The organism is Nocardia sp. bgisy134 (assembly GCF_057708325.1).
Genome location: NZ_JBYIRW010000002.1, coordinates 344,459 through 402,129 on the forward strand (window position 1 = coordinate 344,459; position 57,671 = coordinate 402,129).

Below are 57,671 nucleotides of genomic sequence, written 5' to 3' on the forward strand. Positions count from 1 at the left end.
GCGATGACGCGCCACGAAGCCCGCATCGAGTTCTGCTGGATCGTCGCCGAGCACGATGCACCGGTGCGGATCGCGCGGATGCCGGGGCCGAACCGCGAGTTCACCACGCTCCCGGCGATGGACGGTCGCCCGCCGCTGCACATGGTGCGCTGGCAGGACGGCGAAGGCAACTGGCATTCGCTGGATCCGCGCAGCGGCGAAGCCGGCACCGGCGGCCCGACCGTACCGAAAACCTATGAGGAACGCCTGCTGCCCGAAGGCGTCAGTGGGTGGGGTATGGCGCCGGTCGAAGCGGCGATCGTCGACCCGTTCGTCGGCAACGGCCCGGGTGTCAACCAAGCGTTCCTGCCGGCCATCCCCGGTGGCTCACCGATCGACAACGGCATGCCCACCTACGAGTTGCCGTTCGCCGACCTGGCCTACAACATTCTGCGGCTCACCCTGGAACCGGCGAAACTGTTCGGCTTCACCTGGTTCAGCGATAAAGAGCATCCTGGCCGGATCAAACCGGGCTTCAAGGGGCACCCGTGGTTCCGGGCGCCGAAACGCGACGTGCAGCCGATGGCGCGGGAATACCAGCTGCCCGAACGTGCCCCGGACAACGGTGAACTGGGCGAACCGTTCAAGCAGCGCCAGCGGCAGGAACAAGAAGCCTGGCAGCGGGTGCAGGACTGGGCCAACGCCGAATACCGGCGGTATCTCGGTGACGACAGCGATATCGACACCGTCGCCAACAACCTCGACGACCATCCGGCCGCCCAAGGCGCGGCGCGTGCGGTGCGGGCCGCCGTGCTCGTCGACGTGATCGCGAATGTCATCGACGACTACACCGCCGGACTCGTCGAGGTAACGCACCGCAGCCCCGACGATCCGGGCCCCGACCTGAGCCGCGCCGTCGAGGCGATCACCGGGCATCTGGATCACGAAAGGCCCGGTGACGCAGCACGATTGGTCGACGACATCCGTGATGCCCTGATGGGCCTCCGTCCCGATCGCGCGGCAATCGCGCGTGCGGTCGCCGAACGGCTCGACCACGCCGTTCCGGCGTTCTCCCACGAGGAGATCGCCCAGATCAAGAACCATCTGATGCGCGATCAGCATCTGCGCATCGATCCGCGCGACGGCGTGCCGCGCCGTCTCCCGCTGGACCCGGTCGCCGATGTCGCCGAAGCCTGGAACCGGCTCATCGCGGGTGGCGACAACATCCTGCCCGCCGATATCCTCCTGCTCCAGGACGCTCTGGCCGAATCCAACTACCTGCGCGCCCACCCGTACGGCGCCGCCTGGCGCGACGCCAATCAGTACGCCATCCGCATCGGCTTCGACTGGGACGCCGCTCGACCACCCCTCACCGACTGGCGCAAGGGCATCAAATACGCCCCCGCCGCCCTCGGGCCCGACAACCTCCTCCCGCCACGCCCCGAAATCGACCCCGACGACCCCAACCCCCTCCCACCCGGCCCCCGCCCCCAACTCCCACCCAACCCCGAGGGCCCGGTCAACCACACCCCGGAACCCTCGGAAAACGGACCCGCCCGACCGATTCCGAGTCCAGATGACCCGACCGTAGAGCTGCCATCGCCGGATACCGTCGATACTCAGCCCATTCCGCACCCGAATGGTCCGACCGTCGAACTGCCGTCGGCGGATGAAGTGGATACCCTGCCGATTCCGCACCCGGACGACCCGACGGTTGAGCTGTTGTCGGCGGATGGGGCCAATTCGGAAGTTGGCGAGGGTCAGTCGCGGCCAGACAGTGGTGCCGATTCGGAGGTCGGCGAAGGTCGGTCGCGGTCTGAGGGTTCGGCGCGGCTGGATGCTGAGGGCGGACAGCCGCGGCCTGAGGGTGGGGCGCAGGCTGAAGGTGGGGAGGGGCAGTCGCGGCCCGAGAGTGAGGCGCAGGCCGAAGGTGGCAAGCGGTCGCATGTCGGCGAGGGGCAGCCACAGCCTGAGGGAGGGGCTGACTCGGGGGTTGGCGAGAACCGGTCGCGGTTGCAGGGTTCGGTGCGGCTGGATGCCGAGGGCGGACAGTCGCGGCCTGAGGGTGGGGCGCAGGCTGAAGGTGGCAAGCGGTCGCAAGTCGGCAAGGGGCAGCCACAGCCTGAGGGTCGGGCTGACTCGGAGGTCGGCGAAGGCGAGTCCCGGCCGGAGAGTTTGGCGCGGCCGGAGGTCGGCGAGGGGCGGCCTCAGCCTGAGGGTGGGTCCGATTCGGAGGTCGGCGAGAGCCGGTCGCGGTCGGAGGGTTCGGCTCGGCTGGGTGCCGAGGGCGGACAGTCGTGGCCCGACGGTGGTGTGCAGAGCGAAGGTGGCGAGCGGCCGGAGGTCGGCGAGGGGCGGCCTCAGTCTGAGGGTGGGTCCGATTCGGAGGTCGGCGAAGGCGAGTCTCGGCCGGAGAGTTCGGCGCGGCCGGAGGTCGGCGAGAGCCGGTCGCGGTCGGAGGGTTCGGCTCGGCCGGATCGCGAGGGCGGACAGTCGCGGCTCGAGGGTGGGGTGCAGGCCGAAGGTGGCGAGCGGTCGGAGAGCGGCGAAGGTGGGCGTCGGACCGAGGGGGAGCAGCGTTCGGAGGGAGGCGAGCGGCGTTCGCGGCCCGACGGTGGTGCGCGAGCCGGTCTCGCGGCCGGAAGTGGCGCGGAGGACGATCGCGACCCTCGGATGCCACCACCGGTCCCGCCGAACCCGCCCGTGCCTCCTTTGCCGCAGCCGCCGCAGCCTCCGCAACGGCCGGTGCCGCCGGTGTCGCAGCCGCCGGTGCTTCCGCAACGGCCGGTGCCGCCGGTGTCGCAGCCGCCGGTGCTTCCGCAACGGCCGGTGCCTCCGCTCCCGGAGATCCCTCAGCTGCCGCAACCTCCGCTCCCGGAGGTCCCGTCGCCGCCTGTGCCTCCGGTACCACCCGTGCCACCGGAGCGACCGGTCCCGCCGCTTCCACCATTGCCGGAGCCTCCGTCGCAGCCGTTCCCACCTGAGCCGCCGGTACCGCCGGTCTCGCCGTGGCCCGCTTCGCCGTGGCCGGAACCCCCGACGCCTTCGGTTCCGCCTGCGCCGCCGCAGTTTCCGGTCCCGTCTGCGCCGGAATCTCCGTCGCCGCAGCCGTTCCCGCCTGGGCAGCCGGTTCCATCGTGGCCTGCGCCGTCGTTGCCGGAACCGTCGGTGTCTTCGGTTCCGCCTGCGCCGCCGCAGTTCCCGGCTCCGTCTGCGCCGGAATCTCCGTCGCCGCAGCCGTTCGCCCCTGGGCAACAGGTGCCGCCGGCGACGCTGCCGCAGTGGCAGGCGCCTCCGATCCCGGAGGTTCCGGAAGTTCCACTGCCGCCGGCTCCGCAGCCGCAGGCTCCGCTACCGGAACTCCCGGAGCGCCCGGAATTGCCGCTACCGCCGGGGCAGCCGGGGTCGGGCAACGGATTCGGGTCTCCCGGTGGCTCGCCGCAGCCGCTGGAGTCTGGTCTCGACTTGCCGTCTCCGCAAGGTGACGGGACTCGTAACGGACAAGGCGGCAATGGATTCGGGGTTCCGGGTTCACCCGGGGCCGGATACTACGACGCGCCCGCACCGGTACGGCCGGATTCGCCCGCGCCGCAGTACGACTCGCCGTCGAACGGCGCCTACGGCGGCGAATCCGCAGGGCAGACCGGCGATCAGCGGGCGCCGTGGCCGTCGAACGGTCATGCTCAGCCGAATGGCGTGAACGGTCACTCCGGTAACGGCTTCCCGGCCTCGAATGGTTCGCAGGCAGGTGCGATGGGAGCGCCCGGGATGCCGGGTACGGCGGCCCCGAGTGCGCCTGCGCGTCCTTCCCGGGCGGTGCCGCGTGCCTCGGTGTTCGGCAACGGGCGCGGTCCCGGCGGTGAGAGCGCGCAACCGCGGGGGAACACGATCGTCGTCCGGTCGCACACCGGGTTCGGTGAGTTCTCCGAACTGGATTTGGGTACCGGTGATCTGCGCGCCATGAACACGGGCCTCGGTCCTGTGGGTGGCGTCTACGGCACCGTCGGTGAGACACGGTTGGTGTTCTACCGTGACCGCGGAAGGCTTCTACTGCGCGTCGCCGGGCGGACGATCGACCTCGAGGCCGAGCACGTCACCGTCGGATGGGATCGAATCAACGAGCGCACAACCCGTTTCGCGCTGTCGATCGCCGGCTCCGTGCTGTGCGATGTGCGTTACCCTGCTGTGGCGCCCGATCTCGATCTCGGCATGCTGATCCGCGACGTGCTGTCCGACCCGGCTCGCCGCGAACGCATCTTCTCCGCGTGATCACCGGCCCGTCGGCCGGTTCCGTGTCTGCCGTATCCGCCACGCTCCGCGGGTTACGACATATCCTCCAGCTCCCACCGGTACCCGAATCCGCGGATGGTGGTGATCAGCCCGGGTCTGCCGAGCTTGGCGCGCAGTGCCGCCATGTGCACGTCGAGCGCCCGCGAGACCGCGGCGAACGCATCGCCCCAGATCCGGTCCATCAGCTGTTGCCTGCTCACCGCGGCCCCCGGTCGTTCCAGGAGGATGCGGATCAGCTCGAATTCCTTGTGGGTGAGCGTGATCGGTTCGCCCGCGATCTCCACCAGCCGCGCGTTCAGATCGACGCGGACATCGCCGGTGACGATCACGCGCTGCGGCGGCGGCGCGTGCGCGGTCGCGCGCCGGGTGACGGTCTCCAAGCGGGCGATCAGTTCCGCGATGCGCGGCGGTTTGACCAGGTAGTCGTCGGCCCCGGCGTGCAATCCGCGGATGACCGCCCGCTCACCCCCGCGCGCGGTGAGGATCACCACCGGTACCGAGCTGACCTTGCGCAGCTTGCGCAGCACCTCCAGACCGTCCATGTCCGGCAGCCCGAGATCGAGGACCACCGCGTCGTAGCGGTTGTGGCAGAGCAGCAGATCGCTGCCGCGCTTGATGTGATCGGCTTCGTATTTGGCTCGCAACGCCTCGAGCAGCGCGCTCGCCACCCCATCATCGTCTTCGACTACGGCAAGCCTCACGCACCGATCCTCGCAAATCGAAGGATCGGTGCGCAGGCGTTTCGGTTCCGCGTCACGCCACCGGGACTTTGGCCGTGCCCTCCTGCGTGGCGTCGTCGGCGCGCTCGGCCTCGAGGACCGAGGTCGCCGAGGTCTCCCGCATGAAGTAGTAGATGCACAGCGAGATCGCGATGCACCCGGCGACGTAGTAGAAGAACACCGATTCGTGCCCCGCCTTCTTCAGCGCGAGCGCGATGGATTCGGCCGTGCCGCCGAAGATCGACACCGTCAGTGCGTAGGGCAGGCCGACGCCGAGCGCCCGGATCTTGGTGGGGAACAGCTCGGCTTTGACGATGGCGTTGATCGAGGTGTAGCCGGTGATGATCAGTAGCGCGAGCATCATCAGGCCCCAGGCCGCGACAGGGTTCGAGGTGTGCGCGAGCACGGTCATGATCGGAACGGTGCACACCGTGCCGGTGATTCCGAAGAACAGCAGCAGCTTCCGTCGGCCGATCCGGTCGGACAGGGCGCCTGCCAGCGGCTGGATCACCACGAACGCCAGCAGCGCGATGAAGTTGATCCAGGCCACCGTGCCCTTGGAGATGCCGGAGGTGTTGATCATGAACTTCTGCATATAGGTGGTGTAGGTGTAGAACGCCACCGTGCCGCCGAGCGTCAGGCCGACAACGACCAGGCATTCCCGCGGGTATTCCAGCAGCACGCGCAGCGAACCGCGCTTCTTCTCCGGCGCCGAGGCGTCGGAGGCGGCGGCTTCGTAGTGCGACGACTCGTCCATCCCGCGGCGCAACCACATGATCGCCACCGCGCCCGCCGCGCCGATCACGAACGGGATGCGCCAGCCCCAGCTGTTCATCTGCTCAGAGGTGAGGATGTGCTGCAGGATGATCTGCACGCCGAGCGCGGTGAGCTGACCGGCGACCAGGGTCACGTACTGGAAGCTCGAGTAGAACCCGCGCTTGCCCGGGGTCGCCACCTCCGACAGATAGGTCGCGCTGGTCGCGTATTCGGCGCCGAGCGACAACCCTTGGAGCAGGCGCGCGATCAGCAGAATGATCGGCGCGGCGATGCCGATGGTGTGGTAGCTCGGCGTGAGCGCGATGATCAGCGAACCCGCGGCCATCACCGTCACCGACAGCGTCAACGCCGTTCGGCGACCGGCCCGATCGGCGTACTGGCCCAAGAGCCAGCCGCCGATCGGTCGCATCAGGAAGCCGAGCGCGAAAACCAGTGCCGATTGCAGGAGTTGGGCGGTGGAATCGCCCGAAGGGAAGAACGTCTTCGCGAAGTAGACGCTGAACGCCGCGTAGACGTACCAGTCGTACCACTCGATCAGGTTGCCTAGCGATCCTCGCATCACGTTGCCGACGACCCTGCGTTCACCGGCGGCTTGTGTCGCAGTCATGGTGTCCTCCTTCGGACTCCGCACACATATCGGGCACTCCCACTGTGTCGCCGGTCACCTGGGGCACTCCTGTGGTACGCGAAATCCCTAACCGTCCCTTAGGCAAGAGTCGTGAAGGCGTGGATGTGCAGTAGCCGTCAGAGCCCCGGGGGCTCCGTTTCCCATCGGTACCCGTAGCCGTGGATGGTGGTGATGAGGTGGGGGCGCTGGAGTTTGGCGCGCAGCGCGGCCATGTGGACGTCGAGGGCGCGGGAGATGGCGGCGAAGGCGTCGCCCCAGATGCGGTCCATGAGCTGCTGGCGGCTGACGGCGGAGCCCGGGCGTTCCAGGAGGACGCGCACCAGTTCGAATTCCTTGTGGGTGAGCGTGATCGGGGTGCCCGCGACCTCGACGGTGCGGGCTTGCAGGTCGACGCGGACGTCGCCGGTCACCACCACCAGCTGAGCGGGGGCGGTGGGGGTACCGGCGCGGCGGGTGATGGCTTCCAGGCGCGCCACCAGCTCGCCGACGCGCGGTGGCTTCGTCAGGTAGTCATCGGCGCCGGCGCGCAGACCGCGGATGACGGCGCGTTCGCCGCTGCGCGCGGTGAGGATCAGCACCGGCACCGAGCTGACCTCGCGGAGTTTGCGCAATACCTCCAGGCCGTCCATATCGGGCAGGCCGAGGTCCAGGATGACGGCGTCGTAGCGGTCGTGGGTGAGCAGCAGGTCGGCGCCGCGCCGCAGATGGTCGGCCTGATAGTCCTTGGCGCGCAGCGCCGCGACCAGGGCGTCGCCGACTCCGGGGTCGTCTTCGACTATCGCGAGTCTCACGCCCAGATCCTCGCAAATCGGAGGTTCCGTCCGCAGGGGTATTGGGTGGTGGGGGACCGGCAGGCTCGAGACCTTGACACGTTCTTAGGGAAGTCACCGCTCATGAGCGAGACGAAAACCGCCGGGTGCGGGAGAATTCCTTCCCAGCTGCTTCCTTCGAAGGAGCCGATGACCAGCACCCCGGTCCGCCATCAGCACCGCGGCCTCGTCCTGCCCTGCAAAAGACCGGACGAGGTCCGCCACGGCGGGTCCGCAAGTCCTACTTGGGGGGTGAGGGTTTCGGCGTGCCGGGTCGCTTTTCGACATCCTGTGCCAGGATGAAGGACAGCAATTCGGCTCTAGCCTGTCACCGGACGCCCTGTCGGGATTCCGGTGACGGGTGCGTGGATGAGGAGATAGCTGCACCGTGACCAGCCCAGAAGGCCCGAACGACGACGCCCGCGACAACCAGGTCTCCGGCGATCAGCAGCCGAATCTCACACCCGAGCAGCGCGCCGACGAAGAGTTCCGCCGGGAGTTCCAGCAGGCGTTCGAGGAGAGCAGCGACAAACCCGATGTGGAGTTCTCGCTGGGTGATTCCGGGCCGGAGCCGGAGCCCGAAACCGTGGACTCGGCCGAGCAGGCCCGCGAGCTCGGCCACAATCTGGCCCGTGAACTGGCCACCGGCGCCCCGCAGGGCTGGTCCAAGCTGGACGCGGTGTTCGCTTTCACCGCGGTCGCCGAGGTCGCGCAGATCGTGTTCAGCGACGATCAGGAGCGTTCGGTCCGCATCCAGCCGTCGGAGGCGGTGCTGGAGCTGGTGCGCAGGCACCGCGAGGTGTCCGCCGCCATGGGCGACGGCCCGTGGTGGCGGCTGCTGTTGCAGTTGACGCCGGCCGGTCAGCTGGATATCGACTACGACTACGGTGACGAGCCGTTCCCGGACGATCACCTGTTCCCGGCCGAGGTGTATCAGGCCGACCTGGAAGCCAATCCGCGGGACCGGCTGCCGGTGTGGCTGGCCGCGTACGTGAGTCACGGCAACCGCCAGTCCCGCACCCCGGCGGAGGCTGCCGCCTGGGCGCGCGCGGATCGGGAAGCCGGTGTGCGCGGGACGATCTCGGAGCGCGATTTCCCGGCGCTGCCCACGCTGTGGGCCCGCTGGGCGGTGTTGGCGGCCGCGTTCGTCGCCGTCGGTTCCGAGTGGGGGCCGCGTATTCTGCCCGCGCTGGGCTGGTTCGAAGGCGCCAAGCGGGGCGGCTCGACGCTGTACATGCTGCCCGGTGGCCGGGCCGTGTTCTCCGGTGGTGTCTGGAACGCGCCCGCCTTGGACGCGGCGTACAACCAGGATGCGCAGCTGCCCGCGTACTACGCCGGTGCTCCGGCCTGGGTGGCGAACCCGGTGCTGAATCCTCGGGCCGCCAGCGGTTTGCTGTCGTTCTGCTACTGGTGGGAGGGCGGTCGCTGGTACCGCGCCGAGTCGCCGACGGCCGATCAGCTCGCCGAGGCCGTGCCCGGTATCTGGACCGCGCAGACGGTGACCAACGTGATCGCCAGCCTGGTCGCCGCCGAGGCCACCGACGGCCAGGTCGCCGCCGTGGCCACGCTGGTCTCGGCCGCGGAAGCCGGTGTGGTGACCAGGGATACGCTGATCAGCGTCTTCGGTGACGAGGGTGGCTACGATATCGACAGCGCCTTCTACCAGCTCACCATGGCTGGCGTGGCCACCACGCTGCCGGATCCGATGCCCGAGGACGAGGCCATCGATCAGGTGCGCCGCTACATTCTCGATCGCAATCTCGACACCACCGGCTATCCGCTGGATCAGCTGCGTGCCGACCGCATCAGCTGCGGCTGGATGGTCTACGTGCCGACCGCGCCGGGTGAGATCGCCATCGGCCGTGCCCTGTTCTACATCGCCGATGACGGTGTGCTGGAGCAGTCCTCGTCCTCGATCGCGCCCTCGCGCTACATCGCGGAGTTCGAGCAGCGCTTCCAGGAGCGCAACGGGATGGTCGACGCCTGACCCAGGTTGCCCGCCTGGGTTAACATCAGGGAACGGATCGATGGCCAATTCCTAACAGGTTCTTTAGCTTCTCGGCCCGGTGAATCGGCCCGCAACGTCGGCCGAGATGCCAGAATGGTCGAAAAGCTCGGCTTACCAGCTGCTTTCCGGCTGGTACGAGCCTGTGAGATGGAGGTGCGCGGTGGACGTCGAGAGTTTTGTGGAAAAGCAGCGCATCGCGGGCACCGACACCGGCAAGGTGCGCGACCGCATGGACGACCTCGCTGATCGAGTGCAGGCGCAGCTGGATTCGCTGATCGCGATCGTCAGCTCCGACCCGGTCTTCGGCAAGAAGTTCATGGATGACCCGAAGGGTCTCAAATACCAGCTCGAGGGCGCTGTCGAGGGCACACGGACCATGGCCACATCCTGGGGCAAGCTCTCCGATGGCCAGTTCCAGAACGCGAGGAACGCCGAACGCGAGGAGCAGAAGCGCCGAGAGCAGTTCGAGAACATCTGAGCCGGACCGGTTGCTGGTAGTTGGCGGGCGGTCCACTCGGACCGCCATGAGAGTTTGTGGAGTGGGTGAGAACTAGGTGGCCAGACGCGATGCCGAGATCGCCGGCGTGATGGAGGAATTCCGCAGCCGCATCCGCGAGATCGCCGAGATGCAGCAGCAGCGGGTCAAGCTCACCGCCACCGCGAGCACCAGGGACCGGCAGATCTCGGTGACGGTGAACGCCAACGGGGTGATCATCCAAACCAAATTCGGCAGCGGCATAGGCGAATACAGCTACGAGGACATCGCCAAATCCATCACGCGGCTGGCCCAGCAGGCCGCCGAGGATGTGTTCGATCAGAGCAAGCAAGTCATGGCGCCCTTGGCGGAGGAGCGGGCGCGGCTGCCCAAGCTCTCCGACGTGATCCCGGGAATGCCCGACTTCCAGAGCGAGATCCCTACGGAGCCACCGGTTTCCGTCGCGCCGCCGGGTGACGCCGAGCGCGAGGACGCGGAACTGGTGTTCACCGATGTGGAGACCCTCGAGGACAAGCCCGAAACCGGAAAGGGCGTCACCGACTCGGTTTGGTGACGTGCGCGCGGTTTAGATGGGTTACTGGCATATTCCCGACGAGCTCGCCTGGGTCGGTTGGGTGGCGGGTGCGCAGATCACGCACATCGATCCCAATGACCTGGACGGGATCTCGGATGTGCTGCGTGAGGTCGGTCGGGAGATCCTCGAGCACGCCATCGGCGAGGCCGATACCGCCAGCCAATCCGTCCGCGTGTCCTACCCGCAGGGCAGTGGCGGCGAGAAGATATTCGACTCGCTCCAGAGCGTAATCCACGGCCAAGACCCGAAGCACGGCTCCATCGAGCTGATGGGCAAGTCCTTCGATCAGCTGGCCACTGCGGTCGACGACTTCACCGGCGAGGTCCACGGCAACCATTTGAGCGCGCTCTTCGCGCTCGGCTGGCTGGTGATCGAGTTGGCCTGGGCGCTGGCCGCGGGCCCGGCCGCGCCCGCCGTCGAGGCCGGTGCGATCGCTGCCACCCGTGCCGCCTTCCGGGTGATCGGCGAGATTCTGGAGAGCGCGATCGCCCGAATCATCGGTCAGCGCTTCCTGTCCGAGGCGGCGCGCACCGTCATCGCAAAAGTCGTCTACGAGATGCTTCAGGAGGGCTTTGTCGAGGTCGTCCAGAGCACCATCGAGGAAGCCGCTATCCACAACATCCTCAAGGCAGAGGGCCTGAAGTCGCAGCCCTTCGATTGGGGCGGCTACCTGAAGAACGTGGGTGTCTCGTTCGCGGCGGGTGCGGCGGGCGGCGGCGCCGGTTATGGCATGGGCCATATTCCGGCGCTCAACCGGATGATGACGAGCGACAACCGGTGGACCCGCGCCATGGGCGGTGGGCTGGTCGGTATCGGCGCGGGTGTGGTCGGTGCGACGGCCGCAGGCCTGCTGACCGGCCAGTGGACTCCGGAGTCGTTCGTCGGTGGCGGCCTGTCGGGCGCGATTCCCTCCGGTGCGTCGAGTTTCCGGGGAAATCGGCAGTACGCGGGTGCGCCCAACGTCGGCGGCGGGAACTTCAACGGCGGAAACTTCAACGTGACCCCGCCGGACGGCACCGCGCCGCCGGGCGAGCCGACCAACGGGACCGATCCCTCCAATTCCACTGGTGCTGCGGACAATTCGGGCGCGGGCAACCAGAACGGTGCCGGAAATCAGAATGGCGGCGGGAACCAGAACGGTGCCGGGGACAACAGCCCGGGCACGAACACAGCCAGTGCAGGCAATACCTCCGCACCGCCGGCCGGGCAGGACACGAACACGCCGCGGGCCGAGGCCGCCGACTCGGGCGCGGGCAACCAGCAGCAGACCGGCGCCGGACCGCAGGCGGGTCAGCAGGCGGGTCAGCAGAGCTCGGAATCCGGTGCGAGCGACAGCAATTCATCGAATTCCGGTGGGAACCAGAGCAATTCGGCTCCCCAGGCGGGCGATTCGAGTTCGGCCGCCGACAATCCCAGCTCGCGGGTGTCGGATCCGGCTGCTGGAGAGGGTGTTTCGGACCCGGGTGCGAGTGTTTCGGATCCCGGTGCGGGGGCCGCGCAGGTCGACCCGGTCGCCGATCCGGGCGCGGTCAACAACATCGCCGCCGGTTCACCGCTGGCCGACCCCCAAATCAGCGCTGGCACCGGTATTTCGGGCGATCCCAACTCGAGCCTGAACACTGCCGCCAACGGGGCCGGAACAACGGCGCCGGGAGCGGCCGCGCCGGGGTCGACGGCGCCCGGTGCGGGCACGTCGGCGCCGGGAGCGTCCACGAGCACGGGTGCGTCCAGTGTCGCGCCGGGCAGCTCGTCGTCCGCCCCGGGGTCCACCTCCACGTCTACGACCACGGGCCAGTCGAGCACCGCCACCGGCCAGCCGGGCGCCGGGCGGCCGTCGACGCCCAACCTGCCCGGTATGCCCCGCGCCGGGGACACCTCCGTTGCCGGTTTCAACGACGGCACTTCCGACGTCGCCCCGAGCGCCGACGCCGAGTCGACACCCGCGTCGCGCGCGGGCTCGTCCGCTCAGGCCGCAACCCCCGGCGCCGCCCCGGCCGGTCCGGTGCAAACGCAGATTTCGGATACCGAAGCGCCGCAACGGAATACCACCGTCGATTCGGATTCGGAGAGCGACGCCGCCAGCCAGGTGCAGGTCACGCCGGAGGGCGGCCCGCAGGTGCAGGCGCGGACCGACAGCACCCTGGATCCGGCGACACAAAACGACACCGACGGGAATGCGCCCGCGCGTCCCCGCAGCGATCAGGACCCGGCGGCGCGGCCGGACAGCGACCAGAATGCGCCCGCGCGTCCCGACACCGACGAGGATGCGCCCGCGCGGCTGGACAGCGACGAGGATCCGGCGGCGCGTCCGGATGTCGACGAGGATTCCGCGCTGGTTCTGCCGCCTCCGCCGCACACCCCGGCGGCCCCGGCTCCGGCACGCTCCAGCACCGATCCGGACACCAGCACGGACCCCGACACGGACCCCGACACGGGCACGGACCCCGACACGGACCCCGACACGGGCACGGGCCCCGACACGGATACCGACAACGATTCGGAGCAGGCCGCCGCCATCCTCGACAGCATGGAGGGCAAGCCGAAGCCCGCCGATTTCCAGCTCGGCCCCAAGGCCACACGGGCCGAGGCGGATGCTTTGGCGCGCAAGAACTCCGAGCGGTGGAACTCGATCACGCCGGAGCAGCGGGAGGTCCTGCTCCGAGTGCATCCGGCCACCTTCGGCAACAATGCGCCGGGCATCCCCGCGCCGGATGTCGATATCGCCAACCGGATACAGATCGACCGGGAGTCGCAGAGCCTGATCGCCCGCAGCCGGTTGACCGAAGCCCAACAGGCGCGAATGGAGAGTCTGCTGGCCGAGCAACAGCGGGCGGCGGCCGCCTTGGCGCAGGCGAAAGCCGAGCAGCCGCGGGCGCGGACACAGGTGGATCCGGACAGCAGGCCGGCGGAGAGGGCGGCGGCACGCCGTCAAGCCGCCCGAGAACGAGCCGAAGCCAAACGGCGGATCAACGAGGCTCGCACCGAGGCCGCGAAGACGGTCAAGCGCGTCAAGAACGAGCTCCAGAGTCTGATTCGGCAGAGCAAGCTGGACTCCGCCTCGCACAAGCAGCTGGTGAACCTGCTGCGTACTCGAGAGGCGATCGCCATGGCGGAAGGGGTGGCCCGAACCGTCGCGCCGAATACGCCGGTGTACGTCATGGCCTTCGACTCCACCGCGTTCAACGGCAGCGGCCGTGCGGCCATCGCCATGGGCGACGTCGACACCGCGACCCAGTTGTCCTGGCACGTCCCGGGCCGGGACGCGTCGCTGGCCAATATCGGCAGCACCGTGAACGAGATGGCCAGCCAGTACCAGGCGACCTCCGGTCGACTACGTGCGGGCGAGTCAGCGGCGTCGATCGCGTGGGTCGGTTATGGCACGCCGAACAAGGGCCAGTCCATGACCACCTGGCATGCCCGTCAGGGTGGCAAGCTGCTCGCCCGGGATCTGGCCGCCTTCCGCGCGACTCGAGCAGTGCTCAACGAGGGGCGGGTGGCGCAGGGGCAACCCGAGATCGCGGTCTCGAGCAAGATCATCGCGCGCGGCTACGGCGTCGACGTCGTCGAATCGTCCGGCCACAAGGGGCGTCTGAAGCGCCTGGTCGACGATGTCGTGCTCGTCGGTTTCTCCGGCGAGGAAGACCAGCCCTTGATCCGGAAGAAGCACTTCGGCGACGACGTCCGTGTGCATATCCAGGATCGCGCCAACGGTCTGTTCCACCAGTTCAACGCCCCGGAGGCCACCGGCCCGAAGCCGCCGGACAACGGCGTGCCGGTCGACCGCATGTACCGGCTGGAGAACATCGCCGCAGGCACCACCGAATTCCAAGCGCCCGACAACGAGTCGTTCCTGGACACCGATCGGCCCCCGTTGCGGGAGAACGGGTGTTCCGAGCAGGCGCTGTACCGGGCGCGCCAGCGTACCGGTAACCCGGACATCACCGTGCCGACCGATGTCGGCACGGACGGTGTATCCATGCGCCGGCTCGAAGAGCACGCCGATTCCCAGGCGACCGAGGTCAAGGTCGGCAAGCGCAAGTCGCCGCACAAGGCGATCGCCGAGGCGCTGGGCTTCATGAAGGAAAAGGCGACGGTCATCGTCGTCGACCAGAACCAAACGGTCGATGAGCATGGTGTCGGTTCGCACGCGTACGTCATGTACTACGACGCCGCGACCGGCAAGATCATGGTCGACGACCCGTACAAGTATCCGGACGGCCCGGTCGAGTTCGACCCCGGCAATCTGCCGGACGCGAAGAAGACCTGGGTCATGGTCTACGACGCGAACGGCAACTCCGTGCGCCCGCTCGCGGTGCGCCCGCTCGCGGTGGGCGCCGCCACCCAGGGCCACGACGATGACGATCGGAACCTGCCGCGGGTCGGCGACGATCAGGGCCGGCGGGATCCGATGCGCGACCTCCGGAGCTTCTTGGACGAACAGCGGCAGCAGGAGGAGCAGCGCAGGCGCGACGAAGAGCGCGGCGCCAACCAGCCTGCGCCGGAACCGGATTCGCAGCAGAACCCCGACCCCGAGGCTCAGCCCACGCCGGACCCGGATACGCAGCAGAACCCCGATCCTGGTGCTCAGTCCGATCCGGAAGCACAGCCCGATCCGGAGGCGCAGCAGGCTCCGGACCCGGGTGCTCAGCCTGATCCGGGAGCACAGCAGACTCCTGATCCGGATTCGCAGCAAACTCTGGACCCGGGTGCTCAGCCTGATCCGCAGGCGCAGCAGACTCCGGACCCAGGTGCGCAGCCCGATCCGGAGGCCCAGCAGGCTCCGGACCCTGGTGCGCAACCCGATCCGGAGGCGCAGCAGACTCCGGACCCCGAAGCCGAATCGGCGTCCGGTCCGCAGCCGAGCCCGGCTCGCCAGGCGACGCCGACGGGCGACCTGTCCCCGCTGACCGACGCCGACCGCGACCGCTTGACCCGCCTCTCGCAGGCGCTCGGCCTCGGCGACGCGCTGGCGAGCTTCGCGGACCCGCGCCGGATCCTCGCGGATCTGGCCCAAATGGCTTGGGCGCGTAGATTCCTCGACCCGACCCCGGTCACCGGGCGCATGAACGAGCTCATGGGCCCGGCCGATTTCGCTCCGTTGAGCATCGACGAGCAGCATCTGGGCGAGCGGTACTGGAACTACTCGCCGGATCCGAGCGACCCGGATTTCGCCCTGCGGCGCGACGAAGCCCACGCCCTGCCGGTTGTCGATCCCGATACCCCGGCGCCCGCGATGCCGATCGCCGTGCCCGACGCGATCGCACCCGCGCTGGGGCCTGCGCCTGCCCGGCCCGATTCCCGCGCCCCGCATCCGCTCGCGCCGGAGTCGGCTCAGGCGCAGCTGCTGCGTCAGCTGCGCCTGAGCGCCGACCAGGTGACCCAGGAGAATCTCGCGGAAACCATCGCGGAGCAGCGGTATCGGACCATGCTGCGGGCGGGCGCGGTCGAGTCGCTCGCGGACGCCAAGGCCCGGCTGGATGCCGCCGTCGACCCGAACCAGCAGGCGGATCTCACCAAGATCGTCAACCAGTGGGCAGATCTGCTCCAGCTCTCGGAAAGCGACCTGGCTGAAGGACAGGTCGATACAACGCTGGAGCGGCTGCGCGACAACGTGCTGGCCCGCGCCGTCGCCCTGAACGATCTGGCCGATGTCGCCCAAGCGGTGCACGTGGTCGAGGGCCGGGCCACCCAGGTGGCGGAGGGCGAGACCCGCCGGTACACGGTGGTGGTGGACGGTCAGCGGGTGCCGGTGCAGCTGACCGCCGACGGTTCCGGAAGGTGGCGGGTGCGGCCTGCCGAGCCGCTGGCTCCGCCGCCGGTGCCGGGGCCGGACTCGTCGAGCGACCCCGACGCGCAACCGCAGAGCCGGTGGAAGCGGGCGATGAAGTTCCTGCGCACCCATCTCGGCAGCCACGGCACCGGCCGCCCGATCCAGTACGCGCTCGGTTCGGGGAACAACAGCGATCTCTACAACGCGTTCGGCGCGGAGATCGAGTTGCTGTCCGGTGACGCGGCGGCCGATGTCAGTGGGCTCGACTGGGATCCGGCGTTCTTCGCGTTGCAGGCGTCGAAGCTGTGGAAGGGCCGCGAGACGTTCTGGGCCCTGGCCACCGGCAACTACTCGGCCAGTCCCCGGATCGGTGATCCGCAGGCACCGGATCCGGTTGCGCCCGACGAGCGCGCCGGTATCGATGAGGACGTGGTGCCGCCGGTTCCGGACGCGGAACCGCAAGGCCCGGCGCCCGATCCCGATCTGGCGCGCCGAGGCGCGGAACTCGGCGACGCCATCGCCGCCCGCAATGCCGCCGGTATCGCGCTCTACGAGGGCGCGGACGCGCTTTCGCTGTCGCTCGCCGACCTCAGCCCCGACGCGGTCCGCACCGCGGTCGGTGAGGCGAACTACCGAGCGATGCGGCAGGCCGCGGCGGCCGCGGCGTACGCGCAGGCGGCCACGCGGTTCCACAACGAGAACGAGCGCCTGCGCTACCTGCCGACCAACGACATGCGTCCCGATCCGCTCGAGCGTTATATGCGCGAGCAGTCCATTGCGGCCGGCCTGCCCGGTGCGGACTCCGAAGCCAACGGCGTCAACAACAATCCGACGCGGCTGAAGCTCTGGTGGGATCCGGAGGGCAACCCGAGCGCGGAGGCCCGCGAGGCGTTCCGGGAGGCGATGCAGCGCGAACAGGTGCGCGCCGAACTGGGCACCTGGGCCAACCTGCTCGATGTCGATCCGGCCAAGCACAGCCCGGCCGATATCGCCCGTGCGCTGACCGCGCTGCACGACCGTGCTGCCGAATTGGCGCGAGAGGCAGCTGAATTCGCGCAACTGGCGGCCGCCTACACCGATGCCGACACCGAGTTCGCGCAAATCGCCGAGGAGATGGCGGGCGCGGCGGGGCACCGGTGGTTGCTCGACCAGGGCGGCGACCTGCTCGATCCGGACAATGCGCCGGGTATCGGCCTGTTGGACGGCAATCCGCAGCGCCTGGTGGTGATCAACGACGGCGGCGACCACGACCAGCAGCTGGCCAACGCGCTCGCCGACCCGCGCAATACCGATATCGCGCAGATGCTGACCCAGGGCGAGCTGGAGCTCGAGTACCGGGTCGCCTGGGCCGACCGCACCGGCGTCATCCATGTGGCCGAGGTGGACGCGCCGCAGGTCCGGCATTTCTCCGGTGCCGTGGATGGTCGCGGGCTCGAGCTCACCATGGTCCGCGACAACGACGACAGCCCATGGCGCGTCATCCCCAGCGAAAGTGCGCTCACGCTGCCGGACAACGGGATTCCGGTGCCCGACCCCGCCACGCTGTCGACCGCGGAGCTGGCGGCCCGCGTCGAGGACGCCGCGGCCCGGCAGGGTGTGCAGCTGGCCGATCTGGCCGGGGACCGCGTCGAGGACACCCTCGACGCGGCGCGCGCCGCGAACCGGTTGCGCGCGGTGCGGATCGAGGCCATGGCCGATCTGGCCCGCCTGCACGCGAATGTGGCCCGCTTCAACGCCTTCGAACGGGCGCTGCACGAAGCCGAGGTGAACCGGTCCGAGCTGCGCGGGCGCCCGCTCGACGCGCTCGAGGAGCTGAAGCAGCGGCATCCCGAACGGGCGGCGAAGCTCGACGCGCTGGCCAGGCTGCTGAGCCAGGACCCCGACCTGGTCGATTTCGATCCGAACCTCTACGACGCGCAGGATCAGCTGCGGCCCGGCGGCCTGCCGATGCATCACGGCGACACTCACGACCAGGTGGGGTTGCTCGTCGACGATCTGGCGGACTTCCTGGCGCTCGCCCGGCACGGCCAGACGCTGCCCGGCGAGGTACCCGGCATACCGGACCCGGACGCCGACTGGCTGCACCTGCTGGGCGTCGATCTGGACACCGCCACCCCGGCCGAGCTGGAGTCGATCTACCGGAACTTCCGGGCGGGCCGGCTCGACGCGGCCGCGCTGCGCACGCCGGAGCAGATCGCCGAGGCGCTGGCGGAACTGCGGGCCGATGTCCGCCAGGACGCCACCGATCTCGCCGCCTTGGCCGCGCTGGCCGAGACGTACTACCGCCTGCCCACCGGCGGCACCCCCATCAACCACTGTGTGCCAAGGGCTTTCGACCAGCTGGCCGTGCGACACCCGAACGTGCTCGGCGGGTTCGCCGTCGATCCCGGCCGGATCAGCGGCGTGCCGTGGGCTGAGCTGTCGGACCACTTCGGCGCCGCGCAGCCCGAGCCGTTCCTGCCGGGGGAGGAGGGCGGCGCACATGCCCGCCTGCTGACCACCTTGCGCGCGCAGGGCCAGGGCGCCTCGGCAGTGGTGATCGACCAGCGGACCACCGTCGACGACTACGGTGTCGGCGGCCACGCCTACACCGTGACCTACCTGGGCCGCGACGTCTTCGACGTGGACGGCCAGCGGGTTTTGCTCACCGATATCGATGACAACGGCCAGGAGCAGCTGTTCGACCTCGGCCCCCATGGCGGCACCGATCCACTGTCGCTGGCCGAATTGACCGGTGGCACACCGGCGGAGACCGCCGCCACTTGGGCGAGCATCTTCCAGAACGACGCGCATGTCGCGGATCTCGGCGATGAGGGTCCGATGCCGGACGCCGACCTGCGTGTCGGCCAGGATCCGCCCGCGCCGCGCCGGCCCGAGGACCCGGTGCATCAGGCGTCGCGGTTCTTCGACGAAACACCCAGTCTGCGTACGGAACCGGAATCCGGGGCCGAGCCTTCTGCCGCGCACCTGGCCTACGCACAAGCCCTGGCCGAGCGCCTCGGTCTCGCGGAAACCCTCGGGGCACTGCCGGATCCGCAGTCCGCGCTCCAGGACATGTCCCAGATGGCGCTGGCCCGCCGCTTCCTGGACGCCTCGCCGGACGGCCTGGCCGACCAGCACATGCTGTTCCCGACGAACTTCGACACGCTCACCGCGGACGAGCAGTTCCCCGGGGAGCACTACTGGCGCTACCCGTCCGATCCGTCCGACGCCGAGTTCCTCGCCCAGCGCGACGCGGCCGAGGCGTTCCAGCGGTCGATCGGACAGCCGCCGGAAACCCAACCGGCGCCGCCGATTCCGCTCGCGGACCCGGATGCCGTCGCGGGGCCGCTTGTATCGTCGCCGGACCCGTCCGACCCGGCGCGTCCGCTCACCATGGCGCACGCCCAGCAGTCGCTCGCCGACCAGCTCGAGCTCACCATCGAGCAGCGGGATCCGGCGAATCTCGCGACCACCGTCGCGGAGCAGCGGTATCGAATCCTGTTGCGCGCTGGCGCGATCGAAGCGCTGGCAACCGCCCTGGGGCGCCGTGACCTCGCGCTGGACCCGCAGCAGCGGACCGAGATCGACAAGATCATCGAGGTCTGGGCCGACCTGCTCGCGATACCGAACAACGGCCTGGCGCCGGCGAACCTGACCGAGACCCTGGAGCGGCTGCGGTCGGAAACGCTGGCCCGCGCGCTGGCGGTCGCGGATCTGGCCGACGTCACCCAGGTGCTGCAAGCGGGCCGGACACCGGGCGGCCCGGTGCGGATCGACCTGGAGGTCGGCGGCGAACGAATCCCGGTTCAGCTGACACCGGACGGTTCCGGCGGCTGGCGGGTCGAAAGGGCCACCCGCCTGGCCGCACCGGAGGTGCCCACCGCCGCGATCGTCAAGGCGCCGGAGGCCGCCCCGGGTGTGCTCCGGACGCTGCGGGACCTGCCGGGTGTGGTCAACCCGCAGCATCCGCCGTCGGAGCTCGTGTCGGCGGGCCAGTCGTTCACGGTGCAGAATTTCGGTCAGCTGGCCGACAGCGAGTTCTGGGGGAACTTCGAGGCCAATCCCGCGTTGACCGCACGCGAGGTGGTCAACCTCAAGCGCAACTGGCCGAAGATCAAGGCATTCCTGCTCAGTCAGGTCACCTCCGCGGAATCGCACGGGCCCGTCTCGCGCACCGGCGATGTCTACGACTACGCCCGCGAGGACGCCGACCCGCAGAAGGTCAGCGAGAGCGAGGCCGAACTCCGCCGTCTCGGGCTGGCCGACCGCTTCCTCGCGGGACCACCGGTGCCGCAGGCCGGTTCGGTGTCGACCACGGGGCGCGCAGCGGACCGCACGCTGGAGCCGCCGGTCCCCGCCGACGCCGAGCACACCCCTTCGGTGCCGGCCCACGACGATCTCGCCGAATGGGGCCAGGAGGTCGCGCAGGCCGCGCAGGAGCTGGACGCGCAGGCGCGGGCGCTGCTGGCGCTGGCGGGCCCGCTCGGCATCGAACTGCCGGATCTGAGCTCGGAATCGGTGCGTGCCGCCGTCGCGCAGGCGCGGTATCTGCTGACTCGCGAGGGTGTTTCGACGAAGGCGTTCGAGGCCGCGCTCGCCCGATACGACGCCGAGAACGCGGATATCCCGTTCCGGACCGATATCGATCTGTCGCATCTACTGCCTGCCGCGGTCGTCAACCGCCCGAGCCCGCTGGAGCGGTACGCGGCCGAGGTCGCCGCGGCGACGAGTGGACGCACCGGCACCCTGCGCTGGACGGGCGTCAACAACAACATGCAGGGCGGGCGCATGTGGTGGGATCTGTCGCACCGCGATACCCCGGAGGGCCGCAGGTTCTTCGAGGAGGCGCTGCGCCGCCACCACATCCGCACCGAGCTGGACCAGCGCGCGCACCTCCTCGGCGTCGACCCCGAGAACCCGAATGTGCTGGCGGAGCTGCAGACGCGGCTCACCGACCTGCAGGACGCCGTCACCGCCTTCCAGCGGCAGGCACAGCAGTTCCTCGACGCCGACGACAATTTCGGCCAGTACGCCGAGGTGATGGCGAATATCGCGGGCAGCGAATGGATCCGGGTCAGCGGCGGTTTCCTGATCGATCCGGTCAACCATCCGGGCATCGGGCTGGTCGGGTCCCCGATGAAGCTCGTCGTCATCGACAACGCCATGAATCATGATGCGGCACTCGCGAAGGCGCTCGCCGATCCGGCGAATTCCGAGCTGGTGGAGCTGATCGACAACGGCAGTCTCGAGGTCGAGTACCGCGTGGCCTGGCCGCGTGAGGTCGGCGGTACCTGGCGGGTGGCCACCGCGGCGGTGGATTCGCCTGCGGTACGCCATATCTCGGAAGACTTCGACGGCCGGAACCTAACCGTCACCATGGTGCGCTACGAGGGCGGCCCCTGGCAGACGGTCACCGATCCGGCGCAGGCGGAGCCGAGTGGCCCGGCGTTGGATCTGTCCCGGATGTCGCGCGGCGAAATCGAGTCCGCCATTACGGAATTGGTGGGCCGCCTGCCGATCGGCCGCGTCGATCTGACCCCGAGCCAGATCGACGCCACCCTGGAGCGGCTGCGTTTCGACAACGAGGTGCGCGCCGCCCAGATCGAGGCGCTGGTGGAGTACGCACGCACCCTGCACGCCCTCGACGCCTACCACCAGCTCGACACCGCGCTGAACAAGCTGGAGCTGAGCCGGGCCGACCTGGCGACCGACCCCAAGGCCACGTTGGAGGCGCTGAAGACCGCGAAACCCAAGCTGGCCAAGGAGATCAACGCGCTCCTGACGAAGCTGGAAGCCGACCCGGAGCTGTTCACCCGGGATCCGCGGGTGGCCGACGACATCGCCCCGATCAACCTGGCCGACGCCCCCGCGCACCTGGCCGCCATGATCGCCGACGTCGATCTGCTGCTCGTGCAGCTGCAACTGGCCGGTCCGACCACTGTGCCGGGAGTGCCGGTGCCGGACCAGGATTGGGTGCGCCTGCACGGCGCCGACATCTACAACACCACCGACGCGCAGTACAAGGCGGCCTTCGGCAAGTTCAAGACCGAGAAGTTCGCCGACCTGTTCGTCCGCGACCCCGGCACCTTGACCGCGCTGCATCAGCAGCTGCGCGCCGAGGTCCGCCGGACCGCCGCCGAGATCGACGCGTTGGCGGCACTGGTGACCTATTACACCAGCGAGATCGATCCCACCGGTTCCGCCGCGATCAACACCTGTGTCTCCGATTCGCTCAGCCGTGTCCTTGCCGACCAGGGCAATATCGTCGATGTCCCGATCCCCTTGCCGAACAACCTTTCCGGCCGCGACTGGCAGGACGTGCAGCCGATGCTGCACGGCGCCCAGCCGGGCGGTTTCGACAACAGCGACGCCCGCGGCCACGCGAAACTGATCCAGGCGCTGCGCGAGCAGGGCGGCCCCGGCGCGATCGCCTGGGTGCTCGACGAGCGCTGGACCCCCGACGCGCACGGTGTCGGCGCGCACTCTTACACCGTGAAGTACCTGGGCGGCAATCAGTTCGAGATCGACGGTCGCCGCGTGACCTACGACGAGATCGGCTCCAAGCGCAGCAACCTGGAATGGTTCGTCGCCCCGGACGGCACCCGGGTCTCGCTGGCCGATCTCACCGGCGGTAGCCGCTATGAAACCAAAGCCACCTGGGCCGTGGCCTGGAAAGCCGGTCGGCAGGTGGCGAACTTCGGCGACCTCGACGCCGCACTGCCCGCCGCCGATCTCGCCATCGGCCAGACGCCGGACCCGAACGCCCCGGTTCCCGCGCATCGGCAGCCACCGGCCAACGCGCCGCCCAGCCCGGCGGCCGAGGTGGCTCGGTTGCGTGCCGAGATGGCCGCCGCGGTGGCCGGCGAAGCCGACCTGCGCGCCGAGATCGCGGATCTGCGGCAGCAGGCCATGGCCGCGCAGAACGCCGGCGATCGCGAGCTGGCCAGTAGCTTGGCGACCGACATCGAGCAGCGCGTTGCGGCAACCGGTGCGGCGGAGGCCGCGCGCGCCGCGGCGGTCGAAGTGTGGCAGACTTCGATCACGCAGCAGGGCAGCGACCTGCAAGCCCGCATCGACGCGCTCGAAGCGCAGCTGGCCGCTCACCTGGGCGGCGACACCGAGATCGCGCAGTTCCGCTCCGATATCGACCTCGTGGACAACCTCGAGGCCGCGTTCCAGCTGCGGGACCGCGTCGAGACCGCCGAGCAGGTCCAGCGGACGCTGGAAGCGCAGATCGAACGCGGAAAGGCGTTGCAGGACAAGCTGCGCGCGGGCATCCGGCTGCTCGAAGCCGACACGGTCGACACCCCGGAGGCGGAAGCGGCCCGGAACCAGGATCTGGCCGCCGCCCGCGCCAAACTCCGGCAGGCGACGCACGCACTCAGCGAGGTGGAGAGCTCGCTGGAACTGCTGCGGCAGAAGCTGCCGCCGGGCGATCTGACCCTGCTGAAGTCCGCGCTGACCACGGAGATCATCTCCGCCACCAATGCGCGGGCCGCGCTCGCCCAGGTCTTCCAGATCGGCGATACGGACCACCTGAACCCGCGGTACCCGGGACCGCGGGAACCGGGGGCCGAGCTGGTGCAGCAGTTGCGCGAGGTTGCCAAGCAGCTGAAAGACGAGGAAGCGCAACGGAGCGAGCTCGCCGAGCGGCAGGCCGCGCTGGACGCGATGAACGACCTCGGCCTGCTGCCGATCTCGGAGCGGGTCGGCGTGCGGCCGGCCGCGCAGCCTACGAGACTGTTCGGGGACAGCGAGATCGTGGTCGTCGGCACGGACACCGACGTCAACCACTACCGGCAGGCGCTGCAAGCGACGCTGTCGGCGCGGACCGACCTGAATCTGCTGCTGGGCATGGCGAAGTCGGACACCACGCCGCTGACCGTGCGGTTCACCCAGGTACAGCTCGACGCGCAGGGCCACTACCAGAGCACCGTGGATCTGCCGTCCACCGATGCCGAACCGACCCAGCGCGCGGGCGCCTGGGAGCCGGGCAAGCACCCGCGTAAGTGGGAGAAGGAGAAGTGGACCGACCCGCAGCCTCCGTTCCTGTTCAAGGTGTCGATGATTCCGACCTTCGACAAGATCATGGCGGGGTTGCACGAATTCGGACCAGGTGAGGTTCCGGCATTCCTGTTCCCGCAGAACCTGCCGTTCTCGAAGACGATCTACAACGTGCCCGATGGCGTGAACGCCTGGACCTCCGATCTCGGCCTCAACCTGTTCCACCTGCGCATCCTGGCGCTGGGCATCATGGACCGGATCCCGGGCCATACATGGACGAAGAATCTGATCCAGAACCGGCCCTGGATCGGCAAGTTCGTCCTGTCGGCCACCCGGTGGCTGCCCGCCAACACCGCGCACGGCAAGTCGATCGAGCTGCCGCTCTCCGCCGACTTCGCCACCAGGCATCCGGCGTTGGCCTGGGCCATGGCCGATGTGGCGCAATGGATTCCGGCGGTGCGCAACGGGCGCTGGATCCAGCTGATTCCGATGGTGCGCGGCACCCGCACCTATGGCTGGCTCGATACCAGCCAGCCCGATCCGCAGGCGCTGCACAACCCGGAACTGGCGACGCCGCAACTGAATTCGGAACAGGCGCGGTTGGACGGTGCGCACACGCTGCCCTACACCGGCGAGAGCGTCAAGATTCCGGAGACGCTGCGGCAGCGCTGGGCCGACAACGAAGCCGAACGGGCCGAGCTGCGGGAGCGGACCGAGGCCGCCTACGAGGGTTTCGAGCACAACCGGGTCTTCGAGGCCGACAGCAACCTGGCACAGATCGCCGACCGTGCCCTCGCCGATCCGGATCGTTACTCCGGCGGCGACCCGAAGCGCTGGGTGCGCGGCAAGGGCAATGCCTGGGTGCGCGACCCCGACGGTTCGACCATTGCCAAGCACGGCGACGGCTCGACCTGGCTCAAAGACCATGCGGGCAACCTGCGTTCCCGCGACGACGTCATCGAGACACTGCGCCAGGTGCGCGACTACCTGCTGCGCAACACCGAGATCCCGCAGAACATCGACATCGCCGCCATGTGGCAGCGGTTGCTGTCCAACCAGGCGGTGCGTGAGGACATCGTCGGGATCGAGGCCGCGCTCGCCTCGATCGAGTTCATCGCCCAGCACCAGGGCGCTTCTGCGCAGCAGGCGACGGCGGCGGCGAAAGCCGCTGGCTACGACTGGGATCAGCGCCCGCGCCATCCGCGCAAGCGCACCCTGTGGCAGCGCCTGACCGGTGCGCGCCCGACACCGCTCGGGTTCACCTCCGAGATCGACCCGATGGCCAACGATCCGGCGCGCACCCGCCGGTTCGGCAGCACGCTGTACTACGGCGTGCAGGGGCTCGGCCATATCCGAGATCAGGTGTCCGCCATCATGTCCGGCTGGCCGGCCGCGAAGGTCGAGACGGCACTGGACGAGGTGACCGATCTCGTCGCCTTGGCGACCCAGTCCCACCACGGTGATCACGGCATCGCCCGCGGCGGCGTGCACGTCTCGGCGCGGGTGACCGGCGAACCCGGCCTTGGCGTGCTCGAGGTGACGATCGTCTCCGACGGCGACGGCACCCTCGGCCCGCAGCGCTACCTGCTCGACGAGCACGACAACAACTGCGTGCAGCTGGCGGGCGAGCACGTCAACGCCGCCCAGGGCGGTGTCGTCACCGATGCGGATCTGCTGGAACCCTCGACGCTGGCCGGTGTGCGGTTCGGTGACCTGGTCCCGGCGCTCAACGGCGCGCCACTCCAGGGTTTCGCCACCACCGCCCAGACCAGCGGCCACGCCCGCCTGGTCCAGGGCCTGATCAACGCGGGCCCCGGCACCACCGCCTACGTCATCGAACAGCGCGGCACCCCGGACCGGCACGGCGCCATCGGCCACGCCATGTCGTTGCACTACGTCGGCGAGGAAAACGGCAGGCACGTCTTCGAACTCAACGGCGAGCGGGTCACGCTGAACCGGGTCGAGAACGGCCGCGAATACTTCGACGCCCCGGTGGCGGCCCTGCCCAGCGGACGGCCCCAGCAGATCTCCCTGGCCGATCTCGCGGGCGGCACCCGCGAGGGCACGGTCGCCCTGTGGGCCACCGCCTACCAGAACCAGCAGGCGATCGTCCTGGACACCGGCGACGTCAACGCGCCCCAGCCCGGCGACGACGTCTACATCGGCTCGAATCCGGCCGACCGATCCGGTGATTCGCGGGACGCGGAGCAGTCCGACACCGAGCAGGACAGCGACGAGGCTACGGCTGAACCCGAGCAGCAGGCGCCACCGGAGGGGTGGATTCTGTCCTCGGAGATGCCCCGTACCGCGATAACGGTGACGCGTGAGCTGATGATCGAGGGACAGTCGGCGGTGCTGGCGGATCCGAGCCGGGCGCGGGAAATCATCGCCGAGATCGGCGAGCGGTTCCTGGTGTCGAACGCGCCGGAGAAGGTGCACGGGCCGGAGCGACTCATCCAGGACATCTTCCCACCGCAAGAGCTTGCGTACCTGCGGTATTCGCTGGAGCGGTCGATCGCCTCCGGGGTGCTGCAATACAAGCTGACCCAGACCGCGTTGCAGCAGATGATGGCGCATCCGGAGCGAATCGCCGTCGCGGTGCGTGGCGACTACACGACCACCGAGCCGGACTACTACGCCTCCACCCTGCGCGAGGACTACGTGATGGTCGGCCACGACGGCTACCCGCGCGATTCCGGAATGCACGCGTTCATGCAGGCCGCGGTCGAGCATCTGACCGCGACCTGGCCGCTGATGTCCGACCCGGTGTGGGCAGAGCTCGCCGCGATCAAGGAAGAACGGTCCGCCGACCGCAAACCGCTGCTGGAGGCGATCCCGGCGAATCGGCGCCAAGAGCTGGATCTGCCCGCGCATTCGGTCGGCGTGTACAACGCGCAGGGTGACAAGACGGTGCTCAGCGCGGCGACCAATATGGAGAGCATCGCGCTGGTGCTGCGCGGATTCCTGACGAGTCTGTCCGAGCACGCGGACGTGATCACGGGTTGGTCGTGGGCGAGCATTCAGCACGCCTTGTTCCAGTTCACCAGCCAGTTCAGCGTGATGGCCGGTGTCACCTTCAGCACTCTGGGCCAGTTCACCGCGCCGCGGAACCCACCGCAGTTCGCCATCGAGTTCGATGTCCCGAACCAGAAGATCACCAAGGTGCGAATTACCGGCGAAACCATGAAGACTCGCCGCGACACCCGCAACGGCGTGTGCCCGGGCTTCGTCGGGATCAAGCCGGACGGCCAGGCCGTCGAACCGATCGAGCAGCTCCAGCAGTCCTTCGACGAGCGCGAGATTCCGACGAAGGGCCACAGCTCGGGCTCCAATATCGCCATGCGCCTCGGCGGTTTCCTGCTGCCGCTGCTCGGCCGGGACTACCCCGCGCTGCGGGTGCTCATGAACCCGGCGCTGAGCGAGTACAACACCGGCATCAACACCTGCTTCGTGGATTCGATGACGCGGGTGGCCGACGACCAGAACACCCCGGATCGGCCGAACGTCGTCACCGTGCCCGCCCTGGATACCCGCAACCTGTCGGGCATCTCGTGGTCCGATGCGCAGCCGAGCTTGCACGGCGCCGTGGCCGAGGGCTTCGATCACCCCGGCATGTCGGCGCACGCCAACCTGATCGACGGTCTGATGCATCGCGCCGGGCCCGGGTCGATCGCCTGGGTGCTCGATCAGCGCACGACCGAGGATCGCCACGGCGTGGGCGCGCACTCCTACGCGGTGAAGTACCTGGGCGAGAACAACTTCGAGGTCGATGGCGTTCCGGTCACCTACCAGCGCACCGACGATCACGGCGTGGCCTGGTTCACCACTCCGGCTGGTGACAGCGTCACGCTGCTGGACCTGACCCATGCCACCCCCGAGGAAACCGGGAGCACCTGGGCGGTGGTCTGGCGCGACGGCGAAGTCGTCGAGAACGTCGGCGATCGCACTGCCGCGCAGCCCGACGCCGATCTGCGAATCGGTCAGACGCCGGACCAGAACTCGCCGGTCCCCGCGCACCGGCAGCCGCCTGCGCACGCGCCGCCGCCCGCGCAGATTGCCGCGTTGCGTGCCGAGATGTCCGACGCCCTGGCTCGCGAGAGCGCGGACCGCGCGGAATCGATGCGGTTGTTGGCGCAGTCGCGGGAGGCGAGCGAGGCTGGTCGTCCTGCGGACGCGCAGGTCCTGTCGACGCGGGCCGAAGAATTCACCGAGACAGCGGAACTCGCGAAGGCGGAGGCCGAAGCGGCCCGCACCGCCGCAGTGCAGGCGCACGAGGACACGCTGAACCTGACCGAGGCGCAGACGCGGGCGCGGCTGGTGGACCTGGGGACGCAGGTCGCCGCCTTGCAAGCACAGCTGGACGGCGAGCTGGGCGGCGAGACCGAAAGTGCCCAATTTCGCAAGGATCTGGAGCTGGTCGACAACCTGACCGCGGCGTTCGCGCTACGCGATCGGGTGGACCTGGCCCAGCAGCTCGAGCGCACCCTCGGAGAGCAGATCACCCGCGGCCAGGGTGCGGTGCAGACGCTGCGCCGAGCCATCCGCGATCTCGAAGCGGAACCCGTTGACACGCGGGCGTCCTCGCGCGCAAAGCAGGCGGATCTGGCTGTGCTGCGGCTGAAGTTGCGCGACGCGCTGCATGCGCTGGCACAGTTGGAAGCCACGCAGACGGCGCTGCACGACAAGACGCCGCCCGGGCCGCTGATCGAGCTGCGCGCCGCGCTGACCCAGGAGATCCTGGCGGGCACGAGGTCACGCAACGCCCTGGCCGAGGTCTTCCAGATCGTCGACGACAACCAGCTGAACCCGGAATACCAGGGTCCGCTGGAGCCGGGCACCCAGCAGATCCAGCAGCTGCGCGCGCTGATCAACCATATGCAGGAGCTGGAAGCCGAACAGAACCAGCTCACCGAGTACCTCGACCAGCAGATCGCCGAGCGGCGGGCCGCGCTTGCCGCGCTGGACGCGCTGGGCATGCTGCCGATTTCCGATCGGGTGGGTGTGCGGCCGTCGCTCAGCCCCACGGCTACGAACTCGCAGACGGTGGTCGTCGGCACCGACACCGATGTCAACGACTACCGCCAGGCCCTGTCTGCTGCGCTGCCGCCGCAGACGGACGTGAGCCTGCTGCTGGACATGGCGAAATCGTCGGTCATTCCGGTGAATGTGCAGTTCCGTCAGATCGAGGTCGACGCCGACGGTACCTACCAGCAGTCGGTGGCGTTGCCGTCCACCGATGCCGAACTCACCGCGCGGGCCGGTTCGTGGGATCCGGCCAAGCATCCGCGTAAGTGGGAGAAGGAGAAGTGGACCGACCCGCAGCCGCCGTTCCTGTTCAAGGTGTCGATGGTGCCGACCTTCGACAAGATCATGGCGGGGTTGCACGAATTCGGACCGGGTGAGGTTCCGGCGTTTCTGTTCCCGCAGAACTTGCCGTTCTCGAAGACGATCTACAACGTGCCCGAGGGCGTGAACGCCTGGAGCTCGGACGTCGGCCTCAACATGTTCCACGCCCGCATCCTGGTCATCGGCATCCTCCAGCGGATACCGACCCATCCGTGGGCGAAGAACCTGATTCAGAACCGTCCGTGGATCGGTCGGACCATCCTGCGCGCCACCCAGTGGCTGCCCGCGAACACCGCACACGGGCAGTCGATCCCACTGCCGCTGTCGGTGGACTTCGTGAACCGGCATCCGCATGTGGCCCAGGCCATGGCCGATGTGACGCAATGGATTCCGGCCGTGCGCGACGGCAAGTGGATTCACCTGATCCCGGTGTTGCGTGGCACCCGCACCTACGCGTGGTTCAACGACGGCCAGCCCGACCCGCAGGCGCTGCACCGCGAGGAGCTGGCACAGCCGGCGCTGAACTCCGAGCAGGCGCGTCTGGACGGCACGACCGCATACCCGTACACCGGCGAGAGCGTCGACATCCCGGAGTCGCTCGCCGCTGAGTGGCGCGCCAATGATTCTGCGCGCCAGCGGATTCAGCAGGAGACCGACGCCGCCTACGCGGACTTCGAACACAATCGCGTCCACGAGCACGACAGCCTGCTCGCCCAGATCGTCGACAACGCGCTCTCGGATCCCGACGCCTACTCCGGCGGCGACCCCAAGCGCTGGGTGCGCGGCCCGGGCAAGGCCTGGGTGCGCGACCCCAAGGGCACGCACATGCCCAAGCGTTCCGACGGGTCGACCTGGCTGCGTGATCACGCGGGCAACACCCGCACCCCCGACGAGGTGGTGCGGAACCTGAACCGGGCGCGCGACTACCTGCTGCGCAATTCCGAGGTCAACCAGATCGCCGACGTCGTCGCGATGTGGAACCGGTTGATCGCCGGACACCCGGTGCGCGAGGACATCATCGCGCTCGAGGGCGCGCTGTTCGAAGCGGAGTTCCAGGCGCGCAATCCGAAGGCGACCGGGCATCAGGCACATGCGGCCGCCAAGGCCGCGGGCTACGACTGGGACGCCAACCGCCCGCATCTGCCGGGCAAGCGCACGCTGTGGCAGCGGCTCACCGGCCGCCGCGCCGACCCGCTCGACTTCACCTCCGGGCTGGACCCGAACGTCAACGATCCGGCGCGCACCCGCCAGTTCGCACTCCCGCTGTACTACGGCGTGCAGGGCCTGGACGGGGTGGACAGCAGGCTGCGCGCGGTCATGGGCGGTTGGCCCTCGGCCAAGGTCGACCAGGCGCTCGCCGTGGTGAAGGACATCGTCCACCGGGCCACCCGGTCCTTCACGACCAACGACCACGATCTGGCCCGCGGCGGGGTGCACGTCTCGGCGCGTGTCACCGGCAGGCCCGGCGAGCAGGTGCTTGCGGTCACCGTCGAGGTAGACGGTGACGGCGCCTTCCCGCGCACCAGGTACTACCTCGACCAGCACGACAACGACTGTGTGCCGGTCGCCGCGCGGTTCGTCAACCAGGCGCAGGGCACCACCGTCACCGACGCCGATCTGCTCGAGCCCTCATTGGCGGGTGTGCTGTGGAGCGATATCGTGCCCGAGCTCAACGGCGCACCGGTGCAGGGCTTCGTCTCCGACGCCGACTCCACCGCCCACGCCCGCCTCGTGCGCGGCCTGCTCGACTCGGGCCCCGGCACCACCGCCTACCTCTTCGAACAGCGCGCGACCGCCGACCGTCACGGCGCCATGGGCCACGCCGCCGCTCTCACCTACATCGGTGAAAATGCGGACGGCACGCACACTTTCGAGCTCAACGGGCACACCGTCATCCTGAACCGGGTCGACCCCGACGGCCGCGAATGGTTCCAGCGGCCCGCACCCGCAGGCACCCGTGAACTCACCAGCGGCACCACCACGACCGAGGTCTCGCTCGCCGACCTCGCCGGCGGCCGCACCGACCAAACCGTCGCCCTCTGGGCCACGGTGTACCAGGACGGCCAGGCCATCCAGCTGGCCCCCGAGTTCACCGACCCGAACGCGGCACCGCCCGCCGATGATGTCTCCTTCGGCACGAGTTCCTCGGTCGACGCCGTGATCGCGGCCAACTTGGCCGCGCTCGGTATCGACACCGAGGCAGGGCGGCTGCTCGAGGCGGCGCTGCTGCTCGAGGAGCGGTATCTGGCCATTGCCGTGATCGCCGAGCAGCCACAGCCGGAAACCGTGCTCGGCGAGCGCAGGTGGGCGGGGCACCTGGGTGCCAGGCTGGTTGCCCGGCAGCACGGGGACCAGGAGCTGACCGTCGACTTCATTCGCGCGATGCACGACCAGTTGACGATGTCGGCACCGCCGGAAATGGAGTTCGGTGCCCCGACACCGCGGATGGGTGTGCTGTCGACGCCGCTGACCGCGGACCAGATCGCCACCATCGAGGCGAACCCGCTACTGTCCTACATGCCGCCGCCCGCCGGGCCCGGCGAACACGGCGTGATCGTCTACCCGAACTACGCGTCGCAGGCGGAGGTCGACCAGGCTCTACAGGAATTGTGCGACTGGTACAACGCGGCCCAGCGTGGATCCGAGTACGACCCCTTCGAACTCGCCGCGGAGCTGCAGCGCAGGTTCGTGTCGCTGCACCCACTCGACTTCAACGGGCGCGCGTCGCGCATCCTGATGAATTGGTCGTTGGAGCAGAATGGGCAATTCCCCAGCGCCGTCCGCGAATTCGATGCCCTGCACATCCCTGCGTCGGACTGGGTGGCCGCGGTCCGGGAGGGCAGCGCCCGGTACGCCGAATGGCTGGCCAATCTCGCCGAACACGGACCCGCTCTCGCCCCCGTGGATCTGTTCGGTCTCCAGGCCGAGCAACAGCGGTATCGTGAAATCGGCGGGGAGAACGCACCTTTCGCGCCGGGGCAGCCGCGCAATCGCGCGAAGTACGAGCAATTGCTGCAGGCGGTCACCTCGCCGGAGACATCGGCACCACTGACCCCTGTTCTCACCGACCTACCGGACCCGGCCACGGCCGATATGGCCGACCTGCAAGCCTGGGCAAGTTCCTACGACGATCCCCAGCTTCGGTACTTCCTGGGGCAGCAGCACGAGGCCGTGGCCGCGCTACTCGCCGACCACGGCATGCCCGCCGCCGACTCGATCGGGCCGCGCCGGGAATTGGAAGCCACGGTGCGAGAGGGCCTTTCGCGGGTGCTGGCGGAGCTCGGCCGTCCCGATCCGCTGCCCGCGGATATCGCCGACCTGGCTGCGTTGGCACAGGAACTTGCCGACGCCCGCCCCGTAGCGTCCGAGCTGGCGGCCGCCGCGCTCGTCCTGGCCGACTTCGCCGCCGAATCCGCCTCGGCCGATCTCGCGGTTACTACCGATCTGTCCCCCGCACAGCGGGATCTGGCCCAGGCCCTCGGTGTGGACCCGGAGCTGATGCAGCGCCCCGGGCTGCTGCGGCAGGCCGTGGATGTGGTGCAGGGACAGCTGCGGGCCATGGATGCGGCGGCGTGGCAGCGGGCGGTGGAGGCCGGGCGGCTGCCGCTGTTGCGGCGGTGGATCGGCCTGCGCATGCAGTGGGACAACGCGACTCAGGAACTCCAGGTCGAGTCGCTGCGGACCGGGGTGCTCGACCCGGTGGCCGTGCAGCGCCTGCAGGACACCAATACCCATTTGCAGCAGGAACTGGCGGAGCTGCTCGCGGTCGCCGAACTGGTCGACTTCTCGGCCCAGAGCTCCGGCGATTCCGTGGTCGGGCTGCGGCGCGCCGCCGCGGCGACCGGATCGCCCGACTTGGCCGCGTTCGTCGACCTGTGTGCCGACGCGCTCCCGCCGATTCCGGCGGCGGAACCGGACCCGGACTCCCAGCTTGCGGCGGCCCGTGAGAACCTGGCCGAGTTGGCCGGTCTGCTCCGCGTGGATCCGGACTCGCTGACGACGGGTTCACCGCAACTGGCCCGACTGCGCGCCAAGTGCGACGACCTCGCCCGCGAGTTGGCTCAGGCACTGCGAACCTCGGTCGCGGACCTGGAAACCGTACTGGAGCAGAGGGATCTGTCCGGCAACCCGGATACCGATCCCGAAATGCTCGGCCGGTACACCGACTGGCTGACCCACACCGGGGCTCTGGAGGCCGCGGAGCACTACAACAGTTTGCTCGCGAACGCCGCGCCCGCGCCCGCCCCGACCGCCGTCGAGCTGAACGCCGCCCGCGACAACCTCGCGGAGGTCGCCGCGCTGCTGGAAGCCGACCCGGCCGAACTGTCCACCGATGGAACCGAACTGGGCGACCTGCGTACCAAACGCGACCAGCTCGCGGCGCAGGTCGCGCAGGCGCTGAACATCCCGGACGCCGAGCTGGAAACCGTGATGCAGGACCGCGACATCTACGCGGAGCCGGGCATTACGACGGAAACTCGTGCGGCATACGGCGATTGGCTGACCTACAACGCCGTCGTCATCGCCGCCGAGCACTACAACGCGCTGCTCGACGCTGCGACCGCGCCGACCCGGGCGACCTACGAGATCGCCGAGCTGAACGCCGATTTCACGGCGACGCTGCCCTCGGTCGACAGTGTCCAGTTCACCGCGTTGACCGTCGACGTCGACGGGCGGCTGCTCGACCCGGAAACCGAACTGCCTTACAACAGCCACGGTACCGGTGACCGGTTCATCCTCGGTGCGGCCCCGGGCGTGGTCCTGACCGCGTCGGCCGCCACCCACTACGAGCTGTTCCGCACCCTCGGCGATCCGAGCGCCGGACCCGCGGGCTTCGGCGTCTGGCACATCGTCGACGGCCGGATCACCAAGATCGAGCCGTACACCCAGGCCTTCTCCCACGCCAACACCGACCCGAAGTTCACCGCCCAGCTGCGTTACGAACTGACCAGACTCGGCGTAGACCTGTCCGGCGTCGACTTCAACCAGGAGAACCAGGGCGCGGTCTGGTCCAGCGTCGACTCCGCACCGACTGTCGACGCGCTGATCGACGGCGATATATCCACAGCGACAGCACTGTTCGCCGGATACGGGGACAGCTTCTGGACGAACGTCACCGAGGTCGCGCGGATCTCCGAGGGCGTGGACGTGACATTGCGCCTGTCTCCGGTGCGCGGCGAACCCGGACAGGTCACCCTGTCGATCACCTCGAACGGTGCTCGGCTGACCAACATCGATCTCGGCCTGGACCCGCTGCGGACCGGTATCGCGCTGCACCGCCTGCACCACCAGGTATCCGGTTGGCTCGCCGCGTCGAACGTGGGCTGGTCCGCCGATACCGCGACGCAACTCGCCGAGATTCCCGGCGCGGACCGCGCCGCCGCGGAACTCGGTCGGTCGACCGCATCGGCTGCCACCGATACCGTGCGATCGCTGCCGAGCGACCCGGCCCGGGCCCGCGCCCAACTGGATCGGGCTCGCGCGAACCGCGACGACTTAGCCGAGACAATGGAAGTGGATCCCGACGATCTCGGCCCGGACTCGCCCGTGCTCAGTGGGCTGCGCACCGAACGCGACGAAGCCGCCGCGGTCTTGGCCCCGGTACTCGAAATCGATATCGCGCAGGTGGATTCGACCCGTGTCGAGCGGTTGTTGATGAGCCGATCCAACCCCGACAGCGACGAAGCCGCCGAGCGCTTCCTGGAACTCGACGCGTTGGTCGACGCCGCCGACGACACCAATCGCCGCCTCGTGGCGCTGGCCGAGCTGGAATCTTCGGCTCCGAACTCGCCCGCGCCACCACAGCATCCGGCAGCGGCGGCTCAGCCGGTCACCGACGCCGATGCACTGGACCGTCCGGTACGCAAGCCGCGGAAGGGCCGCGACCCGGGGACGTTCTTCGCCTACGATCCCGACGGCCCGCACGAAGTGCAGGCGTTCCGGGCTCCGGGCCGGGCGGAGTCGGCGCCATCGAACGAGCCCGTCGGCGATGTGCTTGCGGCGGAGGAGATTCCGGCCCCGTTGACCGGTGACAGCCTGCCCACCGTGGAGCTCAAGCGCGGCTATGTGGGTGAGGAGTTGCGCCGCAACCAGTGGGGCGATCCGGTCGTGCACCATCTGTCCGAGGCGGAGCTGGCGACCCAGCGCATCGTCATCGGACCGGATGGCAGGCTCTACCGCGCGCACGATGGGCAGCTCTTCGACACCGGCGGCCGCACGGTGATGTTCGCTCTCGACCCAGCGGGCAATCTCTACGCCGAGACCGGACTGATCGACAAGCCGATGCGGCATTCGTCGTTCCTGTCCGGGCGCCCGGTCGCCGGTGTCGGCGGGATCCGGGTCGACGCGGGCCGCCTGGCCACCATGACCGACAGCAGCGGGCACTACCAACCCGCAGCAGCGGTCAACGACGATGCGCTGCGAGTCCTCGTCGACCAGGGTATGCGGGTCGCCGAGGATTTCGCGCAGTACGACCCACTGGACCGGCGCCGTCCCGGCCCGCTGGATCCGCAGGCCGTAGGAGCGGACGGCACCGCGCCGGGCGGCGGCGGGAAGCCCAGGGGTGCGGGCAATGTCGTGCGCGACGTGCTGCGCGCGTTCGTCCCGGATTTCGAACCGGGCCGCGACTTCGACGCCGCCACCCGAACCCAGCGCGCCGCGCACGGTGTGGTGGACTACCTCGCGGGTTTCTGGGAGAGCTCGGATTTCGTCGCGTCCTCGCTGTTCCGGCCCATCGACGCCGCAGTGCTGGAGCAGGTCGCGGCGATTGAGCCGAAGCGGTTGCGGCAGTTGCTCGAGCAGGGTGGGCTCACCGCGACCCAGATCGACGGTGTACTGAACCGGCTCGATGAGATTCGCATCAACGGACGCATCCACGGAGATCACGTCGGCGACGCCGACTCCGAAACGGACGCGGATGCCGAAACCGATTCCGAACAGGCCAGTTTCGAACCCGTCGACCCGCGAACCCTCGGACCGGCTCGCGAATCGGCCTTCACCGACCCCGAACTCAGCTCGCATGGACTCATTCGCGTGACGTTCGAGGGCAGCGACACCGTCTGGGTGTACAAGCCGTTCCACGGCGACGCCGACACCGCGGGCATCCCGCCTTCGGGCCGCGCGCTGCGCGAGGTCAAGACCTACCTGCTCGACCGGCTGCTGAAGTTCCACCTCAAGCCGCCCACCTATCTGTGGGAAGGCAGCAAGGGCACGGGCATCCTCCAGGAGTACGTGCCGGGCGCGGAGAGCGGACGTGCGGTACGCGGCTACGACCGGCTGACCCGCGACATGATCGCGATCGTCGACTACATCGCGGGCAACCGCGACCGCCACGTGGGCGACATCATCACCACCCGGTCCGGTCGCGTCGCATCGACCGACGACGAAGCCACCTTCCCCGTGGGCGAGAACTCCTTCGCCCAGTTCGCGACCCAGTCGGTCTTCGTGACCGACGTGCTGGGCCGAGACCTCCACCCCGATGCGATGGCGCTGGTCGCCGCGCTCACCGAGGCGGACGTGCGCGCGATCCTGGACGGCCTCGAACCCGAAGCCATTCAGGGCGCGGTGGACAGGTTCACCGAGATCAAGGACAACGGCAAGATCACCGGCGACACCTGGCCGTACCGTGGCGGACTGCCGGGCATGGTCGACAACGTGGTTGGCGACGACCGTCCTCGGGCGGACCCCGACGATGGTCCTGAGGGCGGATCGCCGGTCGATCCGAGCCCCGGCCCGGACGGGCCCGATCCGCGTCCGCAGGGTGGGGGCCGCGCGATGGATGCGGACACGCCCGATACCGCGGCTATGGGCGTCGGGAACCCATCGGGCCGATTCGATCCGGGCATCGTCACCGGGAACAATCCGGACGGAGACAGCTCGGGGCACGCGGTCGGGCCGAAGCAAGCTTCGGCCACCACGGACCGAGCAAAGGTGGCCGAGGAACGCTGGTTCGACAGCTTCCGGCAGCGGCTGCGCGACCAATTGCACGCGGTCGCGCCGCACCTGTCGGAGAACGGTCCGGAGAGTCAGGCGTTGGCTACGGCGAGCCGTTCCGACGTACAAGCAGGGCTGGAGGGGCTGCGGCGGGACCAGCGCCGGTGGTTGATGCTGCGAGTACGCGACGCGATGTCCTTCGAGGACGCATGCGCCGCCGTGAATCTGAATTCCGAGCAGGCAAGGGCGGACGCCCGGGTCGCGGAGAAGCGGGCGATCCGGAATCTTGCCCAGTCCATTGCCGCCGCGCTCGAGGAGCGGAACAATCCGGAATCGCGCTTGATGCGCGCCGCGCAGGAGCCGCGGAATCGGCGGACGTTGGAGCGAGCGATCGCGAAACTATCCCCGGCGCAACGGCAGTTCGCCGACCTGCGGATCCTCCAATCCCGCGAATGGCCCGCGGTAGCAGCCGAGATGGGCCGGGAACCGGCGCAGCTCTCGCACATCAGGAAGCGGGCCGTGGAGCGGTTGTCGGATGCGCTCACCGGCGTCCCGCGTCCGGACGCCGACCCGAACTGGGAGGCCGTCGAGGACGCGTACCACGAGCGCAACGACGAGTTCGTTCGTCACCTGGCCGGAATTCCGGTCGCTCGTCGTGCGGTGATCGAATTGGCTCTGCGGGGCAAAACGACGGAACAGATTGCCGCCGAACTACATCGCAGCGAGAACGCGGTGCGCAAAGCACGCAAACGAGCTGCCGACCAGCTGGCCAACCTACTGTCGGACAGCACGGTAGCGCTGACCGTGGACGAGGCTTTGGCGGCGGTGCGAGAGGCAGACCACGCCGCACTGGAGCCGTTGCTTGGATATCTCACCGCGAATCGACGGCACGTCATCGAGGGTGTACTGCACGGTGACACGCTCGCGGAGATCGCCGCTCGGATCGATGGCACTGAGAACGGCGTACGCCAGCAGCGCAACCACGCCGCGCGGCAACTGGCGGACTGGCTCGTCAACGGCGCACCGGAAGCCGTCACCGCCGCCGACTCGGCCGTCGACGTGGCGGAAGCCGACGAAGGACCCGAGAGCGCGACGACCGCGGAGCCGAACTCCGTCGACAGCAGCCCCGCGATGCTGTTGGTCAGAAACCCGGCCAACCGAGATGCCGTGCTGGCAGCCGCGGCGAAGCTTTCGCCCGCGACAAAGGAATTCGTCGAGCTCCGGTTCGGACAGGGCCTGAGCATCCCTGAGATCGCCGCGCTGATCGGGCGCAAACAGGGCGCGTTGTGGACTACGCAGTACCGGGTCGTTCCGAAGCTGGCCAGCATGCTGTCCGGCGGCCCCGACCCGATACCGTCCGGAAAACCAGGCAATGCTTTGAAGCTGGTACAGGAGACCCAGCGGACGAACAAGAAAGCACTGTCCCGGGCGATGCAGGTGCTCAATGCCAACGAAAAGCGCATTGTGCGACTGCGGATAGTCCGGGGCATGACGCGTGCTGAAGCGGCTGAGGCCATGCACCCGCTCAGCGTGAAGTCCGTCGACCGCATCTTCGGCGAAGCCGTGCGGAAATTGGCCGGCGAGTTGGCCGGGAGTCCTGTTCTGACCGATCCGGAATCCGCCGCACTGGTTTCGGCCGCTCCACGGGAGGCGCTGCGGCGCAACCTGTCCGGGCTCACCGAGCTGGAGCAGCAGTTCATCACACTGCGTATCTTCGAGGGTCGCAAACACGTGGCCATCGGCGCTGCGCTCGGGAAGCCCACGTCCGCGATCCAGAGTCTGCAACGTCGCGCCTACGCGCGAATGGCGACGCTGCTCATCGGTGATCTCGGCACCGAATGGAGCACCTCGATCCGTGGCGCCATACGGCAATCCTCGGCTCCGGACTCGCCTGCGCCACAACAGCATCCGGGAGCGGTGGCCCAGCCGGTCACCGACGCCGATGCACTGGACCGTCCGGTACGCAAGCCGCGGAAGGGCCGCGACCCGGGGACGTTCTTCGCCTACGACCCCGAGGGGCCGCACGAGGTGCAGGCGTTCCAGGCTCCAGGTCGAGCGGCCAAACGTACTCTGGGCCAGGACATGGTCCAGGTGCAGGCGGCTGTCGACGCCGACCGGGACAGAGTGCTCGAGCTCGCGCGACAAATGTCGCCCGTTTTCGCTGATTTCATTCAGAAGCGCTTTGTCGACGGTATGTCGGTCGCGCAGATCGCCGCGGAAAGCGGGGGGAACAAGAACACCCTCAACGCAATGCAGCGCCGGAACCTCCCGCGCCTGTTGAAGCTGTTGTCCGGAGAGTCGCGCAATGCGATCGATGGTCGCTCCACCGATGTGTTGGGACAGTTGCTCCAAGCCCGTCCTGATGATGTGCGCACCGCCATGGCCGAGTTGTCGCAGACGGATCAGATGGTTGTACGCATGCGGGTGCTCGAACGGAAATCCGCCGCGGAGGTCGCTGCTGCTCTGGGCAATACACCGGGCCAGCGCACCACCCAGAGTCGCGCACTACAGCGGGCGCTCGCGCAGGTCACCGGAGATCACGCGCTGAGCCCGGATGAGGTGCGCGCAGCGCTCGCGACTGCTCGTGCCGAGCAACCAGAGAAGTACGCGGCCGACCTCGCGCGGCTGCCGTACCAAGAGCAGTGGGTGCTGCGACTTCGTGACGCGGATCTGTCCCAGGCCGAGGTGGCGGCCGCGCTGGAGATGTCCGCGACACAGGTGCAGGGCATCGAGCGCCGCGGCAAGGCGCGCCTTGCCTGGTTGCAGTCCGACGACCCGCAGGCAGCGCTGTATCAGAGCGTGAACCAACGCGATCCGGGCGAGGCATCGGACTTCTTGCGAGACGTCATCGATGGCACGAGCGCACGGGCGCAGCGCACTCCCGGGCAGATCGTCCGAGATGCGCAGCAGACGCACATCGGTCGCTCCCAACTTCGGCGTCTGGTCCGTGAGCTGCCCAGTCCGAGGCAGAAGAACGTCTTCCGGTTGCGCGCGGTCCAGGGCATGTCGCACGTCGAGATAGCCGCGGAGCTCGATATCGAGGTCGCGCAGGTGCGCCGGTCCTACGAGCGGGCTGTTGGAACACTCGCTGCCTGGCTCACCGGAGCGGGCAACAGAGCGTCAGGCCCGGACCTGACGCTGGTCCGACAGGTCCAGCGCAAGCATCCGATGGATCTACAGCAGACGCTCGCCGATCTGGGGCGAGAGCTGAAGCTCAATGCAGCAGATATCGAGGTCGTTCAGCTACGCGTCGTGCAGGGAATGTCCCCGACCGAGGTGGCGAAGTCACTCGGGCCTACCGTTTCTCCGGCTGCGGTGAACATCCGGCTGGGTCGGGCGGCGCATGTGGTCGCCGAGCGACTTCGGGGTGAGGGTCTGACCTATCCGAATCCGGAGGCACACTCCTCGTTCGGCGAGTACCTGGCCGAACTCGGTCGTCTGAACAACCTCAGCCTGACGGCCAAAGAACGCATCGTCGGCATGAGTGTGCGCAGCATCGCGCTCTACGAATCCGGAAGCTCCCACGCACTCCGCGAGTTGGACCTGCTCGAGATCTACGATCGCGCGCTGCATCGCGCCGGTTCCTGGAATGCTTTCGCCGATGCGTGGGGACATGCCCTTCCCAATGGCTACAGCTACCGGATGGATCCGCGGGGAGAATCCCTCCCCGATCCCGCGGACTTCGATTCGGTGGGTGGCTGGCTGAAAGCGGTGCGGTTCTACAACCGATTGACACTGGAGGAATTCGCCGCCCGCATCGACACCAGCTACACGAGCATGAACGAGGCGCACAGACGGCTACGCCTGCGTTCGCTGCGCCAGGTTCGTGACGGTCTGAGCGTCCCAGCCGACTTCCTGGAGCGGGCGGTCCTGAAGTACTACACGCGCACGGATGTCCCCGTGGTCGATCAGGCCGAACACGACCTGTTCTGGAGCCTCGTCGCGACCAAACCGGGATCGGCGGAGGAACTGGCCATCCGGGACGAGATATTCGAAAAGTACGCGTGGATCGCGGAGACGATGGCACGACGCTGGGGGCACCTCGGCGAGGTCGGGCACCTGACACAACGAGCCAGCATCGCGGTCTATCGAGCAATCGTGAACTTCGCGCCGGGCGGAGGTCGCTTCTCCACCCACGCCTGGGCCAGCGTTCGCGGCGCTATGCTCGACGCCCATTTCGAGCAGAAGTTCCCGAACGTCGACCAAGCCACTCGCAAGTTGCTCATCGCAGTCGACACACACATCGCACGGCGGCTTCAGGTGGACGGGCGCGAACCGGATAACGCCGCTGTCGCGGAAGCGCTGAATCTCGATCCGGCCAAGGTCGCCGAAGCCCGAGTTCTGATGGCGCAGTATACGTTTTCGCTCGATGACACCCCTCCGGGTGACCGTCAGCCCGAGATCGCGGAGAACGAGGCAGCGTTCACCGACGTGGAGTTCGAACAGACGGTGCGCCGGGCGGTCGCGGATCTCCCGGATCCGGAGTTGGCGCAGCGCGTGGCGGCGCTGCACTTCGGCCACGGGCTCGCCGTCGAAAAGGTGAGCGTCCAAGTCGGGAAATCGCCGGATGAGGTTCACCGGATCGTCGCGGTGACAGGAGAGCTGCTCCGGAAAGCCTTCGCGCCAACGGAGAACCTCGCTCGCACGGAGAGCGCGCCCAGCGCCGATTCCTCGGCCGGTGCGCAGCCACCGGCACCGCGGGGCCCGGGCATGACGCGGACCGCCGACGATACAGTCGTCGATGGCGGGCACGGGTTCGACGACCCGCTGGGTACTGGCCAGGCGGCCGCGATGTCGTCCGACGCACCACCGCAGCGCTGCGCGGATGATGCTGTCGACACGGTGATCTCGGAAACCGGCAGCACGATCGTACAGTCGTTCACCGATGAGCCCGGCCTGCGCGGGCGGACCGGCACACAGCTGGAGGAGCGGACCAAGGGACGGTTGCAGCTGTTCGGCAGCCGGAACGAGGTGGCCGCCCGCCTAGCGGACCCGCACGACCCGCTGTCGATCACGATCCTGGTCGATCACTATGCCGCCGCCGACGCGAACGGTATCGGCGCGCACGCCTACGTGATGGCCAACCGAGGCGGCCGGATCGTGGTGCGCGACCTGAACGACAACAACGGCGCATGGCGGCCGTTCGTGCGGGGCGAGGCCGGGTCGGACGCGGTGGCGATGTCGGGCATCGCCTTCGACCGTGCCGGAAATCCGTTGCGCCCCATCAGCGAGTTCCCCGCCGACCCGGCCGCGCATCCGGAGTTCGCGATCGGCGCCACCGATCCAGACTCGAACGGGGACCGCGCTCCGCCTACCCTCTGGACGCCGCCAGAGGGCACACCCGATGAACAGGCGCTGGTGCGGAACGCGCTGTCCCGCTTGGGCGCCGACGCCGACGCGAGCATCCTGCTGCACCCCGAGCAGCAGTACACCGATCTGCTCGGCGAATCCGGCGACCTCGCGACCCGCAACCGCCAGTGGTGGGACGCACTGGATCCGGCCGAGCAGGCGGTGCTGATCAAACTGGCGCCGCGCGAGGTCGGCCAGGCCGACGGCATTCCCGAGCCGGTGCGGGGTCAGGTCAACCTGGACCTGCTGGAAAACGACCGACGCGCGCTGCTGGCCTTGGGCGCGAACGTGTCGCCCGCCGCCGAGAAACTGTGGAAGTCTCTGTCGGAGCTGCATTTCGACCTGCTGGAGATGGTGGCGAATAGCGAGGACCTCCCCGGCTCACCCGCGGTGAACCTGCGGACCTACACGCCGTCGCTGGACGGACAGGTGCGTAGCGTCGTCACCTTCGGCAACCTCGAGACCGCCGATTCGGTGTCCACCATGGTGTCGGCTCCCGACACCGTGCAGGTGACGGCTACCACGGTGCCGGACAATCTGATTCACGCGACGCAGCTGTTCGACTCCGCGGTCCTGGCGGACGCCGACCGCGAGTACGCGGTCATCGCCTGGCGCGGCTACGGCGACTCCGTGGCCGCCGACGGACAGTTGCTCGCCCGGGATCTTTCGGCGATCAACGCCGTTCGCGCGCAGGCGAGCACGCCGGCACCGGACACGCACGTCTTCGCCCTGGACAGCGCGGGCTCGCTCATCGCCGCCACCGCGTGGTCGACGCTCCCGGGCGCGGACGCCCAGGTCACCGATCTCGTGATCGTCGGCTCCTCGGGCCTCCCGCTCGCGCACGCCGCCGAAACCGGCATCAATCCCGAAAATGTCTATGTCGCGGCAACTTCCAGGGACCAGCAGACCTGGCTCGGCGCCGATGTTCCCGGCGCCCAGGGCCGGTACACCGGGTACGGCACCGGCATGGACCCGGCGACGGCGGCCTTCGGCGCCAAGCGGGTGGCCGCGGAGATCTCCTCCGCCGAGGATTACCATCACCCGGATCTGGTGCGCAGCAGCTACTTCGACTACGACCCCCGCACCGGGAATCCGACCGAGGCGCTGCGCAATTTCGGCCGGATCGCCGCGGGCCGGATCGGCGAGGTCACCTTCGACGAGCACCGGCCCGGCATGTCGGATCCGACGGCGCTGGACTCCACGAACGTGTACATGCCGATCGATCCGGCGAGCGGACGGATCGTCGAGCTCGAGGAGGACCTGGGGCGCGGCAACGCGGAGCTGATCTCGAATGAGCTGAACCCGCAGGAGCTGTACCGCCTGGATCCGTCACCGGCCCAGCCGTGGGGCGGCACCTGGTACGACGGGCATTTCGGCAACTGCGTCGACGTGTCGCTGCGCACCGGGCACGACGACCTGGGCCTGGATGTCGACCCGCCCGACGACGGCGTCGGGTTGGCCGGGCGCAGTGCCGACGAGGCGGAGTTCTACGGGCGCGGCCGCCTGCGGGTGCACCCGGACCGGGACTCGATCGCCCATCAGCTCGCCGATCCGGCGAATCCGATGACCGCGTCGCTGGTCGTCGTGACCTACGGGTACGACAACGTGGCCCACATGGTCCTGCTGGCCAATGTCGACGAGAACGGGAACATGGTCCGCGAAGGCGGTCGACTCATGATGAGCGACCCGAACGTCGACAACGGCGCGTGGCGCCCATACCTCTGGAACGAATCCACTCCGGATGTGGTGTCGACGACCGCAATCGGCTACGACGTCGACGGAAAACCGTTGCAGCCCAACGCTGATCACCCCGTCGACCCGGACACCCGGACCGGCGCGCTCATCGCCCAGATGGATCCGGCGCCCGCCGTCGCCCTGGACGACCGCCGCGTGTTCCCGAAGGACCCCGGCTTCACGGAGGCCGACCGGCAACGCGCCACCGAACTGCTCGCCATGCACCCGTCCGGGCGCGGCACGGATCCAGCGGTGCTGCTGCATCCGGAGCAGGTGTCGCCGGATCCGGTCGCCGAAGCGCGCCTGCTGACCGCCGAGAACTTCGCCTACTGGACCTCGCTGTCACCGACCGATCAGGACGTGCTGCTGCGGGTGCACCCGGAGGTGATCGGCAACACCGACGGCCTGTCCACCGACGTGCCGGTGACGCACGACGAACTGCGAAACAGCCTGCGCGACTACGCCAACCGGATCGCGCTGGCCCGAGAGATCCGCCAACTCGCTGCGATTGCCGACAGCGAGCTGACTCCGTCGCAGCGCGCGCGGCTCGCCGACCTGCACGGCACCGCCCGATCCCTGTTGCGCGCCGAGGCTTTGGCACGCACCGTGCACCGCTCGCTGCGACCGCCGCAGGTCCAGTTGCTGTCCTACGGTGCGGGCCGGGCCCTGATCGGCTACGGCAAGCTCGCCACCGCGCGGTCGGTGAGCTGGATCGTGCCCGATGCGGGCACCGGCCTGGGCGACCTCGATCCGGTCCTGCTCGCGGCGCGCAACCACTACGACGTGACCGCGCGGACGTTGCGCAACCAGGTGGGGGCGGACAAGGACGCGGTCGCGGTGATCGCCTGGGTCGGTACCGACCAGGATCTCGGCATCCGCCCGGAGACCGTGGCCGCGCGCACCGCGCAGGCCGGGAACCTGCTGCTCCGCGACGTCGCGGCGTTCCACGCGGGCCGGGGGCACAACGGCTTGGAGCTGGACGGCGCCGAGCTGGACAGTGCCCAGCGGGACGACGCCGACTCGTACCGCTCCGAGGCGGACGAGCTCGGACTACCGTCGAACTACCTGTTCGGACACCGCACCGGCGCGCTCATCGCCAACGCCGCCGGAGCCCGAGGCGGTTTCGTCGAGGGTCGACTCGCCAGCGTCGATCCCGCGACCCGCCTGATCGAAGCGGTCACGCTGATCGACCCGGCGGGCACCGGACCGATCGGGAGCGCAACGGAATTCGGATTCGGTGACGCCGTCGCCGCCGAGCTCGACATCGAGGCCGAGCAGGCCGAAAGCTTCGGCGCGCCGGTCTACGTCGTGTCGAGCTCCGGCGAGCTGGTGGCCTGGGCGGACGGCCGCCCACCGGGCGTGAGCCGGACCCTGTTCAGCCGCTTGGGCATCGGCGTTTCGGTGGAGGAGTTCGCCGCACAGCGCGTCGCGGGCGGCCCGATCGGTCCGCAACCCATCGATGTGCGCCACGGCTTCGCCGACACGGTGACTCACGCCCCGAACACCGTCCAGCGCAAGCTCGCGTTGATCGCCGCCGGTCTCGGCATCACCGTGACCGAGACGCCGGCAGGCTGGCAGGCGAACACCGAATACCGCACGCCGGACGTTATTTCCGCCGATGCGACCGCACCGAGCTACCCCGACGGCCCAGTCGGCAATCGCAACCGACCGCTGGAAGCGCCCGACAACGCCCCGTGGGGTGCCCCGTCCACCCTGCGGGAGCTCGACGGACCGATCCCGGACGCGGAAGAGGGAGCCGAGGCGGTGCGCCTGCTTCGGCACGCGCACAATGTTTTCGGGGCTTTCGGGGAGAGCATCGAGATTTCGACCCTGCTGGTCGGCGATCAAAGCCCCCAGCACGCGCTGCGGCTCGCCCAGTGGTGGGCGGGGCTGACCTCAGACCAGCAGCTGCGGATGCTGTACGACTACCCGAGGTCCATGGCCAATGCCGAGGGGCTGCCCGCCCGCGTGCGCGACCGTGCACACCAGCATGTGCTGCGCGGCACCGTCGCCCGGCTCGGCGATCAGCTCGACCTGGGGCCCCAGGATGCGGCGCTGCTCTACGACGCCGAGTCGATCTGGAAGGGGTTGTATCGCGGTGTGCAGGTGGCCGCGCAGGTCCGTGCGCCGCTGACCCCGCCGCAGGTGCAGATCCGGTCGGCCCAGTCGAATGTCGCGAACGGCCGCGGTATGGCCGAATTCTCAGTCGGCCCGGTGGATTCCGCCGACCACGTGTTCTGGGTGGAGTTCGGCCAGGACACCGACCCGGCCGAGGCCGACAAGTACCTGTACTCGATGGTGAACCTCTACGAGGCTGTCGCCGCCGAGGCCGGTGGCGGCTCGGTCGCGGTGATCGGACGCCTCGGCGACTCCGGATCGCATGCGCAGCAAGCGTTGCGTCATCGCATCGGCACCTACAACGCGGTGCGGGCCTACCACAACCTCATGGCCGGCGAGACCGACGCGGTGATGCCGCAGAACCATCTCATCGCCATGGGCACCGACGTCGCCGTCGCGGCCAGGGCGAACGAGAACCACGGGCTGTCCGGACAGCTCGCCACCATGATCTCGCTGAACCCGGACTCGCTGGATCGCGTGCCGTCGCCCGCGCGGCTCGGGCTGCCGCCCGGGTCGGTGTTCCTGGCACCCGCCACACCCGCCCAGTGGACAACCATGCGGGTCCGTCAGCTCCTGGCCGGGCTCGACGTCCGGATGCTCGCCGGGCAGACCCGAACCGCGCGATTCCTGCGGAATGGCGTGCGGGCGCTAATGGGCGCCAAGATCCAGTTGCTCTCGGCCACCGACCTGCCCGCGCAAGCGTTGCCCGCGGCCGCCGTCGACAACCCCGCCGAGCAGGCCCACCTGCGCTGGTTCGGTTTCGCCGACCCCGAAACCCACACGCCCACAGAGGGTCTGGCGACCATCGCGCACATCACCGCGGCCCGCGACGCCGCGACCGTCCGCGGTGTGCCGGCGCCGGACGGCACGCAGGCCCACGCACCGGCCGACCAGACCGAGATCACCGACAACGACTGCCTGGACGAGTCGCTGAACGCGATCGGCCGCGGCAAGCCGGACCGCAACATCCTGCCGTTCACGGAACCGCCGGGCCTCGTGGGGCGCACCGCCGACGAGGCCGAACTGCACGCCGGTGGCCGTCTGGAACGCCTGACCTCCCGCGACGCGATCGCCCTTCGCCTGCTCGACGGCCGCGATCCGGCGTCGGAGATCCTGGTCGTCGAGCACTACGCCGGTCCCGACGCCAATGGCATCGGCGCGCACGCCTACGTCATGGCCATGCGTAACGGCATTATCATGGAGTTCGACCCACGCACCAAGACCTGGCGCGCCTACCAGTGGGGTTCGACCCGACCGGGCGTTGTGGCGCTGTCCGGCATCGTCTTCGACGACGCGGGCAAACCGGTCCGCCCCCTCGACTCCTTCCCGTCCGATCCAGCGGTGCGGCCCGCCTACAACATCGGTGCCGACGAGGCCGTGGCGCAAGGACCGCCGGGCGCCGATCCGGACGTCGCCGCCGCTCTGGCCCGGGTATCCGAAGTGCTGGACGCCCGCGGCGACACCGCCTCCGTGCCGGTGGTCGCCGCGGTGCTGGTGGATGTCCTGCGCGCGGGCGGACAGGTGGAGGTCGAGACCTCCGATTCGCCGACGGGCGGACGCGTCCGCGTCGCGATGACACCGGAGGGCAGCGACAGCGCCATCGTCGTCACCGTGAACGGCGCCCCCGGCAACCCCGCCATCAGCCTGGAAATGCCGGTGCGGCAGGACAGTCCGGCGGATATCGAGCTGGCGGGCCGGTTGACGCCGCTGCTGATGCCCGGCTGGCGGGTGTCGGAGGATGTGGTCTCCTCCGGCCTGCTGGCCGAGGAACTGGCGCGCAACGCCCGGGCGCATACCGATGGGGACGGGACGCTCGAGGTGCGGGTGTCCGGGCCGGTCGGCGATCGCTCGATCAGTGTCGAAATGACCGATGGCAGTTCACAATTACCGGTCGAACCGGCGGGTGACGACATCAGTGGCGTGATGCTGCTGAAATCGCTGGCGCAGCGCGCGGGCTGGCACCAGGTCGAGGACGGTGACGTCGCGCCGGACGCGGGGAACGCCAAGACGGTGTGGTTCGAGTTCGACGAGAATCCGCCCGCGCCAGTGGATCCCGATCCGGTGGCCGAGCCCGAACGGGCGCCGGAACCGCTGGCCGGACCGGTGCCGAGCCGCGACGAATACGAGGTCGCGCGGCCGAGCGACGACGACGCCTACCGGCCGCAGACGGCGAGTGAAACGGACTACCGCATCATTCGCCTGGGTGCCGACGGGCTGTTCCGCTGGGGTCCGGACAACGCGCTGTACAACACGATCGACCCGGACGGCGACTTCTTCATCATGGGTGCCGACGGTGAGTTCCGGACTTCAGCCAACGCCAACCACGCCGCGCTGTACAGCACCTACAGCGATATCGACGCGGGACCGGCGGCGTTCGGCGACTGGAAGATCGTCGAGGGCAGGCTCGTCCATGTCCAGCCGTTCAGCACGACCTTCCAGCAGGCGAGCACGGATCCGACCTTCGCCGCGAACCTGAAGTTCGAATTGGCACGCCACAATGTGGATCTCGGCGCCGTCCGGTTCTCCGGGGACCTCACTGTTCCCAGCCTGCGGCTCGACGGCACCCCGACCATCTCGGTCGGCGATCTGCTCGATGGGAACGGCGCGCAGGCATTCCAGTTGATCGGTCCCGGAACGCATTTCGCGGTGCGTGTCGAGAGCGTGGACATGCAGCACGGCGCCACCGCCGACGGACCGATCGACACGCTTTCGGTGACGCTGGCGCTCGACCTTGCGCGCGGCGGCTCGGGCCGGGTCACGCTGGAATTCACCCGCGACGCGAACGGCACCACGATGCGGTACTGGGACCTCGATCTGGGTTACGCCGGTGTGGACACCAAGGACCCCGCCTTCCAGCCGGGCTCAGACCCCATCCGGCTCGCCGACGCCTTCGTCGAAATGCACGAATCGGTGATCCTGCCGTGGCTCGCCGAGTCGGGTGCCGCATTCGAGGGGCATCCCGGCCACTATGCGGAAACCACCGTGGGCGAGGAGGTTACGGATACCGAACGCCCCGAGGACCTCCACGAGAACGACCGCGTCAAGGGCGAACGTCGAGTGCAGGCGTCGATCGGGCGGCACTGGCTGCGCGATCAGCTCGCGGCGATCGGCTGGAGCGCCGATGATGACGTCCACCTCCAAATGGCGTGGTTGGCGACCAGCGAGGCCGTGGCGAACTCGGTGGAGCACAGCACCGGACCGGTCCAGATCACGCTGCGCGTGCTGCCCGGCACCGGCCACCTCGTGGTGCAGAGCATCGACAACGTCGCCGATCACCCGCCGAGCGGCCCGATCCGCGAGAGCGCCAACCTGATGGTGGACCGGGTCACGGCAGCCGAGGAACGCCGCCTGGCAGAGCAGGCGGCCGCACAGAAGGCCGCTCAGCCCGAGCCCGAGACGCCGAAGCAGGCTGATGGCGATGCGCTGTTGGCGAATCTGGATGAGGACGGCTTCGCGGGGATGGATCTGGCTGAGCTGGCGGCGGCGGTGGACGACGCCGAGTCGGCTGTGGAGACGCCGAAGCAGGCCGATGTCGACGCGTTGCTGGCGAATCTGGATGAGGACGGCTTCGCGGGGATGGACCTGGCTGAGCTGGCAGCGGCGGTGGACGACGCCGAGGCCGCCGCCGAAACCGGGGACAACAATTCCTCGGCCGCCGCCGAGCCGACCGAAGCCGAGAAGCAGGATGCCGCAGCCAACTCTGAACGCGGTCGCGGCATCAAGATCCTGCACACCGAGACCGACGCCTGGGATTACGCGCCCCTGGCCAACGGCCGCGGCAAAGCGATCTGGTTCATCATGCCGATCGCCGACAGCGACCCCGGTCCTGGGACCGACCCGGATCCGGCGCAGCCAACCGATCCGACCGCGCCCCAGGGCGATACACCCGCGAGCCCGGAAACCGACACCGACGATGTCGCCCCCGGACCTGGCACCGGCTACCAGGTAGCCGAGCCGAAGTCGCCGAACTCCTACCGGCCCGAGCTGACCGACGGCATCGATATCGGCAAGCTCCAGCTGCGCGGCGGTGTCTTCTACGACCAGAACAACCAGCCCTACAGTTCGGGCCCGAAGGGCGTGTCCTTCCTCATCGGCGCCGACCCGAGCGATATCCGCTGTGTCGCCGTCGACGATGTCGTCGGCAAACTGGATCCGCGGGACGTGCAACTGCATCAGCTGCTCTACAGCAGCTACGCCGACGCATCGGACGGCCCGATCGCCTTCGGCCACTGGGTGATCGAGAACGGCAAGCTCACCGAGCTCATTCCGATGAGCGGAGCCTTCTTGGACCCGGAGCGGCAAGCACTGTTCACCGCCCAGCTGCGCGCCGTGCTGAGCGAGGCCCGGGTGGACACCACCGATACCGTCGTCCACGGCGTGCAGCAGCAGCACGGAATATGGCGTCCGGCACTGCCTTTCGCCACCGTCGCGGAGCTGATGGCCCGCGGTGATCAGCTCGCGGCCATGGTGTTCCGAGGCTGGGGCGCGGACTTCTGGCTGGACGTCACCGACATCGCCACCACCGGAGACCGCGCCACGGTGACCGTCTCGCTGCACCCGGTCGGCGGCGAACCCGGCCGGGTCACCCTGGAACTCACCCGTGACGGCGACGGCGTCACCCTGCGCTACACCGATCCCGACCTGGGACCGGACGCGGATCGGGTGACCAGAGCGTGGCGGCAGCTGCACGATTCGATCGTGGTCCCGTGGCTGGGGGAGTCCGGCGCCACATACAGCGACCCCACTCCGGACTACCTGTCCCCGGATGACGTGCACCACGCCGAATTCGAACAGAAGGTTCGCGAAACGGACCTCTCCTCGCCGGAGGCCGTGGCCGACGCGCTGTACGAGCCGGTCGGGCGCGACGCGGTCACCGAGTTCTACGACGCGCGGGTGTCCGGGCTGAAGACGGCGGAGGTGTTGCGGGCGCAGAACTTCGCCGCGTACACCGGTGTGCCCGTGTTCTTCGTCTCGGCGGATGTGGCCAACCTGAGCGGGCTCAACGCGTTCTGCAACAACCAGGCCGAGACCGCGAACGTCTACTACAACGGCATCGCCACCGCGTTCCGTACCGCGCTCGAGGACTCCGGCGGCGTGGTGATCCCGATGCGCACCGGCGGTGACGAGGTCGGCGCGATCGTGCTCGGCCTCGACGAGCGGACCCTGACCGAGATCACCGCCGAGGTGAATCGGCGCGTCACTGCCTATGCTCGGCAGGAGGGGCTCAGCGAGATCGAGCACCCGAAGCATCCGGGCGACCCGGCCTATCACGGTGTCGGCCTGCATGTCGGGTTCACCGAGATCGTGCCGGGCCTGACACCCAAGGACATTTTCGACGCCGCCGACCTCGGCGTCGACGCCAGCAAGAACGGGAGGACCGATGTCGCAGGAGAGCCGCGACGAGCGACTGGGGCTGACCGGGCTGACACCGGAACAGCGGGCGCGACGGATCCAGGAACTGGAACGCGAGCTGGCGCAGAAGCGAGCAGCGGCCAAAGCCGAACTGCGCGCGGACCTGAAACGCCGACGCCAGGACTCGACCTCGGCGGACTGAACCGCAACCTACCCGCGCTCGCCGCCTACCCGTCACCGGATGAACTGCGCCGCTTCGCGTTCGCCGAGGGTCTGCATGCGCTGGGCGAGCTGACCCCGGAGCTGGTGGCCGAGGCGATGTACCGCCCGGTCGGCCGGGACGAGGTCACCGACTTCTACGACGCCCGGCTCTCCGGCGTGAAGACCGCCGAGGTGTTGCGCGCCCAGCAGTTCGTCGCCGAAACCGGCGTGCCCGCGTTCTTCCTGTCCGCTGATATCGCCAACCTCAGCGGCCTCAACGCGGTGATGAACAACCGGGCAGAGGCCGCCAACGTGCACTTCCGCGGCATCGCCGAGGCCTTCCGCTACGCCCTCGACGCGGTCGGCGGCGCCGTCGTGCCGATGCGCACCGGCGGTGACGAACTCGCCGCCGTTGTCATCGGCATCGACCAACAGACGCTGACCGGCGTCCTCGCCGATATCCAAGCCCGGGTCGCCGCCTACACCGCCGAGCACGGCCTGGACGTGATCGAGCATCCGAAGCACCCGGGCGAAGCGGCCTACCACGGTATGGGCCTGCACGTCGGGGTCACCGAGATCCTGCCCGGCCTCACCCCGAAGGACATCTTCGACGCCGCCGACCTCGGTGTCGACGCCAGCAAGAACCGCGCCTACGAGTTGGCCGACGCCCAGGCGAATCAGGATGGGGTCGCCGACGGACTCCGCCAGACACCGGCTTCGCTCATCGGTCAGCTGCTGCCCGAGCTGTCCACCTACGAGATCGTCGGCGACGATCCGACCGCGACCCTGCTGCCGGGGGAGGCCGCCGTCCTCCTGAAGGAGACGTCGACGCCGGGCTTTGTGCGGGAGAGAGCGAATACACGCACCGCCGCCCGGCGTGCGCTGGCAGAGCGCGGCCACGGGGAGGTCGAGATTGCGCGCGGCCCGCTGGGCGAACCGGTGTTCCCGGAAGGGCTGGTCGGCAGCCTCACCAACAAGATGATCGACCGGGCCACCCAGCTCAACTACTACGCCGCGGTGGTGGCCGACGCCGAGCAGTTCCGGGCAGTCGGCATCGACGCCGAAGACAACCGGTCCGTCCGGCAGATGATGTACGGCACCGGCCGAGTCGAGGAATTGCTCTGGGTGCAGGAGCAATTGGACTTTCTACCGGACAGCGGCGTGGCCTGGGACAAGGTGCTGTTCTCGGTCAAGGAGAGCATCTTCAAGGCCTGGTACACCGCGACCGGTGACCAGAGTCTGCGCCTGAACCATGTCTTCCAGGGCTCGCTGGTCACTTTCGACATCGAGGCCGGTACGTTCCACGTGCAGCTGATGGTGGGGGCCACCGGTAGAGACGGCCTGCCGCTGACCGAGATGCACGGTCGATTCGCGGTGCGCGGCAACGCGATTCTCACCGCGGCCCTGGTGCCCAACACCGCCGGAGCCACACTCGAACCCGCGACCGCCGAACCGGCGGTCGATCCGAGCTCCGCCCGCGCCGCCTACGCCGAGGCCGCCTACGCACTCAAGTGGCTGCTCATGGCACGTGGCTACAACGCGCACGGCATTGTCGAGCTCGCGCCGCCGCTGGGCGCCAACCAGATCGTCAGCACGACGCTGACCGACTGGGGACAGACCCACCCGCAGGCCCTCACGGCGGACGCCGAACTGCGCACCCTGTGGCAGGCCTTCCAGCTGATGTTGCCCCAGGGCGAGCACGCGCAGATCCTGATGCCCGTCCGGGTACCCAACCAGGGCGACCACGCGGGTGTCCTGGAGCTCACCCTGCACGAACACCTGCTGTGGGACGCGCACGGCGCACCGTTCGACCAAGCGGCCGACGCCGACCGACTCGCTGAAATCGTTGCCCCGCAGCGTCTGCGAGCCCTCGCAGCCCTGATGCCGAACCCCGAGTCGGCCCGCATCCTGCATGCCGTCGCCGAGGTACTCACCGATCACCCCGCCGCGGCCAACGCACCCACCACTCTCGCCCCGGTTGCCGACCACACCGTCCACTACGACAAGAACCTCGCCAAGGGCACCGGCAAGGTGGCTCCGATCAGCCTGGACCTGTCCCGCGCCACGGCCGCACCGCACCGCACGGGCGACAGCGCTGTGGATTGGAATGCCGCGCACGCGGCCGCGATCGGTGGTGCGATCGGTGCCACTGCTGCGCCGAACCTCACGGGTTCGGGGATCGCCGCTGCTGTGAATTGGGATGCCGCGCGCAGCGCCGCTGTCGGCGGTGCGATCGGTGCGACCGTGGTGCCGCATCTCACGGGTGCGGACATTGCGCAGGCCGCCGGGGGACTCCGCGGCTGGAACGGCGCCGCGCACGATCCGCGTCCGGCCGCGCAGCCGACCAAGAACGCGGCGCTCCAGTTGCACCGGCGGTTGCAAGGCGCGTTCGCCCAGTTCAGCGGCCGCCCGGCGACCTGTCTGGAAGGTGCGGCGCTCGCCACGGCGACCCAGGCGGAACTGAACGACGGCTTCCGTCGGCTCGACGCGCACCAGCGGGAGCTGCTGCTGCGCTTCCGCAGCCAGTCGTCGCTGCCGGAGGTCGCCGCGGCGGCCGGTGTTGACCCGGAGCAGGTCCGGCGCGCGGTGGTCCGGTTCGCGGAATCGATTGCGGCCATCGGACACCCGGGCCTCGAAGCGGTGTGGGCGGATCGCCGCGCCGACCCCGAACTGTTCGCGGACGCGGCGGTGGTGGTCGCGGCGCAGCAGGAGGGCGGCGGCGCCTGGCGCCGGGCCCTGGGCACGCTCACCGAACAGCAGCGCACCTGCCTCGACCTGACTCTGCAAGGGCTGCGGCCCGCGGCGATCGCGGTCGATCTGTCGGTCGATGCGGCGGCGGTGCAGGTGTTGCGTGCGGAAGCGATTCGGCAGATGGTCGAGGCGCTGGCCCAGCCTGCCGCGGTGGTGTGGATGTCGCCGGCCGAAGCCCTGCTGGCATTGGAAAAGATGCAGCGGGATGATACCGCCGGGGTGCGCAGCGCGGTCCGGTCGCTGGATACCCAGGGCGCCAGGATCATTCGACGCCGCATCATGCAGGGCATGACGTCGGCCGATACCGCGGCGGACCTGGGCATCAGCGAGGACCGGCTGGCCGAGCGGGAGGTCTTGGCCGTCGGACGGATGGTCAAGAAGCTGTCCGGGGCGATTGTGGTCACCGGCGCCGACGCGACGGTCGTGACCGCCTGGCAGGCCAACGACGAAAACTTCCTGGACTGCATGGATCTGCTGACCCCGCAGCAGCGCACGGCGGTCATGATGTTCCTCGACGGTTGGTCGCACACCGAAATCGCGGCCGCACTGGACATCTCCCCACAGGCGACCAGCAAGGTGCGAACGCGGGCGATCGCCAAACTGGTCGAGCTGCTCGCGACCGATCCGGACGCGCGAATCCCCGCGCAGACTCGCGACAGCGCCGAATTGCGCCGGGTGCGCGACTTGGCCGCCGACCCCGGCGCCTTGCGGCAGGCTGCGCGGCACCTCTCCGAGGCCGACTGGACCCTGATCGAGCAGCGTTTCATTCTGAAGGAGAAGACCGCCGATATCGCTGCCGCACTCGCCCTGCCCGAGCATGTGGTCGAGCAGCGGCAGCATCGGGCCGTCCTCCGGTTGAACCGGAATCTCGACGTGGCGGCCGTGGTCGCGGCGGTGCTACCGGCCGTGACGGACGCCGGGCCGCTCTCCGATGGTGTGCACGGGTTCAGCGAACCGGATGTCGTTGCACCACAGCTGATTCCAGCCGAACCCGATGACCTGCCGATCGCCGACTGCGTCGACCAGTCCCTGGGGCGGGTGGTCGCGGATCAGGGTGATGTCGCGGGGCTGCCGGATCCGGAAACCCGGAGTCCGTCCGGGCGGCGCTGGCGGGATGTGCGGGGGCTGCTGCGGGGGGCGCGGCCGGAAGGGTTCGATACCGCCGGGCCGCACGAGGTGCACGCGAACCTCGTCGAAGGCCTGATCAACCAGGCGGGCCCGGGTGCGATGGCGTGGGTGTTCGACCAGCGCCACACCGCCGACCAGGCGACCGGGATCGGTGCGCACGCGTACACGGTGAAGTACTTGGGCGACAACGTTTTCGAGGTCGACGGCCAGCGCGTCACCTATGCGGGCAAGCCGGACGGCGACGGGCTGGCCTGGTTCCGGACCGCCGCGGGCGACCGGGTCTCGCTGGCCGAGCTGACCGGCGGCTCCCGCGCGGAGACAGCCGCCACCCGCGCGGTGGTCTGGCGCAACGGCCAGGTCGTCCAGAATGTCGGCGATCGCACCGCGCCGCTCCCGGAGGACAACCTGCTGATCGGCGCGACCGCATCGGATCAGGATGGCGCGCAACCGGACCCGGACGACCCGTTCGCCGACGAGCCGCGGACCACGCGGGTGAAGCTGGCTGCGCAACCGCCCGACCCGCTGCTGGGTCCGACGGTCGTCGGCCTGCCCGGTGACGCCACCCACCCGGTGTGGGAACTGCTGTTCCGCACCGCCATCGGCCAGGAGGCCATGGCGGTCCTGCACAACGCCGAAGCCCACGTCCAGTTCGGCGACCGTGATCACTTCCACGGCCGCATCCGCCAGATCACCATCGACACCACCGGCCGGGGCCTCGTCGCCGTGGCGGAGCAGGTGCTCGCGCACGCGGCCCGGATGCAGGCCGTCGCGGCCGACGCGGTGGAAACCGAACCCATGCTGATCCGCGATATGGACCGGGACGCGTTCGTGGAGCCGTGGCTGCGCGCGGAGGCCACCGCGATCGCCTGGCGGGCCGAATTCGATCAACAGGTGCAGGACGCCGGTTTCGCGCGGACCGACCTGCTCGGCGTCGACCGAGCCGACCTGGCGTTCCAGCAGGCCCTGTTCGCCCGCTACTTCGCCGCCTACGACAGCGCGCAGGTGGCCCCAGGCACCGATGACGCGCTGGCGAGCCGCGCCCGGCGGGTGGCCGGGGTCGACGCGCTGCTGGAGAGCGCGGAGTTCATCACCGCGACGGATCTGCGCGAGACCCTCGAGAGCCAGTGGGAGAGCCGCCGGGGCATGGGCCGCGGGCTCGAGCTGACGGAGCGGCAGGTGCGCGAGCGGCAGCGCCTGATGCGGATCACCGCGGCGCTGCAACGGGAGATCGACGCGCTCGAGACGGCCTGGGATCAGGTCCAGGACCAAGTGCACGCGATGACCGCGACGAAGGTCGCCGCAATGCCCGACACCACGGATCGGGTGGCGCGACTGCACTACGTGCTCGACGTGATGTCCGATCACTTCCTGCGTTCCGAGGTCCGCATGTGGCCCACGCACAGCCGGGAGCAGATGGGCGCGCTGGTCGAGCTCACCGAACTGTGGCAGGGGGCGCACGCGCGCGCCGCGGCGGTGGGCCGCGCCATGGACGACATCAACGGTCGCCCACGCCGAGAGGCCGCGGTCCCGTCCGATCTGGAGATCGCCGACCGGGCCGTGCTGCCGTCGCTGGAGCGCACGGCCAACCGCGAAATGACCAGCGTCCGAGCCGAATTGCAGTCGACCGAGACCGGTCGCTGGGCCATGCGGACCCTGGAGCGCCTTGGCGTGCGGATCCGGTTCGGCTTCGACCAGATCGGAACGACCGACGCCGGTCGCGAGAA

At 69.1% G+C, this 57,671-nt stretch carries 8 protein-coding genes (2 of these 8 running past the window's edge); 5 read left to right on the forward strand and 3 right to left on the reverse strand.

Annotated features, from left to right (window positions below):
* Nucleotides 1-4,248, forward strand: partial view of a hypothetical protein gene (locus AC3ERS_RS05355; protein WP_431964074.1) — the 3' portion only. It extends 40,770 nt beyond the left edge of the window; the window shows 4,248 of its 45,018 coding nt (coding positions 40,771-45,018); its start codon lies off the left edge, out of view; its stop codon occupies nucleotides 4,246-4,248.
* A 53-nt stretch (nucleotides 4,249-4,301) separates the two neighbouring features.
* Here the strand turns inward: AC3ERS_RS05355 and AC3ERS_RS05360 are convergent, their stop codons facing one another.
* The 3 genes from AC3ERS_RS05360 to AC3ERS_RS05370 all read right to left on the reverse strand — a co-directional run bounded on the left by AC3ERS_RS05360 (nucleotide 4,302) and on the right by AC3ERS_RS05370 (nucleotide 7,184).
* Entirely contained in the window at nucleotides 4,302-4,970 is a 669-nt protein-coding gene (locus tag AC3ERS_RS05360) for a response regulator transcription factor (RefSeq protein WP_431964076.1), read from the reverse strand.
* A gap of 52 nt (nucleotides 4,971-5,022) precedes the next feature.
* Nucleotides 5,023-6,372, reverse strand: coding sequence for an MFS transporter (locus AC3ERS_RS05365; protein WP_431964078.1), 1,350 nt, complete (start codon nucleotides 6,370-6,372; stop codon nucleotides 5,023-5,025).
* A 137-nt stretch (nucleotides 6,373-6,509) separates the two neighbouring features.
* Nucleotides 6,510-7,184, reverse strand: a complete 675-nt coding sequence (locus AC3ERS_RS05370) for a response regulator transcription factor (RefSeq protein WP_431964080.1) — start codon at nucleotides 7,182-7,184, stop codon at nucleotides 6,510-6,512.
* Between the two features lie 406 nt (nucleotides 7,185-7,590).
* Here AC3ERS_RS05370 and AC3ERS_RS05375 point away from each other — a divergent pair, with 406 nt between their 5' ends.
* The 4 genes from AC3ERS_RS05375 to AC3ERS_RS05390 all read left to right on the forward strand — a co-directional run.
* Nucleotides 7,591-9,189, forward strand: a complete 1,599-nt coding sequence (locus tag AC3ERS_RS05375; protein WP_431964082.1) for a hypothetical protein — start codon at nucleotides 7,591-7,593, stop codon at nucleotides 9,187-9,189.
* 181 nt (nucleotides 9,190-9,370) lie between these two features.
* The gene (locus AC3ERS_RS05380) at nucleotides 9,371-9,688 is read left to right on the forward strand and encodes a hypothetical protein (RefSeq protein WP_431964084.1); all 318 of its coding nucleotides are present in this window, start codon (nucleotides 9,371-9,373) and stop codon (nucleotides 9,686-9,688) included.
* Nucleotides 9,689-9,764: 76 nt separating this feature from the next.
* Nucleotides 9,765-10,259, forward strand: a complete 495-nt coding sequence (locus AC3ERS_RS05385; protein ID WP_431964086.1) for a YbaB/EbfC family nucleoid-associated protein — start codon at nucleotides 9,765-9,767, stop codon at nucleotides 10,257-10,259.
* A 16-nt stretch (nucleotides 10,260-10,275) separates the two neighbouring features.
* Nucleotides 10,276-57,671: the 5' portion of a sigma factor-like helix-turn-helix DNA-binding protein gene (locus AC3ERS_RS05390; RefSeq protein ID WP_431964088.1), read on the forward strand. It continues 5,674 nt past the right edge of the window; only the first 47,396 of its 53,070 coding nucleotides appear in the window; its start codon is at nucleotides 10,276-10,278; its stop codon lies beyond the right edge, outside the window.

What these genes read in the sequence shown, in the direction of transcription:
- AC3ERS_RS05365 (WP_431964078.1), bottom strand. Translation starts at nt 6,372, where the DNA reads ATGACTGCGACACAAGCCGCCGGTGAACGCAGGGTCGTCGGCAACGTG.